This is a genomic window from Labrys sedimenti, assembly GCF_034424805.1.
GTDB classification, from domain to species: Bacteria; Pseudomonadota; Alphaproteobacteria; order Rhizobiales; family Labraceae; genus Labrys; species Labrys sedimenti.
Genome location: NZ_JAXOUF010000010.1, coordinates 114,589 through 169,152, shown reverse-complemented (window position 1 = coordinate 169,152; position 54,564 = coordinate 114,589). Strand labels below are relative to the sequence as shown.

Sequence of the window (54,564 nt, the reverse complement as noted above, 5' to 3'; positions counted from 1 at the left end):
TGTAGACCGGATATTGCGGTACGCAACGCCCCCAGATGTTGGGGCGCCAGCCAGGGCCGCAGCCCCAGGCCACCTGCTGCACCAGAGGTGCGGAGGCCGGGGCGGGAGAAGCCAGCGGCATGGCTGAGGCGCCTATCGTCGTGGCGGCCAGGCCAGGCAGGCCGAGCGAGGCGATGGCGGCGATTTGAATGATACGCTTCATGATGGAACTCCACCGGGTACTGCTTGCGGAAGGCCGGTGTGGCCTCCTGCAAGCTTGAACGCGGGCCGCAGGGAAATCCGTCGCTATTGGGCTGTTTTTTTCGGCGGCGGCGGCGGCGCGTGGATATAGCGGCTCAGCCCCTCGGCCAGGATGGCTCGATCGGCCGGCGAACTCGTGGCCGCGAATTCGACGATGCGCTGTTCGAGCGCGGCCCGCATGGCGGAGTCGGCGATGCGGGCGCGTTCCAGGGCCGCAAGCAGGGCCGGGGTATCCAGTGTCGGCTGCCGCAGCAGAGCGGCGGCATCGCGCCTGGCCTGCTGTCCGTCCAGGATGGTCTGGCGGGCCTGATGGCGCGCCTCGCGCAGGGTCTTGTAGAAGGCGTCGCGTTCCGGCGCTGGAAGCTGGTTGCCCAGGGCTTGGAGCGAGGCGCGCGGCATGGATCTGCGCGCTTCGAACCAGGCGATGCCGCCGGCGATCGCCCCGACCAGGAAGATGTTGAGGGTGATCGAGACGACGAGGGGAAGGCGCGAGCCGGCCATATTTACGATCCTTCCTCGCTGATCTCCGTATCGGGTCCGGCATCTCCGAAGGCCGTGACTGTCGTGCCCAGGCCGAGATGCTCCGTCCTCGCCGGTGTATCGAGCAGGGCGATCGCCAGGGTTCCGGCCAGGGCGCCGGCAAGGCCGGCGCCCGCCAGGCCGAGCCCTAGCCACCAGCGGCGGGCCCGCCGGCGGGGGGCGAGGCTGGCGGTTCCGGCTGTCACGATCCTTGCATGAAGATCGGCGGTCGGAGGCGGCACCGTTTGGCGATCCAGCATGGTGTCGAGCCGGGCGGCAGCCTCCAGGATGGCTTCGCCCTCGGCGGTGGACGCAAAAGCCTGGGCCGCCAGCCGTTCGGCTTTCGGCCAATGCTGCAGGCGGCTGCCATAGCTGTCGGCAAGGGCGGCAAAACGTTCGGCATCCATCGGTGGGGGCCTATCGGGCATGGGAGCCGCTCCCTGACAACAGGGCTTCGAGCTTGTCCGAACGGGACCGCCGGACAGGCGCTGCGAGGCGCTGGGGAAGGGGGGCGGCGGACTTGCCCTGGGCAGTGGAAGCAGCCGTAGTGCCGTGTCCTGCGGATTGGAGGCGGATGCAGCCGTGCCCCTCGATGCTGCGGAGTGCCAGGTCGAGGCGGCCGGCCCGTGCGAGAATATGCCGGCCCTGCGGTGTCAGCGCAAAGGCGCGTCCGGCGCTGCGCTCGGGCGCGGGCCAGGTCTCCATGACCGCGCCATAGGCAGCAGCGAGGGCGGCAAAACGCTCTGCACTCATCGCGAAGGGAGCTTCAGTCATGATCGGCCTTCCTGATCAGGAGCGACTGCAGAGAACGGCGTCCGCGGGCGAGCAGGCTCTCCAGCGCCTCGACGCTGACTTCCATGGCCGCGGCGGCCTCGATATTGGACATCGCCTGATAGTAGGTCAGGACGATAGCTTCCCGCTGCCGCGGTGCAATGGCTTGCAAGGCTCGCTCGACATCGTCGCTGGCCTCCTCGGCCCGGCTTGCGGCCGGATGGTCTGGTGGGGCGGCCAACTCGGGCAGGTCAAGCCCCGTCCATTCCCTGCGGCGGCGCAGGCGGTCGTAGCAGAGGTTGAGCGCGACGCGATGGATCCAGGTGTCGAACCGGGCCGTGCCGGACCGCCAGCGCCCGGCGTTGCGCCAGATTCGTAGGAAGGTCTCCTGCGCAACGTCCTCGGCCTCTGCAGCATCACCCAGCATGCGGCGTGCCAAGGCGAGCAATCGAGGCAGCTTGCGCGAGACCAAGGCCTGCATGGCGGCATCGTCGCCCGAACCGATCCGGCGCACCAATTCCTCGTCTGGATCGGACACCATGGCCAGGCGCACTCCCGGGACTCATCGAGGGCCATGGTCCTGCATCATTGCGCCGGTTTGGCAGCCGATTTGTGGCCCGGCAGTTCATCGCGGGCGAGGGCGCCGTCCTTGTTGGCATCGAGCCGGGCAAAGCGCTTGGCGAAGAAGGCGTCGAGCTCGGCCTTGTCCAGGAAGCCGTCCTTGTTGGCATCGAGGCGGGCGAAGGTTTTGGCCGGATCGGCCTTGGCGTTCCGCTTCGCCTGAAAGGCGCTCCATTCCGCCAGGCTGATCTTGGCGTCACCGTCGGTATCCGCCTTCATCAGGGCCTTCTCTCGGCGGGCCTGGAATTCGGCGAGGCTAAGCCCGGCCTTGGCCGGTGCCGCGGATGGTGCGGGAGCTTGGGCCGTGGGGGGCTGGGATGGCTGGGCCGGAGCCGGTTGCGCCGTCTGCGCCATCGCGGCTGCGGCCGGCAGGGCTAGCATCAAGGCAAGGATCGAACGGCCGATCATGGGCATCTCCTGGGACAGATTGCGCGGGCAGTATGCGCAAAGGACGCCGTTTGAACGGCAGTGCCAGGAAAATCCGTCGGTCAGGTGGCAAGAAAGTCTGCGGCTCCAGCCAATCGGTTGGATTGGCCTGGAAACAAGGAGCCAGGATACAGAGCCTTCAGTGTCGGCCGTCGAGATCGCGAATGGCTGCGGTCCGTGCCGCAGGATCTCCGGCCAGGAGATGCACGTGGACTTCGCAGGCACCGGCTCTCGCTGCTGCCGTGAGCGTGGCAGCAAGATCGTCGCCGCCTTGGCCGGCTTCGCCGATCCACACGCAGGCGCCACCTGCATCGACCGCGATCAGGACGGCATCGACATAATCGGGGCATTGGGCGATCGGATAGACCGAAACCAGATAGGAACGGCCTGAAATGCCGACCCAGCGGCGGAAGCGCGATGCCGCTGCCGGCGCATCGCGGCCCAAGGCAGCCAGCGTCGTGCACAGGCGGTGATCGGGCGACGATGAACGAGAACGAATCGCGATCTGTGTCATGGAACAAATCTAGAACATTGCTTGTCGCGACGTCAAGCGATTCGGGTTTGTTCCGGCGCCAGGGGATCGCGGGCCTCGGCAAGCAGCCGGTCCGACGCCGTTTCGATGTCGTTGACCAGGCGCTCGAAGAAGACCGTCTTGTCCTGGCCGGCGGGGATGGCCGGCAGGATTTCCATCACCAGCCTGCCGGGCTGGCGGATGAACTGGCGCCGCGGCCAGAAATGGCCGGAATTGAGCGCAATCGGGACGCAGGGTACATCGAACTCGCTATAGAGATAGACCACGCCATATTTGTAGGCTGGCTCGGCGGCGGGCGCCCGGCGGGTCCCCTCGGGGAAGATCACGATCTGCCGGCCCCGGGCGAGTTCGCGCTCGCCATCCGCCTTCATCTGCTTCATCGCCCTGGAGCGTGCACCGCGGTTGACGGCGATCATCTGTGCCTTGGCGGCGAGCCAGCCGAAGACGGGCAGCCACATCAATTCGCGCTTGAGCACATAGCAGGGGTCCTCGCAGATGAGGAACATGGCGAAGATGTCCCAGGTCGACTGGTGCTTGGCGGCGACCAGAACCGGCCCGGGCGGCAGGTTCTCCCGCCCGCGAATCTCGCAGGTGATGCCGGCGATATGGCGCATCAGGAAGATATTCACCCGCGCCCAGTTCTTCACGATCCAGAGCAGTGCGGGGCGCGGCATCAGCAATGTCGGCAACGCCAGGATCATCCACAGGACGATATTGACATAGAAGGCCAGGTTGAACAGGAGCGAGCGCAAAACAAGCATGGAGACGGTCATTCGAGGGATGCTGTTGCGGCTATAGCAGAATTGAGAGCGCATGCCTCCCTCTTCATCGCCGGTCGAGCGGATAGGGGGTGGACGAGCCGCGAATGGGGCATCGATGGTGCCAGGGCATTCTTGCGGGAGAGCCCGAAAGTCGGTGTTTTGCTTCAAGGGCGCCGGTGCGCCGCGGCAATCAAGTGCGCGATCAGATGCCGTGCGCCCTCTGACAGAACCGAGCGATTGTCGTAGGACACATAATACCCTCTGCCGGACAGGAGGACGTCATTGCCGATGCGCTGTAGAACACCGGCCTCGAGTTCGGTGCGCAGCAGGTCGATACTCCCCAAGGCGACACCACGACCATTGATCGCTTCGCCGATCGTTTGCGAATAGGTCGAGAGGCTCTCCACCGGCCAGCTGCCGAAGTCGCCGAAGGACAAGCGCTGGAACCAGACACGCCAATCCACCCAATCCGGTGAGGCCCGGCCATAATTGAGCAATGTCGGTCGCTGGGACGTGGGGATATCCTGAATCGACCGAAGGTCGGGGCCAAGCCGTTCTGCCAATTCCGGCGCCGCTACCTGTTCGAGTTCCTCCTCGAACAGCATCGTCGTGGTTCGCTCCGGTAGATCCCCGTCGCCAGGTCACGGTGAGGTCGGTGCCGTCGTTGAACAGGTCCCGCGGATTATCCGAGGTGATCAGCCGCGTCGGGCAGGCATTCGGGGAGAGTCCGAAGTCCGCAAGTGAGGCGTCAGCCAGAACATGCCCACCGGCGTATTGGCACCGATGGACAGTGGCCGCTGCGCTTCCTCGCGCAGAACGCCGAGGCCTTGATGAAGGAACTCCAGCGTCATGCTGGCAGTCTGGAACAGCTTGTCGCCGAGCGGTGTCGGGAAAAGGCGCTTGCCGGCCCGCATGAACAGGGCCTCGCCCATCCATGTTTCGAGCTGCCCGATGCGCTTGCTCACCGCGGCCTGGGAGACGTTGAGCTCCCCCGGCGCCGGCCGTGAAACTGCCGGTGCGATAAGCCGCCTCAAAGAAGATCAGCGTATCCAGAGGCGGCAGCGTGCTGCGATAGCGCTTCATAACCAGAAGTTATCCATTTAAGCGAGTTTTTACGCAGTTTACAGGCCCTTCCGTGCGCTTAGGATCACGTGAAATCAATTGTCAAATGGCTCGGACATGACCTCTCTTCCCCACATCGGTTTCATCGGTCTTGGTAATATGGGCGGGCCGATGTGCCTGAGGCTGCTGGCGGCAGGCTATGCAGTGACGGCCTTCGATCTCGACCGGGATGCCCTGGGCAAGGTGATCGCGGCCGGCGCGGCTGCAGCATCCTCGGCACAGGACTGCGCGGCCCGGGCCGATGTCTTCCTCACGTCCCGACCATGTCCAAAGCGTGATGGCGGGAGAGAAGGGCGCCCTTCGAAGCCTTCGCAAGGGCAGCATATGGGTCGACCTGACAACCAACCGCAACGAGTTGCTGCTGCGGCTTGCCGAGCAGGCGCCGGCCGGTGTCAGCGTCGTGGATTGCCCGGTAACCGGGGCGGTCGATGGCGCCCGGAATGGAAACTTGACCCTGTTCGCCGGCGGCAGCAAGGCGTCGTTCGAGCGCGTTGAACCGATCCTTGAAAATCTCGGCATGGTCATTCACTGTGGCGGGCTTGGGACGGGCAACGTGGTCAAGCTCGTGACCAACCAACTATGGTTCATCTCGGCGGCGGCAATCGGCGAAGGCTTCGCGACCGGCCTCGCCAATGGCGTCGAACTCGGCACGCTCTGGCGTGCAATCCGGAACAGCGTTGGCGACAGTTTCGTCGTCCGTCACGATGCGCCGTCGATCTTCGCCGGGCATTACGACCCCAGCTTCAGCCTCGACCTTTGCCTCAAGGACTTGCGCCTGATCCAGGAGCTTAATCGCAATGTCCAGGCGGCGCTGCCGATGACGACGGCGGCCGAAGGGGCCTTCGCTCTCGCTGCGAGCCGCTACGGCGCCGGTGCTGCGGAACTTCATGTCGTCAAGCGTATCGAGGACGATGCCGGCCTCTCGATGCGCCTGGCCGGCGACTGGGTGCCTCATTGGGAGAAGTAAGCGGAAAAACGCGGGCACGGTGCTCCGGATACGACGCCTACTCTGCCGGTCGTCGTCGAAGTTCTCGGCCAAGGGCGCGTTTGTGCGCCCGAGTTTTGCCGCGGCGGGACGTCACATGCAGTCCCCTGCGCTAAACCTCCCTCAATCAGCGCGTGCCTGGACCCTCTCCGCCGTGGCTCGTTCCATCCGGAGCTGGAAGGTGGCGCCTGCATATTTCACATATTCCGACAGCAGCAGGCGGATACTGGCCGGATCCGACCACCAGGAATCGAGCCTGAGATTCTGCGAGATCACGGGATAGGCGATCAGCGTGGTATCCGGCAGCACCCGGCGCAGTTCCAGCAGCGAGCGCGGCATATGGTAGTTCGAGGTCACCACGATGATCGACTTGAACTGCTTGTCCCGCACCCAGCGTGCCGTTTCCAGGGCGTTGCCGAGGGTATTGAGAGCATTGCGGTCGATATCCACGCAGCAGTCGAGCACCTCGACGCCGCCGGCGCTATGACCGGCCAGCGCCTGCTGGCTGGTCGCCTTGTTGACGCCGGTGATGAGAAGCCGCTTGGCGCGGCCCTGGTTAAGCAGGTCGAAGGCCTCGCTGATCCGGTCGGCGCCGCCGGTGAGGGCGATGATGCCGTCGGCCCTTACCGCCGGGCTGGGCGTCTGGTTCTGCAGGCTGGAGACGAAATAGGCGAAATCCGTGACCACGGCGGCGGTGAGGAACAGCAGGCAGGCGCCGGTGATCTCCATGACCCAGCGCAGCCAGCGCCGTGGCCGCTTCGGCGGGTGCTCCGCCTGGGAGGGGGAGGCGATGTCATCGATCGTCGAGACCTGCCGCATCGGACGCGCCCATGACAATCTGTCGAATCTGGCCAGCCTGCGAAAACTGGTCAATCTGCCGTACCCGAAATTCTTACGGATGGTTTGGGCAAAAATGGGGTCGGCGGGGCGGGTATGCAGCGGAATGGGCGCGGAGCCCTGCCAGACGCTCATGGGTGACCCCTATATGTGGCCTCGCAGCACGCGGTGAACCGTCATGCGCGATGTGACGCCGGTGATGATGGCAATGAGCACGACTGCCGCGGCAATGGCGGCATAGCCGCGCCAGTCCATGTTGAAGGAGCCGAACAGGGCTTCCATCTGGTCGCCGGCCGCGGTCGCGGTGAAACGGGAGGCAAGCATATGGGCGAGGAGGAAGGTCAGCGCCGCCGCGCCGCCGCCGATCAGGCCGCCCTTGAGGCCGAGCCAGAGGAAATGGCGTTGGAATTCGTTGGCGATGAAGCTGTCATGCGCGCCGACGAAATGCAGGACCTCCACCACGTCCTTGTTGCCGGCCATGGCGCCGCGGGTGGCGAACACCACCGATAGCGCCGTGGCCACGACCATCAATACCAGGATGGCCAGGCCCGCCAGCACCATGGCCCGAGCCATGGCCGCCAGGCGTGCGATCCAGAAGCGATGATCGTCGAGACTGGCGCCGGCCACGGTTTCGGCCAGCGTCTTCTTCAGGGTGGCGAAGTCGGGCAGGCTGCCCGGCGTGATCTTCACCACGATCAGGCGCGGGATCGGCAGGTCGCCCATGTCGAGGCCCTCGCCGAGCCAGGGCACCAGCATGCGCTCGGTCTCCTCGCGCGAATAGACCTGCACGTCGCTGATCCCTTCGGTGGCGCGGGCGGCGACGACGGCCTTGGCGATCTCAGCCTCGACGTCGCGCCCCTCCACGGGGCGGACCTGGATGGTGACCTCGCGGGCGATCTGCGAGCCCCAGTCGGCGGCCGCGCCGGCGATCAGCAGCACACCGCCAGCCGTGAGGGCGACGAGGAAGGTCATGATCGCCACCACCGCCATCAGCGAGCGCCCGGCGATCGAGCCCGACGGCACGATCGGCGCGGCCGGGCGGATCAGCGTCTCGGCGCGCCGGCCGGCGGGCTGGCCTCTGTCGTTCACGACCATGACGCGGGCTCCTGGACCGTGACGTGGCCGTCCTCGAGGCGCAGGCGCCGGGCGGGGAAGAGCTCCATCAGGCTTTCGTCATGGGTGGCGATCACCACCGAGGTGCCGGAGCGGTTGAGTTCGATGAACAGGCGCAGCAGACGCCGCGCCAAGGCCGGATCGACGTTGCCCGTCGGCTCGTCCGCCAGCAGCAATTCGGGGCGCACGATCAGGGCGCGCGCGATGGCGGCGCGCTGCTTCTCGCCGCCGGACAGTACGGGCGGCAGCACATGCATGCGCTCGCCCAGCCCGACCCAATGCAGCAATTCGACCACTTCGGCCCGATAGCGGGCCTCATCCTGGCCCTGTACGCGCAGGGGCAGGGCGATGTTCTCATAGGTGGTGAGGTGGTCGAGCAGGCGGAAATCCTGGAAGACGATGCCGATGCGCCGCCGCGTCTCGGCGAGAGCATGCTTGGAGAGGGTCGACACCTCCTGATCGAAGGTGTGGATGAGGCCACGGGTCGGCTTGAGGGTGAGAAAGAGCAGGCGCAGCAGCGTGGTCTTGCCTGCGCCGGAAGGACCGGTGAGGAACTGGAAGGAATTGGCGGGCAGGTCGAAACTGACGTCGCGCAGCACTTCCGGGCCCATCCCGTAGCGCAATCCCACATTCTCGAACCGAACCAAGACAGAATCTCCCCATGAGGCGGCCCCGACCACGGCCCCAACCGCCTCGGCTGCACTGTGCCGGGAGGGCGTTAACGAGGTGTTAACGTTAACGAAATGACAACGAATTTAACCTTCGGAAGATCGCCCTTTCCGCAAGCAGGAGGGAAGAGCTGCCCGACTGGCGATCCGGTGGCTGTGGGTGGGCGGCAGGCGGCACTGCAACGCCATTGTCGCCGATACCCTCCTGCGGCTATGGTGCCGGCAGAAATGAGGAGTTCGATGGCCACGTCGCGTAATATCAAAGTCCTGTTCGATGCCGAGACGATTGCCAAGCGCAACGCGTCCCTGGTGCAGGAGATCAAGGCCCGCAATCTCGAGAATCTGCTCGTGGTCGCGGTGCTGAAAGGATCCTTCGTGTTCACGGCCGATCTCCTGCGCGCCATGCACCATGCCGGCATGGCGCCTGAGGTGGAGTTCGTGCATCTGTCGAGCTATCGGGAGGCGACCGTATCGACCGGCACGGTGAACATTCTCCATGACGTCGAGAGCGACGTGCGCGGGCGCAACATCCTGCTGGTCGACGACATTCTCGAATCGGGACGTACCTTGGCCTTCGCCAAGGACCTGCTCGCGGCGCGTGGCGCCAAGCAGGTGCTGAGCTGCGTGCTGCTCGACAAGCCGGGCAAGAGCGCCGTCAACATCAAGGCCGATTTCATCGGCTTCGAATGCCCCGACGTCTTCGTGGTCGGCTATGGCATGGACGTCGCCCATTCCTATCGTCAGCTGCCCTTCGTCGGCGTGGTCGAGTAGAAGTGCCTTGATCCTGCCTTGCCGTGCAGGCAGGAGCGTTTTGTGTTGGCGGCATCGCCAGGAAGCGCAAAGACGCGTCGAACCAAAGAGGCAGCGCAAAGCAGCGTTGCCGACTAAACGCGCTTTGCTCTAGAAGCCGGCGGCATGGCAGGCCTCGGAGGAGATATGGCTGGTATCCTGGGCGCGCACAGCGCCCGTTTCCTGTTTCGTGACGACAAGGGCAGCATCGACCGGCAGACCTGGTGGCGCGCCATGGCGGTGCTGGCCGTGGTCCTGGGGGCGCTGGTGGCAGTGGCCTACGGGCTCAATCATGTCCTGCCGCGCAATCCCGCGGCGGCCGAGGCCCTGGTCGACGAAGTCGCCCGCGACCATACCCGGCTGATGACGGCACCCTATTATCTGTCGCTGTTTGCGATCGACGTCATCTATCTGGTGATGGTGCTGGTCTCGGTCTGCGTCTATTTCGTCGGCGCCAAGCGCTACAACGACCTGGGCCGGCCGGCGCAACTGGCGCTCATCCTGCCTGCTGCCATCTATTTCCAGATCTTCTCGCCGATCCTCAGCGACCAGGTGCTGCCGGTCTATGGACGCTGGATCGTGACCCTCACCATGCTCGCCGTGCTCGTCTGGCAAATCTATGAGCTTGGTTTCAGGAAGGGCCGCCTCTAAGCTGCCTCGCTAGGCAGGTCTTCCGACCGGCCGTCTCTTGTCGGCTTGGCGAGATTTGGGGATTTGTTGACGTTGCGTCAATCTGATTGCTTGCCCTGACTTGTTCACCTTGCATTCAGATCATACTGCTAGACATTGAGTATTGAAATTGAGGGAGGGAGCTATGAAACTATCCCTGAAGCTGTTTGTTGCAGCTGGTCTGACCGCTGGAAGCATGATGTTTGCTCCGCAGATTGCATCGGCAATGCCGATGGCACCATCCGCGCAATCACAGGCCGACAACGGGCTCGTCCAGCAAATTCGCCGTTTGTGTCCCTATGGGATGCACCGCTCCCCCTATGGCTGCGTTCCCGATCGCGGCTACCGGCGGGGGTACCGGCGTGATTGGCGTGATGACGGCGGCTGGCGTTATCGCGAACGTCCCCGCCGGTATTACCGTGAATATTGAGGCAGATATGACGCCGTGCAGAACGATCCTGGCACGGTCGGGGGCCTGAGCCTTCCCGTATCGTCTGTGTCTGCCACGACCAGGAATACCCACCCCACGGTTCACTGGACCGTGGGGTTTTGCATGGCCAATCGGGTACCGCGGCACGACCAGCCGTGGAAATGGCGCGCCCGGCCTTGCGGCGGGTTTCTTTTCTCCTCCCACTCGCCGGTCACCGCGCTCAGTGCGGTAGGAAGTCCCTGATCGCCGCCGCGATCTCCGCCGCATGTGTCTCCAACGCGAAATGCCCCGTGTCGAAGAAACGGACGACGGCATCCGGAATGTCGCGCTTGAAGGCTTCGGCGCCGGGAGGCAGGAAGAAGGGATCGTGCTGGCCCCATACCGCCAGCAGTGGCGGCCGGTGGGTGCGGAAATAGGCTTGGAAGGCCGGATAGAGGGCGACATTGCTCTTGTAGTCGCCGAACAGATCGAGCTGGATCGCCTCGGCTTCAGGGCGGGCCAGGTAGAAATTGTCCAGCGAGTAGCCATCGGGCGAGACCGTGTGCGTATCCGGCACGCCATGGGTATATTGCCAGATCGTCGCCTCCGGCTTGAGAAAAGCCTTCAGCGCTTGCCGGTTGGCCTCCGACGCATCCTCCCAATAGGCGCGGATCGGGTTCCAGCCCTCGCTCAGCCCTTCTTCATAGGCATTGCCGTTTTGCGTGATGATCGCCGTGATGCGTTCGGGATGCCTCAAGGCCAGGCGAAATCCCGTCGGAGCGCCATAGTCGAACACGTAGATCGCATAGCGCTCGAGGCCGACGATCTCGGTGAAGCGGTCGATCACGGCGGCGATCGCTTCGAAACTATGGCCGCTCGCGGGCAAGCCTGACTGGCCGAAGCCTGGCAGATCCGGTGCAACGATATGAAAACGGTCGGCCAGAAGTGGTATCAGGTCGCGAAACATATGGCTCGAACTCGGGAAGCCATGCAGCAGCAGGAGCTTGGGCGCCTGCGGCGATCCCGCTTCCCGATAGAAGATCTTGAACCCGTTCACGTCCGCGGTGCGGTAGCTGATGGTCGTCATGGTTTTCTCCTGCCTGATATAACCTAATTGATTGATAGTTTCGGGTTATGCCGTGGTCGTGGTGGCTGGGAATGCGCGGCCCTTTGGCCTTCACCTTCGGCTCGCGCAGGGCTTTGTTCGTCGGGGGAGTTCGGCGCTTGGCTTCACGCCGAGGCGGTGTCGCGGATCGCCTCTTGAATGATGACGAGGACCGCATCCGGTGCCGTCACCGTGGGTGTGTGATCGACCGGGCGGGCATGAATGCGTGCCTGCATGCGTCTCGCCATGAAGTGCTGATTGTCGGCGATGATCATGCGGTCCTGTTCGGCGACCAGGGACCAGGCCGGCACCTGCTTCCAGGCCGGGCGACCGAACGGAGCCGTAATGCAGGCCAGCGAGATCGGCCGTTGCCCGGCGGAGAGCAGCGCCAGTTCGCCGGCCGTTGCTCCTGGTGCAAACGCGGTGGAGACGGCTTCTGGCGGCAGATAGATCAAGCCGTGGCCGTCCGGGGCAAGTGTCGGCGCCTCGGGATGCGGCCGGCCGCGATAGAAGACATCTGCAACCGTCTCGCCCTCGTCCGGTGCCAGGGCGGCCACATAGGCCAGCGCTATGATCTTCGCGCTCTGTGCGGCAGCGATGACCGCGCCGGCATAGGCATGACCGGCCAGCACGATCGGGCCGGATACCCGCTCCAACGTGCGCTCGAGCGCCGCAACGTCGTCGGCGAAAGAGGTCAGTGGCAGTGGCGCCGCAACCGTGCCGTACCCTTCTTTTGCGAGAGGTTGGATGACTTTGGCCCAGTTCGTGCCATCGGCCCATGCGCTGTGGACGAGAACGATGCTGACAGGCTTGCCGGACATGGACGCTCTCCTGAAGGGGATGTGATATGTAACCTTATTAATGATATTTGAACGGTTACTATCAGTTGGCATAACTTGTCAATGACTATTAGACAGGTTATTAATTGGAGATGGGCCGAACGGCTGGTGCCGGCATGGATGCCGGCCGCAATGGGAGTATGTGATGGACGCTCGTTCCCCAGCCCTTTTCATCGCCGACGCAGTGGGGCTGGATTTCCTCAATTCCGTGGCGACGCCAGTCGACACGCCCGTTGACTGGATCGAGACCGGCGAAGGCCTGCTAAATTGGCTGGAGCAGGCGCGGTTGGTGCCTTCGGACATTGCCGGGTCCGTGCGGGCGCAAGCCCTGCCCGAGGAACTCGACAAGGTGGCCGGCCAGGCTAGGGCCTTGCGCGAATGGTTCAGGGGCTTTGTGCGAAAGCATCGCGGCAAGCCGCTTGCAGCCGATGCCGTGGGCGAACTGGAGCCGCTCAATCGCCTGCTTGAGCGCAATGAAGGCTTCCACCAGATCGCGTTCTGGCAAGGGGAGGGTCACGAGGGGCTGGAGTTCCAGGCCCTGCGCAAATGGCGCTCCCCGGAGGCCCTGCTCCAGCCTCTTGCCGAAGTCATGGGGCGCTTCGTCTGCACAGAAGACTTTTCAAACGTGAAGGCTTGCGAGGGGGCGTCCTGCACGCTTGTGTTCGCGGATCATACACGCGGGCATCGACGGCGATGGTGCAGCATGGCGCTCTGCGGAAACCGGGCCAAGCAGGCCGCCCATCGGCACCGCCTCAAGGCGGAGCAGCCTTGAACCATGGGTTACGACGACGATGTGTTCGTCGCCGAGCAGTCGAAAGGGCCGCAGCATGGCGGCCCTGTCCGGTAAAGCACGTTCAGCTGTGCGCGCTCGTTGGGTCCGGCTCTCGAGCCGGTGTCGCCATGCCGGTCGCAGCAGACCGGCATGGCAGACGCAGGATCAGAACAGACCTTCGATCTGGCCCTTGGCGTCGAGACGGATGAACTCCGCCGAGGGCACGCGGGGCAGGCCCGGCATGGTCATGATCTCGCCGCAGACTACCACCAGGAAGCCTGCGCCGGCCGACAGGCGCACTTCGCGAATCGGCACGACATGGTCGACCGGCGCGCCGCGATGGTTCGGATCGGTCGAGAAGGAATATTGGGTCTTGGCCACGCAGATCGGCAGATGGCCGAAGCCGGCAGCCTCGATGTCCCTGAACTGGTCGCGGACCTTCTGATCGGCGATGATATCGGCGGCGCGATAGATCTCCTTGGCGATCAGCTTCATCTTGTCCCAGAGCGGCATCTCGTCCGGGTAGAGGGTGCGGAAGCCGCGGCCGTCGAGCGGATGCGGGGCCTCGGCCAGTGCGACCACGCGGCGGGCGAGTTCCTCGGTGCCCTTCGAACCCTCGGCCCAATGGCTGCAGACCACCGCGTCGACGCCGAACTGCTCCTTGCAGACCTGGGCGATGAGTTCATGCTCGGCCGGGGTATCGGCAATGAAGTGGTTGATGCCGACGATGGCCGAGACGCCGAACTTGCGCACGTTCTCGACATGGCGGCCGAGATTGGCCAGGCCCTTGCGGAGCGCTTCCAGATTCTCCTTGCCGAGCTGGTCCTTCGGCACGCCGCCATGCATCTTGAGGGCGCGCACGGTGGCGACGATCACCACGGCAGCCGGGGTAAGGCCGGCCTTGCGGCACTTGATGTCGAAGAACTTCTCGGCACCGAGGTCGGCGCCGAAGCCGGCTTCCGTCACCACATAGTCGGCGAGCTTCAGGCCGGCCTTGGTGGCGGCGACCGAGTTGCAGCCATGGGCGATGTTGGCGAAGGGGCCGCCATGCACGAAGGCCGGGTTGCCTTCCAGCGTCTGTACCAGATTGGGCTTCAGGGCGTCCTTGAGCAGCACCGTCATGGCGCTGGAAGCCTTGATGTCGGCGGCGGTGATCGCCTTCTTGTCGCGGGTATAGCCGATGATCATCTTGCCGAGGCGTTCCTCGAGATCGGCAAGGTCCTTGGCGAGGCAGAACACGGCCATGACTTCGGAAGCCACGGTGATGTCGAAGCCATCTTCGCGCGGGAAGCCGTTGGAGACGCCGCCGAGCGAGGAGTTGATGGCGCGCAGCGAGCGGTCGTTCATGTCGAGCACGCGGCGCCAGGTGACGCGGCGGGTGTCGATGCCGAGCGCATTGCCCCAATAGATGTGGTTGTCGATCATCGCCGACAAAAGGTTGTGCGCGGAGGTGATGGCGTGGAAGTCGCCGGTGAAGTGCAGGTTGATCTGCTCCATCGGCACGATCTGGGCATAGCCGCCGCCGGCCGCACCGCCCTTGACGCCGAAGCAGGGGCCGAGCGAGGGTTCGCGCAGGCAGATCATGGTCTTCTTGCCGATGGCGGCGAGGCCGTCACCCAGGCCGACGGTGGTGGTGGTCTTGCCTTCGCCGGCCGGGGTCGGGTTGATGGCGGTGACCAGGATCAGCTTGCCGTCGGGGCGATCCTGCAGGCCGGGGATCTTGTCGAGATCGATCTTGGCGATATGTTTGCCATAGGGCTCGAACGCCGCGTCGGGAATGCCGGCTTTCTCGGCAATCGCCTCGATGCGCTGCATCTTGGCTTGACGCGCGATTTCGATGTCGCTCAGTGGCTTTTTCGGGTCTTGGGCCATGCTGGTTCCCTCTGGGGCGGTTGTTCTGCGCAGTTGAGACATATTTTCACGGAAATGAAAATAACTTTCTTAGCAGTAGGTGCGGGTATTGCGGCGATTACGGAAAAATTAAGAAAAGGATTGTTCCGAATACGACGCGGCGTCGCATGAAAGATAGGTAGCCGATCGCAATCGAATCGGCTTGTCCGAAACCGTCACAGGATGTGTCGCCTTCGCGATGATGCGCTCGGGTTGAATGTGGGCTATGCATGTTTCGAGCCCGATTGGCTGGGGAGTTGTTGGTCAAAAGGGTTGCGGGCCTCTATGCCCGTCCGGCAGAAGAGTGTAAGAGGCCCAACCCCGAGGGCAGGAAACCCTGGGTTCGACCGGCGTGCCGTCACTTGCCGTCCGGCCCTGATGCGACCGGCGGCGCCTTGAGCCGCATTTTGGAGAGCGAAGATCGCATCTTGCGATCGACCGATCGAAACAATCCCAACAGGTCAGAACGGAGTTGCCCGCATGGGGCTCGCGAACGCCGTCGAGAATGGCGAAGACACTACCGAACACAAGCATAGCGGCGGGTTCGCGGCGTTGACGCTCGGCTCGATCGGCGTCGTCTATGGCGATATCGGTACCAGCCCGCTCTATGCCTTTCGCGAAGCCGCCCATGCCGCCACCGAAGGCGGCAAGAACGTTACGCCCACCGCCGTGCTCGGCGTGATTTCCCTGATCCTGTGGGCGCTGATCATCATCGTCACGCTCAAATATGTGCTGCTGCTGCTGCGGGCCGACAACAAGGGCGAGGGCGGTACCCTGACCCTGATGGCGCTGGCCCAGCGGGCCCTCGGGCGCACCGGGGCGCCCATCGTGCTGCTCGGCATCGTCGGGGCCTCGATGTTCTATGGCGATGCCATGATCACTCCGGCCGTCTCCGTGCTGTCGGCCGTGGAAGGCCTCAAGCTGGTGGCGCCCGGCTTCGATGTCTTCGTGGTGCCGCTCACCTTGGTGATCATCGTCGCCCTTTTCCTGGTGCAAAGCCACGGAACGGCGCGGGTCGGTGCCTTTTTCGGCCCGGTCATGGCGATCTGGTTCACGCTGGTCGGCGTGATCGGCTTCGTCAACTTCCTGCAGCATCCCGGCATCATCGCGGCGATCAATCCCTGGTATGCCGCCGAATTCCTGCTCACCCACGGCCATATCGGCTTCGTCACGCTGGGCGCGGTGTTCCTGGCCGTCACCGGCGGCGAGGCGCTCTATGCCGATCTCGGCCATTTCGGCCGCAAGCCGATACAAACGGCCTGGCTCGGCCTGGTGCTGCCAGCCCTGACCCTCAATTATCTCGGCCAGGGCGCCCTGGTGCTCAACGATTTCAGTGCCCTGGAGAACCCGTTCTACCGCCTGGTGCCGGCCTCGCCCCTGTTCCTGGTGCCGATGGTGATCATGGCCACCAGCGCCACTATCATCGCCAGCCAGGCGGTGATCACCGGCACCTTCTCGCTGACGCGGCAGGCCGTGCAGCTCGGCCTGGTGCCGCGCATGCGCATCTCGCATACCTCGGAGCACCAGTCCGGCCAGATCTTCATCGCCCAGGTCAACGGCATGCTGCTGGCCGGCGTGGTGCTGCTGGTGCTCGTGTTCGAGAGTTCCTCGCGCCTGGCCTCGGCCTATGGCATCGCCGTGACCACCACCATGGTGGTGGATGCCATCCTCGCCTTCGTGGTGATCTGGCGGGTCTGGTTGTGGAAGCCCTGGGCCGCGGCGGCGATCATCGTGCCCTTCCTTCTCATCGATTCGATCTTCCTCGGCGCCAACCTGCTCAAGCTGTTCGACGGCGCCTGGCTGCCGATCCTGATCGCCCTCGGCCTGATCACGCTGATGGTCACCTGGCGGCGCGGCACGCGCCTGGTGCTGGAGAAGTCCCGGCGCACCGAGGTGCCGCTGATGACCATCGTCAAGAGCCTGGAAAAAGGGTCGGTCGCCCGGGTGCCGGGGACAGCGATTTTCCTGACCAGCGATCCCGATTACGCGCCAACGGCCATGCTGCACAGCCTCAAGCACTACAAGGCGCTGCATGAGAAGGTGGCGATCCTGACCATCGAGACCACGGATGACCCGATCGTGCCCGGCGGCGGCCGGGTCTCGATCGAGGAGATCTCGGCTTCCTTCACCAAGATGAAGGTGCAGTTCGGTTATATGGAAAGCCCGAACGTGCCCAAGGCCCTGGCGCTCTGCCGCAAGGCCGGCTGGTCCTTCGACATCATGTCGACCTCCTTCTTCCTGTCGCGCCGCCATCTGAGGGGCGGCAAGCAGCCCACCATGTGGCGCTGGCAGCGCCGGCTCTACATGATCCTGGCCCGCAATGCCGACGATGCCAGCGACTATTTCTCCATCCCCTCCAACCGAGTGGTGGAGATCGGCACGCAGGTGCTGATCTAGGAGGCTTCAGGATATCCAGGATAGAGGGGCGGGGATGCGCATCCGGCTGCGCGCCCCGCTTTTCCGTGCCTTTACGGCCGTGGCCGCTTGCCTGAAGCGGAAGGCAGATCAGCCATGCGCCGCCGCAGGGCCCCTATTCCACAAAGTCGGAAAAGTGTAAGAGAGCGCGTTTGCTGCGCTGCACAAATGGAAGATGAGCTTGCGTGACGAGGGCATCCGCGCTCTTGATCGCCACCGCGCCCAACTCCGACATCATTCAACGGAGGCCCGTATGGGGCTTACGCACACCGCCGACAGCGGCGAGGAAACCAGCGGCCATGGCGGTGGCTTCTGGGCACTGACGCTTGGCTCCATCGGCGTCGTCTATGGCGATATCGGCACCAGCCCGCTCTACGCCTTCCGCGAGGCGCTGCATGCGGCGACCGAGGGTGGCAGGCTGATGAGCCAGGAAGCGGTGCTCGGCGTGATCTCGCTGATCCTGTGGGCGCTCATCATCATCGTCACGCTCAAATATGTGCTGCTGCTGCTGCGGGCCGACAACAAGGGTGAGGGCGGTACCCTTACCTTGATGGCTCTGGCCCAGCGGGCGCTCGGGCGCTCGGGCACCGTGCTCCTGCTGCTCGGCACCATCGGGGCCGCCATGTTCTATGGCGACGCCATCATCACGCCCGCCGTGTCGGTGCTCTCGGCGGTGGAAGGCATGAAGCTGGTGACGCCGGCCTTCGATCCCTTTGTGGTGCCGATCACCGTTGCGATCATCGTGGCGCTGTTCGCGGTCCAGAGCCACGGAACGGCCCGGGTCGGTGCTTTCTTCGGGCCGGTCATGGCGCTGTGGTTCGTGGTGATGGGCCTGGCGGGCCTATGGCACATCAAGGATGCGCCGGTGGTGCTCGCGGCCTTCAATCCCTGGCACGCGGTCGAGTTCATGCTCAGCCATGGCCATATCGGCTTCGTGGCGCTGGGTGCGGTATTCCTGGCGGTCACCGGCGCCGAGGCGCTCTATGCCGACCTCGGCCATTTCGGCCGCAAGCCGATCCAGATGGCCTGGATGACGCTGGTGCTGCCCTCGCTGGCGCTGAACTATCTCGGCCAGGGCGCGCTGGTGCTGAACAATCCGGCACCCGAAATCCTCGACAACCCTTTCTACATGCTGGTGCCTCAGAACCCGCTCTTCCTGGTGCCCATGGTGGTGTTGGCGACGGTCGCCACCATCATCGCCAGCCAGGCGGTGATCACCGGCGCCTATTCCTTGACGCGGCAGGCCATCCAGCTCGGCCTCCTGCCGCGCATGAAGGTGGCGCATACCTCCGAGCATCAGTCGGGGCAGATCTATATCGCCCAGGTCAACGGCATCCTGCTGGTGGGCGTGCTGATCCTGGTGCTGGCCTTCGAGAGCTCCTCGCGGCTTGCCTCGGCCTATGGCATCGCCGTGACGACGACCATGGTGGTGACGGCGATGATGGCCTTCCTGGTGATCTGGAAGGTCTGGCGCTGGTCGGTGCTGACGGCGGCACTGATCATCGTGCCGTTCCTGCTGATCGATCTCGTCTTCCTCTCGGCCAACCTGCTCAAGGTGCATGACGGTGGCTGGGTGCCGCTGATGATCGCGGCGGCCCTGATGATCCTGATGATCACCTGGCGGCGTGGCACGCGGCTGGTGCTGGAGAAGACGCGGCGCACCGAGGTGCCGTTGATGACCATCGTCAAGAGCCTGGAGAAGGGCTCGGTCGCCCGCGTGCCGGGTACGGCGATCTTCCTGACCAGCGATCCCGACTACACGCCCACCGCGCTGCTGCACAGCCTCAAGCACTACAAGGCGCTGCATGAGAAGGTGGCGATCCTGACCATCGAGACCACGGACGATCCGATCGTGCCGGGCGGCGGGCGCATCGCGCTCGAAGAGGTCTCGGCCTCCTTTACCAAGATGCGGGTGCAGTTCGGCTATATGGAAAGCCCGAACGTGCCGAAGGCGCTGGCGCTCAGCCGCAGGGCCGGCTGGTCCTTTGACATCATGGACACCTCCTTCTTCCTGTCGCGCCGCCATCTGCGCGGCGGGGCGCAGCCCTTGATGTGGCGCTGGCAGCGCCGGCTCTACATGATCCTGGCCCGCAATGCCGACGATGCCAGCGACTATTTCTCCATCCCCTCAAACCGGGTGGTGGAGATCGGCACGCAGGTCCTGATCTGAGGTTTTTCCTGGAGCAAAGCACGTTCACACGTGAACGCGCTTTGCCCTAATTTTTGTTTCGATGCGCCTTTGCAATTCTCGGTGATTCCGAGAAATCACAAAACGCTCTTGGAAGCGCTGCGCTTGCAGACGAGGAAGAGCAGGCGGGGATGCCTGCGATCCCAGGATTGATCCTCAGGCTGGCGTCGACAGCTTCATCATGGTGAGGCCGGTGAGGATCAGGGCGGCGGCGATGATGCGCATGGCGTTGGCCTGTTCTCCAAGCACCAGCACGCCGACGATGAAGGCGCCCACCGCGCCGATGCCGGTCCAGATCGTATAGGCGGTGCCCAGCGGCAGGCTGCGCATCGAGATCGAGAGCAGGCCGAAGCTGATGGCCATGGTGACGAAGGTGACGATGGTCGGCACCAGCTTCGAAAAGCCTTCCGACTGTTTCATGTAGAAGGCCCACACCACCTCGAAGATGCCGGCGATAACAAGATAGACCCAGGCCATCAGGCCCTCCTCTAAAAAGGGCCCGGGCCGTCCCGGACATCAAACCCATCATGGGGGAGGGCGTGGCCTCCTCGTCCGCAGGGCGGTGCCTGCAAACGGGCGGCATTGTGCCGGACTGCTCCCCGAAATCAAGGGGCTGGCGGACATGTCAGGGCTGTGCCCCCGGCAGGCGCTGCGGCGATCAATCGATCCGGCTCACCCCAGCATGGCTTCGATGTCGAGCGTTGCCGTCCTGCCGATCGCGTCGAAATGCCGGGCGAGGAAGGTCTTCGCCGCCCGGCGGCCCTGGTCGCGCAGGAAGGTGAGGAAATCCCATTCGGTGTTGAGCTTGGAGGTGGCGTCCAGCCCGTCCTTCTGGCCCAGCGCGATGCGATGCAGGCGGATGTCGCCGAAACGGTCGGTGCCCCGGGCGCGGCGCTGCATCATGGCGAGGGCGCGCAATTCGCCGAGGAGGGAGGCGTTGAAGGTAATCTCGTTGAGGCGGTTGGCAATGCCGCCGGCCGTCTGCGGCACCTCCCGCACCAGCACCGGGTTGATCTGCACCAGGATGGTGTCATCGGGCGTGCGGTCGTCGAGCAGCGGAAACAGGGCCGGGTTGCCGAGATAGCCGCCGTCCCAATAGGCCTGCCCGCCGATCTCGACGGCCTGGAAGATCTGCGGCAGGCAGGCCGAAGCCATCACCACATCGGCGCTCAGCTCGGCATTCTCGAAGATGCGGATATGGCCGCTGCGCACATTGGTGGCGGAGACGAACAGCCTGATCGCATCGCTCGCCTTGAGCTTGTCGAAGCTGATCAACTCGGCGATGAAATCGCGCAGCGGGTTGAGATTGAGCGGATTGCTATCGTAGGGGCTGAACAGCCGGCTCCAATTCTCGAACAGGGCCATGCCGGGCGAATCTTCCAGCGACCAGCCGGCCATGAAGCGTTCCAGCACAGGGCGGCGCAGCGGCGACAGCCGGCCCTTGCGGCTGATCTCGCGCCAGAAGGTCTCGAGCTGCCGGCGGGCGCCTGGCGCCCCGCCTTCGAGATAGCCTTCGGCGAAGACCACGGCATTCATGGCCCCGGCGCTGGTGCCGGTGATCGCCTTGACGTCGAGGCGGCCATCCTCCAGCAGGCCGTCGAGCACGCCCCAGGTGAAGGCGCCATGGGCGCCGCCACCCTGCAACGCCAGATTTACGGGCTTGGACGCGGTGCTCATGCGGCGGTCCAGCCGCCATCCATCGACAGATTGGCGCCGGTGATGCTCGCCGCTGCATCCGAGCACAGATACACCGCGAGCGAGGCGACCTGGTCGATGGTGACGAACTCCTTGGTCGGCTGACCTCCCAGCATCACGTCATTCTTGACCTGCTCCGCCGTCATGTTGCGCGCCTTCATGGTGTCGGGGATCTGGGCCTCGACCAGCGGTGTCCAGACATAGCCGGGGGAAATGGCGTTGCAGGTGATCTTCTGCTGCGCCACTTCCAGCGCCACCGTCTTGGTCAGGCCGGCAATGCCGTGCTTGGCGGCGACATAGGCGGACTTGAAGGGCGAGGCGACCAGGGAATGGGCCGAGGCGGTGTTGATGATCCGTCCCCAGCCCTTCCTCTTCATGCCGGGCAGGGCCGCCTTGATGGCATAGAAGGAAGCGAGCAGGTTGAGCCTGATGATCGCTTCCCACTTGTCGTCGGGGAATTCGTCGATCGGCGAGACGAACTGGATGCCGGCATTGTTGACCAGGATGTCGACCGCGCCGAAGGCGGCCTCGGCCTCGCCGATCAGCCCCTTGACCGCGGCCGGCTCCATTAAATTGGCCGGCGAGAACAGGGCCTTGACGCCGAACTCGGCCTCGATCCCGGCCCGGGTCTTCTCGATCTCGGCGGCATCGCCCAGTCCGTTCAGCATGACATTGGCGCCTTCGCGGGCCAGGGCGCGCGCGATGCCGAGGCCGATGCCCGATGTCGAACCGGTGACGACGGCTGCCTTGGTCTTGAGCATGTTGGGTCCTTTGGAAGAGTTGGAGGCTGTTGTGGGCCGCCTCGGTTGCTGCAGGATCTCGAATGCCTGCAGAATTTCCGGATCCTGCCGATCCTTGGCAACATCCGGAAATTCCGCGCGGGGTAAATCACTCGAATTCTCGTCGCATCCCGGATTGGGAAAGTGGCGCGACTATGACACAGAGTGTCGCCTGGACGCATCCAAGATCGACCGGTTCCAGGTTTAATTGATTATATGTTCAATCAATAGAATGCCCATACGACAACGCCAAGAAATCGATGCAAACCGGTTCTGGCGCGGATGGGCGGCTTTGTGCCGTTGGCGTCATCCAGCGCCTGAAAATCGCGGGACAAGCACTGTCTTTCGTGCTGAATTGCCATAGGGGAAAGGGCTCCGTGGCAAGAGTTCGATCCCGTCTGGGGTCGAGAGGGGTTAACAAAGACAAGACGGACTGGGTCTATCCCAGATTCGGCCTTCGGTGTTTTCCGGGAGAAATGAAATGACGGGACTTGGTAGAATGATCGCGGGTGCCGCGCTGGCCATCGGCCTGAGCACCGGCGCTGCCCTGGCAGGCGATGCAGAGGCTTGCAAGACGGTGAAGTTCGCGGATGTGGGCTGGACCGATATCACCTCAACGACGGCTATCGCCTCTCGTATCCTCGAAGGCCTCGGATATACCCCAACGACCACGGTTCTCAGCGTCCCCGTCACCTATGCTTCGATGAAGAGCAAGGATATCGACGTTTTCCTCGGCAATTGGCAGCCGAGCATGGAGAATGATCGCAAGGCCTATATCGCCGACAAATCGGTGGTCGAAGTGGCTGCCAATCTCCCTGAAGGTGCGAAATACACGCTGGCCGTGCCGCAGGCGACCTATGACAAGGGCCTGAAGGATTTCGGGGACATCGCTAAGTTCAAGGATTCGCTCCAGGGCAAGATCTACGGCATCGAGCCGGGCAATGACGGCAACCGCCTGGTGCAGAGCCTGATCGATGGCAACAAGAACGGCCTGAAGGAATTCCAGCTCGTCGAATCCTCCGAGCAGGGCATGCTCGCCCAGGTCCAGGGCGCCATTGCGCGCGGCGAGGACATCGTCTTCCTCGGCTGGGCTCCGCATCCGATGAACGTCAACTTCAAGATCCAGTATCTGACGGGGGGCGACGATACGTTCGGCCCGAATTTCGGTGCCGCAAAGGTCTATACCAACGAGCGCGCCGGCTGGAGCGGGGAATGCCCCAACGCTGGCAAGTTCGTCTCCAACCTTAAATTCAACGTCGACCTCGAGAACCAGGTGATGCAGATGATCACCGGCGACGGCATGGAAGGTAAGGCTGCCGCCGAGAAGTACCTCAAGGCCAATCCGGGCGTACTCGATGCCTGGCTTGCCGGCGTGACCACCTTCGATGGTCAACCCGGCGTCGATGCCGTGAAGAAGAGCCTTGGTCTCTGAGGCAGACCTTCCCTTCCGATTGAAATCCAACCAGCAAGCCCGGCGGGGAAATGCCCCGCCGGATCGCCCAGCCAGGCCGACGCAAGATCGGTCTTCGACAAAACCATGCTTTCGTTGGGGCTATTGCGCTTTGTGATCTGGCGGCCTCGCCGGGAATCGCACAGACGCGTTCGAACACGGAGTTGGAGCAAAAGTGTGGTTCTGTTTGGACTCGCTTTGCCCTAGCAATCATGACGCAGGGGGGCGGCTGGAACCTGTCGTGGCCTGGCCACTGCAGGGGCCGATGTCCCACGGCATAGCGCGGGGGAAATAATGTTCGATTGGGTGACTGATACGAAGCTGCCATTCGGCAAGTTCATGCAGCTCGTCATCGAGTTTCTACAGAAATACTGCACGACCTGGCTGTTCGATCCGCTTCGTGTCGGGATTGAGAAGACGGTCAGCGGGACGTCCCTGCTCCTGACATATCCGCCACCCATCGTCATCATCATACTCGTCCTCGCCTTCGCGTGGTGGCGCCACCGTTCCTGGGGCCTGTGCCTGTTCGTCTTCCTGGGTTGCCTGTTCATCTGGAACCAGGGCTATTGGTCCAACACGATGAAGACAGTTTCGCTCGTGCTGTGGTCGGCGGCCATTGCCATGGCGATCGGCATTCCTCTCGGTGTGATGGCGGCTCATCGACCCAAGCTGTACGCCGTGCTGCATCCTATCCTCGACATGATGCAGACCTTGCCGACCCTGGTTTACCTCATCCCGATGGTTGCCCTGTTCCGTCTCGGCTTTGCCCCGGGCCTGATCGCCACGCTGATCTTCGCCCTGCCGGCGCCGGTGCGCCTGACCTATCTCGGCATCACTTCCACGCCGGTCGCGCTCAAGGAGGCCGGCGAAGCCTTCGGTTCCACCAAGCGCCAGCTGTTGTGGAAGGTTGAACTGCCGCACGCCATGCCCACCATCATGGCCGGCGTCACCCAATGCATCATGCTCAGCCTGTCGATGGTCGTCATTGCCGGCCTGGTCGGTGCTGAAGGCCTTGGCGTCGACGTCGTGCGCGCCATGGGGCAGTTCAACATTCCGCGCGGCTTCGAAGCGGGCGCCTGCATCGTGATTCTGGCGATCGTGCTCGATCGTCTGTGCCGTACGAAGGGAGCACACTGATGAGCATTGCCGTCGATTTCAAGAATGTCGATATCATCTTCGGTTCGCGCCAGGCCGAGGCCATCAAGTTGCTCGACGCCGGGTCGACACGCGCCGAGATCCTGGAGAAGACCGGTTCGGTGCTCGGCTGCGCCAACGGCAATCTCACCGTGCAGGAAGGCGAGATCAGCGTTTTGATGGGCTTGTCGGGTTCCGGCAAGTCAACCCTGATGCGCGCCGTCAACGGTCTCAACAAGGTGACGCGCGGTCAGGTCCTGGTGAAGTCCAGGGACAAGATGGTCGACGTGGTCAGCTGCAACGAGCAGACCCTGCGCGACGTACGCCAGCACGCCGTCGCCATGGTGTTCCAGCAATTCGGGCTCCTGCCCTGGCGCACCGTGGCGGAGAATGTCGGCTTCGGCCTGGAACTCGCCGGCGTGCCCGAAGCCGAGCGCAAGGCCAAGGTCGACAAGCAGCTGGAACTGGTCAACCTCAAGCAGTGGGAGAAGAAATTCGCCCATGAGCTGTCGGGCGGCATGCAGCAGCGCGTTGGCCTTGCCCGCGCCTTTGCCACCGATGCGCCGATCCTGTTGATGGACGAACCTTTCTCGGCGCTCGATCCGCTGATCCGCACCAAGCTCCAGGACGAGCTGCTGCAATTGCAGAAGGAACTGAAGAAGACCATCATCTTCGTCAGCCACGATCTGGAGGAGGCCCTCAAGATCGGCAACACCATCACCATCCTAGAGAGCGGTCGCATCGTGCAGTCGGGCCGGCCCGAGGATATCGTGCTGCGTCCGGCCAACGACTATGTCCAGGAATTCATTGCCAATGTGAACCCGCTCAGCGTGCTCACGGCCTGGCACGTCATGCAGGACGCCCGCGATCTCCATCGCGGCGAGGACGGCTGGATCTGGCTCGACACCCGCCAGACCACCCGGTTCCGGCTCGATGACGGCGGCCATGTCATCGAAGCCGAGCGCGATGGCGTGCATGGCGCCTGGGTGCATTGCTCTGAATGCGAAAAGCCGGTCGCTGACGGGGAACATCCTTGCTATTGGGCCAGCCCCGGCACCTCGCTCAAGACGGTGATGCTGGCCATGCACAAGGCCAATACGGCGCCCGTCGCCCTGTTCGATGGCGAGAACCGTTTTGTCGGCGCCATCGGCGTCAAGGATGTGCTGCAGGCCGTACTCCGGCAGCAGGACGCCTAGAGCAAGTCGCTTCGAGGTCGGCCGGCCTGTTCCAGGCCCTTTCCAGCGCGCCGGTAACCATACGCTGCCGGCGCGGCGATCGGCTGTGGATGCCCGGTTGATCCGCCGAGGCTTTGCCGCGATACTGCCCCCTCTGCCCATGCATGTGCGCCAATTCACCGGGGTGGTCATCAAAATGCCCCCCTTGCGGAGGATGTGTGGCCGCCGCTGAAGCCGAAAGAGGAACGGATGGGTATTACGAATCGCGCAATCACAACCACGCTCGTGGCCGGTTTGGCCCTCGGACTCGCCGCAAGCGTTGCGCGTTCCAATCCCATGGCGAACCCCACCATCGTCGTCGATGCGGCCAGCGGCAGGGTGCTGCAGCAGCAGGATGCGACCAGGCCCTGGTATCCGGCCTCGCTCACCAAGCTGATGACGGCCTACACGGTGTTCAAGGCGATTAAGGCCGGACGCGTCGATCTGGGCACGCCGATCGCGATTTCGCCGCTCGCCGCTAGGCAGGCGCCCTCCAAGATGGGCTATCCGGTCGGCACGATGGTCACCATCGACGACGCTCTCAAGATGCTGGTGGTGCATTCGGCCAATGACATCGCCGTAGCCCTGGCCGAAGGCGTGTCTGGTTCGGTGGATGCCTTCGCTGCCGAGATGAACGCCAATTCGCGGGCTCTGGGCATGGCCCAGAGCCAGTGGGTCAATCCCAACGGCCTGCCCGATCCGCGGCAGATCACCTCGGCGCGCGACATGGCGGTGATGGCCGATGCCATCATCACGCAATTCCCGCAATATGCCTCGCTGTTCCAGATCCAGACCATCCAGTCCGGCAGCCGGGTCATGCGCACCCACAATGCCCTGGTCTATCGCTATCCCGGCACCGACGGCATGAAGACGGGCTTCATTTGCGCCGCCGGCTTCAACGTGGTGGCGACAGCCACCCGCAATGGCCGCAAGCTGATCACGGTGATCATGGGCGCGCCGACGCCCAAGGTACGCACCAACCAGGCGGTGGCGCTGTTCGAAGCCAACTACACCAATTCGGGTGGCGGCTTCTTCACCAAGGCGCCGCTCGCCACCCAGCTGCCGGCCTCGGCCTATCCCGGCCCGACCGACATCCGCGACATCGCCTGCTCGCGCAAGAAGGGCGGGTCGGGTGCGGCGGAGAGTGCCGACACCGCCGAGGTACTGCCCGGCAGCCCGGCAGCGCCCGTACCGGAGGCCAGCCCGCTGCTGGCGAGCTGGGTGACGGCACCGCCGATTGCGGTCGGCCCCTATCTCGGCCCCCGGCGCCCGATCTACAGCCTGCCCAATACGCCCATTCTCGCCGATCTGCCGCCCAAACCTGCGAAAGGACTGCCTGCGAAGGAACTGCCGGCCAGCAAGCTCGCCGGCAAGAAGGGCGTGACGGCCGCGGGCTATGCCGATCCGGGCAAGTCCCTGGCGGTGCCCGATCAGCTCACCGACCCCAAGCTCAACAAGGGGCGCAAGAACCTGAAGAAGGCCGCCGACAGCAAGCCGAAGGCCTCTGCTAAGACACCGGCCAAGCCGCCCAAGCGTAAGGCGCATCCCGAGGGGTAGGGCCGGAGGCCCGGTACAGCTCAATCTGGCGCAGCTCAATGCGGCTTCGTCGAGTTCACACGGCCTTTGTCATTGTCGGGCTTGACCCGGCAATCCAGCCCTGGAGCAAGACGCGTTCCAGTGTGAACGCTCATTTGCTCCAGCTCTTTGTTTCGACGCGTCTTTGCGATTTGAAATCACTCATTCAAACGACAAAACGCTTTAGCCCGGTTGCGGCCTCTGGATAGCTGGATCGAGCCCGGCTATGACGAACTGGAGCGTTTCTCACCTGGATAAACCGAGTCGGGACGACAACGCTCTTGCCCAGAGCTTGACCGAAAGCCCGCACTGGCGGGTACGTGCCGGACCGCCTCGCAATGTCGAACAACACCATCCTCACCGGATTGGGCCTCGGGCTGCTCGCGGCGCTTTGCTACGGTGCCAATGTGCCCTACGCCAAGCTCGCCGCCGAGGCCGGGGCAAATGGACCGACGGTGGTGTTCTACCGGGCTTTTCTGCTGGTGGCGCTGCTTGGCGGCCTGGGCCTCGCCCGGGGCGGCACGCTGGCCGTCGCCCGGCCCTGGCGCCTGCCGGTCTTTGGCCTGGGCATCGCCACCAGCTTCGTCGGCCTGTGCTATATTTCCTCGGTCGCCTTCATCCCGGTGGGGATCGCCACCATCCTCTATTATACCTACCCGCTGCTCATCCTGGTCGCCAGCCCGCTGGTGGACGGCGAAAGGCTGACGCTGACGCGGCTCGCCATCTTCGCTCTCGCTTTCGTCGGCCTCGTCATCGCGCTCGGCGCCGATTTCGGCGCGCTGGACTGGCGGGGCCTGGTGCTGGCCCTGATGGGGGCGGCGGCCGCCGCCTTGCAGTTCTTCTGTGCCGCGCGGGCGACGCGTGGCGTCAATCCGGCGGTTGCCGGGTTCTGGACGCAGCTGATCCTGATTCCGATCGCGCTCGCCGCCTGCCTCGCCAGCGGCAGGCTCGCCTCGCCGGCCGTGCTGTTCGCGGCGGCCGTGCCGGTCGGCCTGCATATCGGCCTGTTCGTCCTGGCCTTTGCGGTGCATTTGACGGCAGCCCGGTTGACGCCGCCGGCAGCGCTGGGCTTGGTGTTCTGCGCCGAGCCCGTCGCCTCGATCCTGCTGGCGACACAGGTGCTCGACGAGCATCTAACGCCCGAGCAGGTCAGCGGCGGTACGCTGGTGCTCATCGCCGTGGTGGCGTCGGTGCTGATGGAAAGTCGCAGAAAGGTCGTATCGGCATGACGTCGACTCGTATTCCCGCCTTCGTGCTCACGGGCTTTCTCGGTGCCGGCAAGACGACGCTGCTCAATCGCCTCCTGAAGGATCCCGCCTTGGCCGACACGGCCGTGGTGATCAACGAATATGGCGAGGCCGGGCTCGACCACTTGCTGGTTGAAAAATCGGGTGATGGCGTCGTGCTGCTGTCCTCGGGCTGCCTGTGCTGCAGTCTGCGCGGTGATCTCCTCGATACGCTGGCCGATCTCGCGGCGCGGCGGGCATCGGGCGAGTTGCCGCCTTTTGCCCGTGTGGTGATCGAGACGACGGGGCTTGCCCATCCCACACCGGTGCTGCAGACCCTGATGGCGCCGCAACTAGCGGCGGCGGGCTATGTCCTCGCCGGCGTCATCGCGGTCGCCGATGCCGTGAGAGGGGAGGCGTTGCTCGACCAGCATGCCGAGGCCGTCGCCCAGCTTGCGGTGGCGGACCAGATCCTGGTCAGCAAGACCGATCTCGCCGGCGACACCACGGCTTTCATGGCAAGGCTGCAGGCGCTCAACCCGCGTGCCGCCATCAGCCTCATGCCGGATGCCGGTGCTGCGGAACTGCTCGAGGAGCCCGAATTTCCGAGCGCGGGGGCTGCCGTCGGTACGCGCCCCTTCTTTTCGGCCCATGATGCCTCGATCGCTTCCTTCACGCTGGAGACGGACAAGGTCCTGGCGCCGGGGCGTTTCATCGCCTTCATCGACGAGTTGCGCGAACGTTTTGGCGAAGGCCTGCTCCGCTTCAAGGCGCTGGTGAAGCTCGCCGACGAGCCCGGGCGCCCTGTGGTCCTGCACGGGGTCCAGCATTGGTTCGCGCCGCCGGAACGTCTCGACGCCTGGCCGAGCCCCGACCGGCGCACCCGCATCGTGGTGATCGGCCGCGACCTCGACCGGCGGAGTATCGAGGATCTGTTCGCGGCCTTCTGCGACGAGCCGCGCCTGGATGCTCCCGATCGCGCGGCCCTGACCAACAATCCCCTGGCGTTCTGAACGCCGGAGGACAGGCCAGGTGCCCTGGAGCCAAACGCGTTCAGGCATAAGCGCTGGTTTGCTCTGACGCTTTGCTTCGACGCGTCTTTGCGATTCTGGGCGATTCCGCCAAACCGCAAAACGCTTTAGCCGTCCTGTTGCGACAGATCGGGCGCGCGCACGGTGCCGCGCCAGATCAGGGGCACGTCGAGGCAGGTCCGCGTACCCTGGCCGACCGTGCCGCCGGAGCGGCCGGCAGTGTCGCCGCGCACCAGTTCGGCGACCTTGTCGGCGATGCGGTCGATGGGCTGGGCGAAGGTGGTGAGATCATAGGCGCGCCAGCCGGCCTGCTCGATATCGTCGAAGCCGATGACGCACAGATCCTCGGGCACGCGCAGGCCGAACTCCTTGCGGGCGGCGTCGACGAAGCCGCAAGCCATCAGGTCGTTGATGCAGAAGGCGGCGTCAGGCGTGACCTGCCGGGTGAACAGGGCGCGGGCCGCCTCGGCGCCGGTCTCGTAGCTGGTACGGCCCTGGCGCCAATGGATCGGTTCGAAGCCGGCCTGGCGGGCGGCGTCGAGGAAGGCCTGCTCGCGTTCGGTGAGGCTGGGCGTGCCGGCCTGCGAGGTGATGCAGGCCAGGCGCCGACAGCCGGCGCGCTGGAAGGCGAGCACGGCCTGCCGGGCGGCGTCCTTGTTGCCGACCGTGATGGTATGTGCCTCGTCGAAATCCTGGTCGCGGTTGATCAGGATCAGCTCCTGGCCATGGTCGAGGCAGGTGCGGGCGATGGCCCGGTCGGGCGTGCCGGAAAGCACCACCGTGGCGTCGGCCCGGTAGTTCAGGGTCTGGCGCACCGCGCCGGCCACGGCTTCGGGCGAGCCGGAGGAATTGATCACCATGGCGACCTTGCCCGCCTGCTGCAGCCGGCCGATCAGGTTCCGGGCCAGGCGTGACTGGAAGGGCGTGTCGACGTCGGAGACGATCAGGCAGACGATGCCGCTTTGCTGGCGCATCAGCCCGCGGGCGAGATGGTTGACGTGGTAGCCCAGGTTCTGGGCCGCCTCCATCACGCGCTTGCGCGTCTCCTCGGAAACGCTGGCTCCCGGCGTGAAAGCGCGGGACACGGCGGAACGGGAAACGCCGGCCAGTCTGGCGACTTCCTCGGCGCTGACGAAGGAGCGGGCTGGTTTCATGACAAGAGCCGGTCGAACATGGGCAAGGAGGTTGCACGCCCTTGCAGTCATGTGCAAGCGCCGCTGGCAGCTTTTCCCAGTTCGGATGCGTCCCGCGATAAATTTCGGCACGGAATTCAGGATTGACAGGGCGATCGTGCTGATGCAGCCTTTGCACGCGTGTGCAATAGAAGCAGAACAGCATGCCGCCTGGAGGAAACCCATGAAGAAGATACTCGCTGCCGCCGCGGTCATCGCCGCCATGCTTCCGGCCGCCGCCCAGGCGGAGGGCTCGCTCAACCTGATCTGCGCGGCGGATGTCGCCGTCTGCGAGTTGCTGAAGAACAGGTTCGAGAAGGACAGCGGCATCGGCGTCAACATGGTCCGCCTGTCCTCCGGCGAAACCTATGCCAAGATCCGGGCCGAGGCTGCCAATCCCAAGACCGACATCTGGTGGGCCGGCACCGGCGACCCGCATCTGCAGGCTGCCCAGGAAGGGCTCACCCTCGAATACAAGTCCCCACTGCTCGATCAACTCCAGGATTGGGCCAAGCGCCAGGCCGAGCAATCGGGCTATCGCACCGTGGGCGTCTATGCCGGCGCGCTCGGCTGGGGCTACAATGCCGACCTCCTCGCCCAGAAGAAGCTGAAGGCGCCGGGTTGCTGGGCCGATCTCGCCGATCCCTCCTTCAAGGGCGAAATCCAGATGGCCAACCCCAACTCCTCGGGCACGGCCTATACCGCGCTCGCCTCGCTGGTGCAGATCATGGGCGAAGACAAGGCCTTCGAGTACCTGACCAAGCTCAATGCCAATGTCTCGCAATACACCAAGTCGGGCTCGGCCCCGGTGAAGGCGGCGGCGCGCGGGGAGACCACCGTCGGCATCGTCTTCATGCATGACGCGGTGACGATGACAGCCGAGGGCTTCCCGGTGAAGACCGTGGCGCCCTGCGAAGGCACCGGCTACGAGATCGGCTCGATGAGCATCATCAAGGGCGCGCGCAACCTCGACAATGCCAAGAAATTCTACGACTGGGCCCTCAAGCCGGAGATCCAGTCGCTGATGAAGGATGCCAAGTCCTTCCAGATTCCTTCCAACAAGAACGCCGAGCTGCCGCCCCAGGCCCCGCGCTTCGAGGACATCAAGCTGATCGACTACGATTTCAAGAAATTCGGCGAACCCGCGACCCGCAAGGCCCTGCTGGAGCGCTGGGACCACGAGATCGGCGCCAACGCCAACTGAGGTTTTCCTGGGACCGCAGGCGTCTCGCCCATGGATGTTAGCTTAGCAAGGCAAGGCGCGCGAAACGGTGTGCCGATCTTCTCAGCTCCATCAAATGATGGAGCGGGATCGGCATCTTCCTGCCGGCAAGCGCGGCGTTTCCAAGATGGTCGATCTGAAGATCGACCCACCGCCGTGGAACTACGACTTCCGAAAGGCCAGCCATGAACAGGCGCAACCGCCGCCTCGACTGGGTGCTCGCCCTGGCCGTTCTCGGCCTGGCGATCCTGCCCTGGTACAGACTTGAGGCCGGACTCTTCTCGACCGGATGGCTGACGGACTATCCGGCCGGCGCGAAGGCGGGGCCGGGATTGGCTCAGCTCGTCTTGCACGGGCGCTGGTGGCTGGTTCTGCCTGTGCTGGCGCTGGTGCCGGCCGTGCTGGCCCGTTTCACGGCCCAGCCGGCTTTGCGCGCCCGGCTGCTCGTCGCCTCGGGCCTCGCCGGCGCGGCCATCATGGTCCTGCAGGGTTTCGCCATCGCCTATTCGGGCTGGCGCTGGCCGGTGTTCGAGGCCTGGTTCGGTACGCTCGGGACCGGGCAGGAGGCTTTCGGCGCCGGTGCCGCCGCGCTGCTGACGGCCTTCCTGCTGCTGTTCAGTTTCGGCCTCGCCGAGCGCGGCGTTCTCAGGGGCGATGCCTTCGTGGTGTCGGCGATCACCATCCTGATCGCCCTGGTCGCCACCTTCGTGTTCTATCCGGTCGGTACCGTGCTGGTCGGTGCCTTCCAGGGCATCGATGGCAGCTTCGATCCCGCCGGCTTCCTCAACACCCTGACCGACCCGTCGATCTGGACCCTGCGCTGCCTCACCGGCAGCGGGCGCTGTGGCGTCGCCTGGTCCACCCTGACGCTGGCGATCGCCACCGGCGTCGGCTCGACCCTGCTCGGCCTCGCCTTTGCCCTGGTGGCGACGCGCACCCGCTTTCCCTTCAAGCGGGCGCTGCGGCTGCTCACCATCCTGCCGATCATCACGCCGCCCTTCGTGGTGGGCCTGGCCCTGATCCTGCTGTTCGGGCGTTCCGGCGTAGTCACCCAGGGCCTTGCCTACCTGTTCGACATTCCACCCGGCCGCTGGCTCTACGGTCTCACCGGTATCTGGATTGCGCAGGTGCTCTCTTTCACTCCGATAGCCTTCCTGGTGCTGATCGGCGTGGTGCAGGGCGTCAGCCCCGCCATGGAAGAAGCGGCCCAGACGCTGAGGGCCGATCGCTGGCGCACCTTCGTCACGGTGTCGCTGCCGCTAATGCGGCCGGGCCTCGCCAATGCCTTCCTGGTCGGTTTCATCGAGAGCCTGGCCGATTTCGGCAACCCCATGGTGCTGGGTGGCAGCCATGGTGTGCTCTCCACCGAGATCTTCTTCGCCGTGGTGGGCGCGCAGACCGATCCGGCGCGGGCGGCGGTACTCGCTTTGATCCTGCTCTCCTTCACCCTGACCGCCTTCGTCGCCCAGCGCCTCTGGCTCGGCGGTAGGAATTTCACCACCGTCACCGGCAAGGGCGATTCCGGCCAGCATGCCGGGCTCAGCCGCGGCGTCGCCACGCTTTCCATCGGCGTGGTCTCTCTGTGGTCGGCCTTCACACTGGTGGTCTATGCCATGATCCTGTTCGGCGGCTTCGTGAAGACCTGGGGGCTCGATCACAGCCTCACGCTCGAGCACTACACCCGCGCCTTTGCGGTGACCTTCGACCAGGGCGCGATCCTGTGGAGCGGCGTCGCCTGGGGCTCGTTCTGGACGACCATGGAAATCGCCCTGATCTCGGCACCGCTGACGGCGGTGGTCGGCCTCATCACCGCCTATCTCATCGTGCGGCAGAATTTCGCCGGGCGCTCGGTGTTCGAATTCGCGCTGATGATGAGCTTCGCCATTCCCGGCACCATCATCGGCGTCTCCTACGTCTTCGCCTTCAATCTGCCGCCGGTGGAGATGACGGGCACGGCGCTGATCCTGATCGTCTGCTTCGTCTTCCGCAACATGCCGGTCGGCGTGCGCGGCGGCGTGGCGGCGATGAGCCAGATCGACCGCAGCCTCGATGAGGCCTCGCTGACGCTGGGCGCCAACTCCTTCACCACGGCGCGGCGGGTGATCCTGCCGCTGCTCCGCCCGGCCATCGTCGCCGCCCTGGTCTACAGCTTCGTGCGCTCGATCACCTCGATCAGCGCCGTGATCTTCCTGGTGAGCGCCCAGTACAACATGGCGACCGCCTATATCGTCGGCCTGGTCGAGAACGGCAGCTATGGCGTGGCGATCGCCTATTCCAGCGTGCTGATCGTGGTGATGATCGCCGTGATCGGCGGCTTCCAGGCCCTGGTCGGCGAACGCCGGCTGCGCCGCGAGGACCGCGTCGCCGGCCTGCCGGCCAGATCCGCAACCAGACCTCAGGAGAAGGCGGCATGAGTATCGATATCAGGCCGGGCTCGGTCACCTTCCAGAACGTGCGCAAGAACTTCGGTGCGGTGACGGCCATCGCCGATCTATCGCTCACGATCGAACCAGGCACGTTGGTGACCCTGCTCGGCCCTTCGGGCTGCGGCAAGACGACGACCTTGCGCATGATCGCCGGGCTGGAACATCCCAGTGCTGGCCGCATCAGCATCGGTGGCAAGGACGTCACGGCGCTGCCGGCCAATGAGCGCGACGTGTCGATGGTGTTCCAGTCCTATGCGCTGTTCCCGCATATGAGCGTCAACGATAATGTCGCGTACGGGCTGATATCATCGGGCCTGCGCAAGGCCGAGGCACGTGAGAAGGCGGCCGACGGCCTCGCTTTGGTGGGACTGGCCGGCTATGGCGAGCGCCTGCCGAGCGAGCTGTCGGGTGGCCAGCAGCAGCGCGTCGCCGTGGCGCGTGCCCTCGTGGTCGAGCCGCAGGTGCTGCTGCTCGACGAACCACTCTCCAATCTCGATGCCAGGCTGCGCCGGCGGGTGCGCACCGAGATCCGCGAACTCCAGCAGCGCCTGGGCTTCACCGCCGTCTATGTCACCCATGACCAGGAAGAGGCTCTTGCCGTCTCCGACACGGTGATCGTCATGCATCAGGGCCGGATCGCCCAGGCCGGCACGCCGCGTGAGCTCTACGAGGCGCCAGCCTCCGCCTTCATCGCCGATTTCATTGGCGAGGCCAATGTGGTGCCCTGCGAGGTGACGCACGTGGCTGATGGCCGGGCCGAGATCCGGGTCGGCGAGGGCGGCCATGCTCTCGCGGCCCGTGGCCTGGCCGTCGGCCCGGCCAAGCTCGCCATCCGCCCCAATGCCATGACCCTGCGCGAGGCTAACGGCGCCATGCTGTCCGGCAAGGTGCTGCACGCCGCCTATCTCGGCGACCATGTCGAATATGAGATCGAGACCAAGGCCGGCCCGATCTTTCTGGTGGACTCGGGCACCGACCGCATGCTCGCGCCGGGGACAGCCATCGGCGTCGACCTGCACGACCGGGGCCTTGCCCTGGTGCCGGAATGAGGATGGTCCGTGGAAGCTTGTCATTGCGAGCGCAGCGAAGCAATCCCGAAAGCCGGGGGCGCACCATCTGGATTGCTTCGCTGCGCTCGCAATGACGGCTGGCCCTAGCCTTCATGTATTTCAGGTACTTCAGGAATTGCCCATGACATCGCCTGCCGCCGCCGACATCGCCGCCCGCCTCGATCTTGCCCGGGATATCATCCGGGAGGCCGGCCTCCTGGCGCTGTCCTTCTTCAACGACCGCGATACGCTCGCGGTCGAGACCAAGGCCAATGCGCAGGATGTGGTCTCGGCCGCCGACAAGGCCAGCGAAAGGTTGCTGCGCGAGCGTATCCACGCGGTTTTTCCCGATGATGCCCTGTTGGGCGAGGAATATGGCTTGAGCGAGGGCACGTCCGGCTATTGCTGGGTGATGGACCCGGTCGACGGCACCAGCCCCTTCGTCTTCGGCCTGCCGTCCTGGTGCGTCTCGGTCGCCGTCACCTGGGGCATCGATACGGTCGTCGGGGTGATCTATGCGCCGGTGCGCGACGAACTCTATGCCGCGGCCCTCGGCCAGGGAGCAACGCTCAACGGCACCATTTTGCGGCTTTCGGATCAAAGAAGCCTGGTCGACGGCGTGCTCGGGGTGGGCGCCAATCACCGCGTGGCGCCGGAGATCATCACCGGATTTCTCAATGCCCTCCTGCATGAGGGCGGGATGTTCATCCGTAACGGCTCGGGCGCGCTGATGCTGGCTTATGTCGCGGCGGGCCGGCTGGTCGGCTATTACGAACCGCATATGAATGCCTGGGACTGCCTGGCTGGCCTGTGCCTGATCAGCGAGGCGGGCGGAAAGGTCGAGAACTTCCTCGCCCATGGCGATCTCGTCCGGGGCGGGCGGGTTATCGGTGCGGCGCCGGGGGCCTGGGATGGCTTGATGCGGCTGGTGGAGCAGGCTGAGACAGTCGCGGCGTGATGGAATATCAGAAGAAGGCAGAAGGCGGACGAGACGTCCGCGGTCCCGGCCTTGACGTTTCCTGCACGAACCTTGCCGGGGTCCCGCGGGAAGCGGCGCGGCTGGGACCGCGGACGTCTCGTCCGCTTCTTGGATCCATCATCTTTGCCAAAGAGGCCGAGCCGTCCGCCCTTCACTCCTGACAAAAACTGGCAGGGCTGGCCGTTAGTCTTTCCTCATCGCAACCGAGGAAACCAGACAATGACAGCTCCCGCCTTCAAATCCAGCTACGCTCTGCTGATGGTCGACAGCCCGCTGCGCAGCGCCGCCTTCTATCGCGAGCTGCTCGGCCTCGAGCCCATCGAGGCGCAGGCTACCTTCGCTTTGTTCGCCCTCGAGACCGGCCTGATGTTCGGCCTGTGGTCGAAGCACACGGCAGAGCCCGCGCCGGGTGCGCCGGCCGGCGGCGTCGAGATCGGCTTCAAGGTGGCGAATGCCGCTGCCGTCGACGCCGCCTATGGCAAATGGCTCGAAACGCGCGATGTGCGCGTTGCGCAAACGCCGGTCGATCTCGATTTTGGCCGCACCTTCGTGATGCTCGATCCCGACGGCCACAGGCTGCGGGTGTTCTCAACGCCGGAATAGGCATCGCGCTTGACCCTCCCCCGCGGGGGAGGGGATCGCCTCTATTGCGCCGCCACGATCTCCTCATGCGGGATCGGGCTTGGCTCCATGTCGCGACGCCAGGGCGTGCGGCCGGCGAGCACGCCGGATTCATGCACGATCTCGGCGACATATTCTTCCTGGCGGTAGGCCATTACATGCACGCCGGCGACGCCCTTGATCTCGCGGACCTGCTGGATGATGTCGATGCACAGCCGCTTGCCTTCCTCCTTCTGATCCTGCGCCCCTTCCAGGCGCTTGATCACGTCGTCGGGCACATGCACGCCGGGCACGTTGGAACGCATCCACTTGGCGGTACGGGCGGAGGCGAGCGGGCCGACGCCGACCATGATGAAGCATTTCTCATGCAGGCCCATGTCGCGGATGCGGGCCATGAAACGCTCCAGCAGCGGCACGTCGAAGCAATATTGGGTCTGGATGAATTGCGCTCCGGCCTGGACCTTCTTGGCCAGGTTGATCGGGCGGAAATCATAGGGGGGCACGAAGGGATTGGCGGCCGCGCCCAGGAACATCGCGGGCGGCGTGGTGATCTTGCGGCCCGACAGGAAGCGCTGCTCGTCGCGCATGGTGCGGATGGTCGAAAGCAGGGCGGTCGAATCGAGGTCGAAGACCGGCTTGGCCTCGGGATGGTCGCCGCTCTGCACGCCGTCGCCGGACAGGCAGAGCACGTTGCACACGCCGAGCGCCGCCGCTCCCAAGACATTGCCCTGGATGGCGATGCGGTTGTAGTCGCGGCAGGAAATCTGGAACACCGGCGAATAGCCGACGCGGGTCAAGAGGGCGCAGATCGCCACGGAGGACATGTGGCAATTGGCGCCGGAGCCGTCGGTGGCGTTGATGGCGTCGACCCAGCCTTCGAACGGTTTCACACGTTCGAGCACGTCGTCGGGATTGGCTGAATCAGGCGGGTTGAGCTCGGCCGTGACGGCGAATTCACCGCGTCGCAGCACGCGCTCGAGACGCCCGCGCGAACTATGGCCTGGCAGTTCGGGCAGGGGCGCGGCCGGATGCGGGCCGAAATCGTCGGGATGGGGCTGCCTGGTATCGTTGGTCATGGCTTGCCTCCGCTCGCGGTGACAGCATTGGATTTGGCTGCTGCAGCCTTGGCTTTGGCGGCGGCCGCCGCTGCCGCCTTCTCCGCCGCGATCCTGGCATTGTAGCCCGACTTCTCGCGGGCCACGGAAAGCCAGGAGGATTGCCCCTTCAGGCGGTGATCGACCGGTCCCTGCGGCACTTCGATCGCACTGCCGCCGGCCATGTTGCGCGAACCCTCATAGGCCTTGACCCAGACGCAGGGCATGTCGGCATAGACCTCGCAATTGCCATTGGCCCTGACGCCGCCGCAGGGGCCGTTGCGCAGGCCCTTCGGGCAGTTCATCGGACAGGACATGCCGGTGGAGGACAGGGCGCATTGGCCGCACATCTTGCAGTCGAACAGGTTCGACTTGACCAGCTTCTCCACCTTGGCCACCGGCTTTTCCAGCCTGTCCCAGCCGATCGCCGTGAACAGGGGCGAGAGCTTGACCAGCGTCCACTCGACGCCGTCATAGATCCGCTCCATCGCGGCGGAATGGCGGATGGCCCAGAAACGCAAGGCGAATTTCTTCGCATCGCGCGGTGGCTTTCCGGTGGCTTCGAAGGCAGCGGGCGTGCGCATGTCTCAAGGAACTCGCGTTGGAGCGATCAGCGGTTTTCTCTGCCGCCATTCTTGGCAAGAGCTGCCAATCGTTCCTTGTCGTATTCCGCCTCGATCTTGGCCGCCGCCGCCGAAACTTCCGCTTCCAGGTCGTCGCCGCACTCGATCGGCGGGCTGCGATGGAATTCGGCGAGATAATCGTCCGTGCCGGCAGCGCCGCCGCGCATCGCCGCCATGTCGACGGCCTCGCCGAAGCGGGAGCTCAATTCGCGCTTGGCGCTGGTGCGGCCCTGCTTGGCCACCACCATGGTGGGAATGTCGCGCCAATAGGTGACGATGAGCTGGGGCATAGGGGGTTCCTTTCGATTTTGCTCGTCAATGGCGTGAAGCGGTGCTTCTTGTTCGTCACTGCGAGCGTAGCGAAGCAATCCAGGGGCACGATGGCTCCGACCGCTGGATTGCTTCGCTACGCTCGCAATGACGGTTCGGACGTCCGAACACTCTCGTCAGAACGGTGTCCGGCTCCGGATCGCGGCAGCCAGGGTGCCCTCGTCGAGATAGTCAAGCTCGCCTCCGACCGGCACGCCATGCGCCAGTTTCGTCACCTTGACGCCTGTTGGGGCCAGAAGGTCGGTGACGTAGTGGGCTGTGGTCTGGCCGTCGACCGTGGCGTTGAGGGCGAGAATCACTTCGGTGACACCGCCTTCGGCGACGCGCGCGACCAGCCTGTCGATGGTGAGATCCTCCGGCCCGACGCCGTCGAGCGGCGAGAGCGTGCCGCCGAGCACGTGGTAGCGGGCATTGACCACGCCGGCCCGCTCCAGGGCCCAGAGGTCGGCGACATCCTCGACCACCACCAAGAGTGTGTTCTCGCGCCGGGGATCGCCGCATAGGGTGCAAGGATCCGAGGTGTCGATATTGCCGCAGTTCGAGCAGACCACCACGCGTTCGCAGGCTATCTGCAGGGCGGAGGATAGCGGCACCATCAATTGTTCGCGCTTCTTGATCAGCGTCAGTGCCGCCCGCCGGGCCGAACGCGGCCCGAGCCCCGGCAAACGGGCGAGCAGCTGGATCAGGCGTTCGATTTCGGGGCCGGTGACGGATGCCATGATGCTGAGATAGGTGATTTGCGGGGCTGGTGCGAGGGGAGAGTACAGATGCGATCCGGTTTTGCACCTCGATCCCCGGGTGCGCGGACGTCTCGTCCGCTCTTGGAAACGTAGCGTTTGCAGAAAGGAAGAGCGGATGTCGCGGCCTGCAGGCAAGCCGCTGTGACGTCCGCGCATCCGAGAACAGCCTCGCTGCGTCCTTTCGTACCTTGAATGGTGTCTGCCTAAGCTTTAAGCACCTATCGCTTCGCGATATATCGCGGCCGGGCCGACCGCCCGTACTGTCTGCCGGGTCAAGCTATGGCATTTCTTCCCTTTAAGCTGTTCGTGCCGATCCTGGCCGGAGCCACGCTGCGCGACCGTCTGTTCGCCAGCCTGGGCGCCATCGTGGGCATCACCTTGACCGGCCTCGTCTGCACACTCGTCTTCGGCCGCGATCCGCATCTGCCCTTCATCGTCGCGCCCGTCGGGGCCTCGGCCGTGCTGCTCTTCGCCGTGCCGGCCAGTCCACTGGCGCAGCCCTGGTCGATCATCGGCGGCAATACGCTCTCGGCCCTGTGCGGCATCACGGTCATGCAGTTCGTTCACGAGCCGATGCTGGCCATCGGGCTGGCGGTCGGTCTGGCCATCGCCGTGATGTCGCTGACGCGCTGCCTCCATCCGCCGGGCGGGGCCGCTGCCCTGACGGCAGTGATCGGCGGACCCGCGGTGGCCGCTGCCGGCTTCAGCTTTGCCTTGGTGCCGGTTTGCCTCAACTCGGCATTGCTGGTTGCGCTGGGCTGGCTGTTTCACCGTTTCTCCCGCCATCCCTATCCGCATGTGCCCGCTCCCGCCCCGGCCAGCACGCATGGCACCGCCGACCCGGCCCCTTCCCTGCGGGTTGGCTTCCGCGACGAGGATATCGAGGGAGCGCTGACCGACCTCGGCGAAACCTTCGACATCGACCGGCAGGACCTCGACCGTCTGCTGCGGCGGGTCGAGCAGCGGGCGCTGTCGCGCTCCCATGCCGAACTGACCTGTGCCGACATCATGTCGCGCGACATCGTCACCATCGAGCCCGAAGCCAGCGCCGAGACGGCGATCAAGCTGTTGCTCGAGCATAATGTCCGTACCTTGCCGGTCGTCGACTTCCACGAACGCGTGGTGGGCACGGTGGGCCTGCGCGATCTCGCCGGTCCGGTGAAGCAGGTCGGCGACGTCATGACGCTTCCGACCCTGTCCACGCCGGGAGCACCCGCGCTCGGCCTGATCCCGGCCCTGACCAACGGCACCACCCATGCCGTGGTCATCGTCGATGACGACAAGCATATTGCCGGTCTCGTCACCCAGACCGATCTGCTCGCCGCCCTGTCGAGCCTGTCGGCCCGCGAGGGTTGGGGGCAGTAACGCCCTTCGTAAAGAAAGGGGCGGCTTGTGGCCACCCCTGATGTTCCATCGTCTATCGCGACAATGCGGCACCGATCTCAGGACAGGTGATGCCGTTCCTGGACCTTATAGACTGGGGTCGGGATCGCTTCCTTGCGCGCCTTGAGCTGCAGGGAGAGGTAGAGTGAGTAATGGCGCGACTGGTGCAGATTGCCGCCATGGAACCATAGGGCTTCCTGCTGGGTGGGTTTCCACATGTTGCGCTGCTCGCCTTCCCAGGGCCCGGGGTCCTTGGTGGTATCAGAGCCCAGTCCCCAGCATTTGCCGACCTTGTCGGCCACTTCCTTGGAGATCAGGTCGGCGGCCCAGCCGTTCATCGAACCGTAGCCGGTGGCATAGACGATGAGATCGGCCGGCAGTTCGCGGCCATCCTCCAGCACGACGCCGGTTTCGTTCAATTCGCGGATGCCGACGCCGCTGACCAGCTTGATCCGGCCATCCGCCACCAGGTCGCAGGCGCCCACATCGATGTAGTAGCCTGAACCGCGGCGCAGATATTTCATGAACAGGCCGGAATCGTCGTCGCCGAAATCGAGCATGAAGCCGGCCTTCTCGAGCCTCTTGTAGAACTCGGCGTCCTTCTCGCGGATCTTGTTGTACACCGGCACCTGGAACTCATGCAGGATGCGATAGGGCAGCGAGGCGAAGATCAGGTCGGCCTTGCGGGTGGTCATGCCGGCGGCCACCGCGCGCTCCGAATAGAGGTCGCCGAGCCCGATCTCCATCAACGAGTCCGATTTCACGATATGGGTGGAGGAGCGCTGCAGCATGGTGACGTCGGCGCCGCCTTCCCACAGGGCCGCGCAGATGTCGTGGGCCGAATTGTTGGAGCCGACCACCACCACTTTCTTGCCGCGATAGGCGTCCGGGCCGGGATGGCGGGAGGAATGCTGCTGCTCGCCCTTGAAGACGTCCTGGCCCTTGATCTTGGGCACATTGGCCTTGCCGGACATGCCGGTGGCCAGCACGAGCTGTTTGGGCTTCAAGGTGATCTCGCGGCCGTCCCGCTCGACGATCACGGTCCATTCCTTGGTCGTCTCGTCGAAGCTCGCGGATTTGCAGGTGGTGGAGCTCCAATAGTTCAGCTCCATCACCTTGGTGTACATCTCCAGCCAGTCGCCGATCTTGTCCTTGGGCGCGAAAACCGGCCAATTGTCGGGGAAGGGGATGTAGGGCAGGTGGTCGTACCAGACCGGGTCGTGCAGGCAGAGCGACTTGTAGCGCTTGCGCCAGCTGTCGCCCGGTCGCTCGTTCTTCTCGATGATGATGGTGGGCACGCCGAGCTGTCGCAGCCGGGCGCCGAGGGCGATACCGCCCTGGCCGCCGCCGATGATGACGACATAGGGCTGCTCGCTGAAGCCGAGTTCCGAGGCCTCGGATTCGCGCTTTTCTTTCCAGGTCTTGCGCGTCGGATCGCTGCCATGCTCGGCGCCCATCGGACGGCGGAAGCCCTTGGGTTCCTCATGGCCCTTCAATTCGCTCATGGTGGTGAGCAGGGTCCAGATCAGGCCGTTCTTCAGGCGGATATGGCCATAGCCGCGCGCCGCCTGCGTCTCGAACTCGAACCAGCCCTCGGTTACGCCATTGCCATCGCTGGCCGCTTCGTTGGCGTCCTGGCGGAAATGGCTGGGCTTGATGGCGGCCAGCTGCGTCTTCAGCATCTCGCCGATGGCATCGCGTCCTTCCAGGGTGCGGATGTTCCAGGTGAAGGTAACCAGGTCGCGCCAATAGCAATCTTCCTGAAACAAATTGACCGCGGCGTCGATGTCGCCGCTTGCGAGCGCCTTTTCGAACTTGGCCAGAACCGCGTCCACCTTGGCCTGCGGGCTTTGATCGAGCATGGTATTTCCTCCGTTTTTTATGTTGGTCGAGATTGTTGCTGCGGACAGAGAACGAACGCTTGTTTGCTGAAGCTCCTTGTTTCCGAGCCGGCCGCCGCGATCCGGCGTTATCGAGCCAGGTCGATCAGGATCTTGAGCTGTTCGCCGGCCGGGTCGAGCAGGGCGTCGAAGCCGTCGGTGACGGCCGCGTCGAGCGTGATCTTGCGCGTCACGACCTTGTTCGCCGGCAGCAGGCCGGAGCTGATCAGGCGGATGACGCGCGGCCAGTAATGGGTGGGATAGGCCCAGGAACCGCGAATATCGACATCCTTGAAGGTGACCTGGAACCAGTCGAGCGGGTTCTCATGCGGGTGCAGGCCGGTCTGGACCACCACGCCCTGCTTGCGCACGGCGTCGAGGCAGGCCTTGAGCGCATGCTCGTTGCCCACGCATTCGATCGCCACGTCGCAGCCGACATTTCCTTCGCTGAGATCGCGCACGACCTCGCCGGGATTGTCACGCTTGGGGTTGATGGTAACGAGATCGGGCAGTGCCGCCTTGGCGAAGGCGAGGCGCTTATCGTTGATGTCGGAGACGAAGAGCTGGGCCGCGCCGGCGGCCCGGGCCGCCAGCAAAGTAAGCAGGCCGATCGGGCCGGCGCCCGTCACCAACACACTCGAGCCGGCGGTGACGCCGCCGCGGTCGCAGGCATAGACGGCTACCGCGCTTGGCTCGACCAAGGCCGCCTCCTCGTCGCTGAGGGTGTCGGGGATCTTCTGCACATTGTAGTCGTTGAGCAGGGCATAGTCGGCCATGCCGCCCGAAACCCAGCTCAATCCGGCAAGGGCGAGCTGGGGGCTGAGGTGGAAGAGGCCGCGGTCGGCGAAATAGTCGCCCGAACGCGGCATGATCAGCGGCTGCACCGAGACCCGGTCACCCGGTTTCACCGCGTCGACGCCTTCGCCGACCGCCTCGACCACCCCGCCGAATTCATGGCCGAGGATCTGCGGGCCGCTGGCGCCGCTGAAGGGATGCGGCTCGACCGGAATGAAGATGGGGCCATAGGCGTATTCGTGCAGGTCCGTGCCGCAGATGCCGACGAAACGATTGCGGATCAGAACCTGTCCGGGCGCCGGTTGACCCGGCTTGGGCAGTTCCTCGAGCCGCAAATCCTTGGCGGCATGAAATCGCAGGGCCTTCATCCTTGTCTTCCTCCCCTGTTGCATGGTGTTGGGCAGGAAGAGCAATCGCCGTGCCAACTGGCGGAAGCCGCGGCCTGGTGCGGTTTCAGGCCGCTTGGATGCGCATCACCGTTGCACGGCGCGCAACGGATGCCACAGCTGTGGCAGGGCCGTTGCAACAGGTCAGTTGCGGTGGTTCAAGCCATGGCGTTTGATCTGGCGATGCACTGTGGAGCGGTCGACGCCCAGGCTGCGAGCCGCCTGTGACACGTTCCAATTGCAACTGGCGAGCACGGCCTCGAGAGCGCCCCTTTGCGTATGCGGCTCCTCGCTCCTCTGCGGCAGCGCCCGCCGCATGAGGGCTTCCGGCAGGTCGCCCACCTCGATGACGCCATTGTGGCAGAGCACCGCGGCCACCGAGACCACATTGTCGAGTTCGCGGATATTGCCGGGCCAATGATGGGCCTTGAGTGCGAGCAGCGCTGCCGGTGTAACCGCCAGCGCCTCACCGTTCATGCGGTGCTTCACAAGAATCTTGTCGAGTAGCCAGACGAAATCGGAGCGCTCGCGCAAGGCGGGCAGCACGAGCGTCGCGGCATTGAGCCGGTAGAGTAGGTCCTCACGAAAGCCGCCATCCCTGGCGAGTGCTTCGAGCGGCCGGTTAGAGGCGGAGACCACCCTAATGTCCAGCGGCTTGGCGCGTGAAGCGCCCACCGGTGTCAGCTCCCGTTCCGACAACACCCGCAGGAACCGGCTCTGGAGCGCCAAAGGCATGTCGCCGATCTCATCGAGGAAGAGCGTGCCGCCATTGGCCTCCTCGATCAGCCCGATCCGTCCCCGTGGAGCGGCACCGGTGAAGGCGCCCGGCAGGTGGCCGAACAATTCGCTTTCGATCAGCGGCTCGGGGATCGCCGCACAGTTCACCGCGACGAACTTGCCGGTCCGACCGCTCGCCTCATGGATGGCGCGGGCCAGATATTCCTTGCCCGTGCCGGTTTCGCCCTGGATGAGGATCGAGACCGGCCTGGGTGCGAGCTTGGCGACCTTGGCCTGCAAGGCGGCGAGCTGGCCGTCGCCGCCGCTCAGATTGCGCAGCGAGGCGGGAATATCGTGGCGTGCCCCTGCCGGCGAGCGCACGGCGATATTGGGCTCGATGGCATGGGCGAACAGGGCATTGCCGTCGCGTGCGAAGACCAGGCGATCCTGCGGGCGATGCTGGCGTGTCAGATCGGGCAGGTCGTCGATGTCCATGTCGAAGAAGCGTGACAGGGGTTGCCCGATCAGGGCCTGCGGGTCGCGCCAGTCGAGATTGCCCGAGCGCGCCAGCACCTTGGCGCCGCCATTGGTCATGCCGATGATGCGGCCGGAACCGTCGATGGCGATGCCGGCTTCCGGGTCGACATCGAGAAATTCCGGGGAGCGCGAGAAGCGCAGCACCCATTCGCGGCTCGATTGCGCCATCAGATTGGCGAGCTCGATGCGCCGCACCGTGGCCGAGACGAGATGCAGTGCCAGGTTCTGGCTGGCCTTCTTGATCGGCGAGGAGAGCAGGGAGATGTCGAGCACCGCCGAAAGCCCGCCCTGGATGTCGTAGATCGGGGCGGCGGTGCAGGAGAGCGGCGTGTGGGTATTGTCGAAATGGTCGGTCTGATGGATGGTCAGGGCCTCGCCGGCCTCGATGCAAGCACCGACGGCGCAGGTGCCGGCCCGCGACTCAGACCATTCCGACCCCATATAAAGGCCGGCCTTGCGCAGATTGTTGTCGAACAGCGGGTCGCCGTAGAAATCCACGGTCACGCCGGCCCTGTCCGAGAGCAGCAGCACATAGTTCTGTCCCGCCACCTGGCGGAACAGGCTTTCGAGGCCCGAGCGGGCGATCGCGATCAGTTCTTCCGATTGCTGGCGATGCTCGCGCAACTGGGTATCCGGCACGATATAGGCCTCGCAGGCCTGGGCCGGGTCCAATCGGTGCTTGTTGATGCAGCGCAGCCAGCTTTGCACCACCGTGGCGTCGCGGATGGTTGCCGCGCCCAGGCCGACGCTTTCGATCTCGCGGATATGATCGACATGCGAAGCCATGAGAAGGTTCGGCCAGCCTCCCTTGGAATTGTGTTTCTTGACCCATCCGGATCAGAAGCCACGTCTTGCTTGGATCTCGCATGGAACGGGCCAGCTCGATCGAATTCTCCCTCGCTACCTCCGAGGTGCTGATCCGGCAGTGTGCACTAGTGCCGGCGAATGTAAACCGTCTTGGGACCTAGGGCCGTCAGCCATGGGCTGCGAGCAGCGCCAGCAAGCGGTCGCAATCGATGGTGATGCGCCTGGGGTCGACATTGGTGACGCCCAGCAACAGGCCGGCGCGCCGCGCTCCCTTGTACCAGGGTGAAAGCGGTACGGGAGCGATCCCAAAGGGCAGGGCCTGGTGGGAGACGGCAACATCGTCGATCGTATCGGGTAGGTCGAGCAGGACGGCGAGGCCTCCATTGGCATGCACCTTCATGCCGGGACCGATGCGCGTGGCGAGACAGGCGGCAAGGGCGTCGCGCCGGGCAGCGTAGAGGCGTTTCATCCGGCGCAGATGCCTGAGATAATGCCCTTCCGCCAGGAAGCTCGCCACGGCCCGCTGGATCGAGGCCGCCGGCGCTGGTGCGAGAGCGGCGGCGACGTCGCCGAAACGGGCGGCCAGTTGCGGCGGCACCATCAGGAAACCCAGGCGAAGCGCCGGGGTAATGGTCTTGCTGAAGGTGCCGGCATGCAGGACCCGCCCCTGGAGGTCGAGCGAGGCTAGGGCCGGGGCCGCCCGTCCCCTCAATTGCAATTCGCTGAGATAGTCGTCCTCGATGATCCAGGCCTGGCGGGCCTGCGCCCATTCGAGCAAGGCGCGGCGGCGTTCGAGCGACAAGGTAACGCCGAGAGGCGACTGCTGGCCGGGGGTGACCACTGCAAAGGCGGCGTCGGGCGCGAGGCGAATGCCGGCGGCGACGTCGATGCCGTCCCGATCGACCGGGACCGGCGTGACCGCGACCCGGGCCTGTTCCAGGGCGAGGCGGGTCAGGATGAAGGCCGGGTCCTCGAGCCAGGCCTGGCGACCGTCGAGCCCGAGGGCGCGCAGGATGAGGCCGAGGGCGCCGGCATAGCCCGATGTCACCAGGATCTGGCCCGGCTCGCACTGGATGCCGCGCGCCAGGGCGAGATAGGCGACGATCTCGCGCCGGAGTTCGATATGGCCGCGCGGGTCGGGATAGCTCACCGCCGCTGCGGCGGCGGTGCGGGCGCTGCGCGCCATGATGCGCGACCATAGCGAAAAGGGAAAGGCATCCTGCGCCGGCACGCCCATCTGGAAGGTGGCGGGCGGGCGCTCGAAATCGGGAAAGAGGGCCGGCAGGGGCGTGGCTTCCGGCAGCCTGTCCACCGCCTCAGGGCGGCCTGCCTTGTGGATCACGCGCGTGCCGGCTGCTCCCATGCCGGCGATCAATTGCTCGTCGGCGAGCTTTTCATAGGCCACGCGCACGGTGCCGCGGGCGACGCCGAGCTGGGCCGCGAGATCGCGCCAGGACGGCAGCCGCACGCCATTGGCCAGCCGGCCGTCGAGAATGGCGGTAGCGATGCTGCGATGGATCTGCACGGCCAGCGGAGCCTGGGCGGCGCGATCGATGCTGATCTTGAAAGGCTCGTTCATGCGTCCGGACGGTACAGTATTTCCTGTAGTTCTTGGTGCTTTTTTATGAGCCGAAAGAGAGCGATGTTCCGGTCACCGCAAGACAGGAACCAAGATGATGATTTCCAAAGCCTTTCTGCTCGGTATGGGCATTGCCCTCGCCGTCACCCCGGTGCTCGCCCATTCGCCGCAATCCAAGTCCGGTGGGGCCAGCGCGGGCCCCGTGTTCGAGCAGGCACTCCCCAACGTGCCTGGCAAGACCATGACCAGCGTCCTCGTGCGCTATGCTCCCGGAGGCAAGTCGTCCGCGCATACCCACTCCAGGACGGCCTTCGTCTTTGCCTATGTGCTGTCGGGCTCGATCCGCAGCCAGGTGAATGGCGGGCCGGTCAAGGTCTATCGCGCCGGCGAGAGCTGGTTCGAGGAGCCGGGAGCCCACCATCAGGTCAGCAAGAATGCCAGCAAGAGCAGGCCCGCCTCGCTGCTTGCCGTCTTCGTCGCCGATACCGGTGACCGCAACCTCACCGTCTATGATCAGGAGAAATGAAATGGCCCCGCGTCTCGACTACAACGCTGCCGCTCCCGCCGGCATGAAGGCCCTGGGCGGCGTCTATGGCTATGTCAGCCAGAGCCTGCCCCGCATGCTGGTCAATCTGGTCTATCTCAGGATCTCGCTGATCAATGGCTGCGCCTATTGCATCGACATGCATTCGCGTGACCTGACCAAGGATGGCCTGCCCCAGGAGAAGCTGGTGCTGGTGCCGGTCTGGCACGAGGCCGGTGCCCTGTTCAACGAGCAGGAGAAGGCGGCATTGCGCTGGGCGGAGACGGTGACCAGGGTGGCCGAGACCGCCGTGCCCGACGCGGAATTCGAGGCCGTACGGACGGTGTTTTCCGAAAAGGAAGTGGCCGACCTCACCATCGCGATCGGCCTGATGAACGCCTATAACCGCCTGGCCATCAGCTTCCGCAACACGCCGGCTGCGGTAAGGGCGATAGCATAAATTGCGCCAAATATGTTATCGTGGCGGGAAAGGAGAACCGCCATGAACGTATCGCTCGGCTCGCGGTGGGAAGAATTCGTCAATACGATCGTTCGAGAAGGCCGCTATGGCTCGGCCAGTGAGGTAGTCCGGGAAGGACTCCGTCTCGTTGAGGAGCGTGAAGCCAAGCTGCAGGCGCTCCGCGACATGGTGAATGCCTCCATCGACGAGGGAGGCGATCTTTCCGATGATGAAATCGGCAAGGCTCTCGATACCGCCGCTGCTCGACTGTCAGCCGAAGAGGCTTGAGTGAGGCGGCTGGTCTACACGCAGGCTGCCGCTAGGGACTTGATCGCTATTCAGGCCTATATCAGCCATGAGAGCGGGAGTGTGGCACTGGGGCGCCGGTTCACGGAGCATTTGCGCCAGCAGTGCCACAAACTCGCGACCTTGCCCGGCACCTTCGGCCGGGCTCGGCCCGAATTGCGTCCCGACCTTCGAAGTTTCGCTTTCCGAAATTACGTGATCTTTCTACGCTACCGAAGTGATCGCCTCGAGATCATCAACATCATCGAAGACCATCGCGATATCGAGGCGCTCTTCGATAAGGGAGGCGGCGTACCGTGAAGTGATGGCACGATAGCGGTCGCCGCATTTCTCTCAGAACGGCAGCTTCATCCCCGGAGGCAAAGGCAGGCCGGCCGTGATCGAGCCCATCTTTTCCTGAGTCAGGCGGTCAGCCCGGCCACGCGCATCGTTGTGGGCGGCGAGGACGAGATCCTCGACGATTTCCTTCTCCTCGGCCTTGAGCAACGATGCGTCGATGTCGACGCCCTTCATCTCGCCCTTGGCGGTGAGGCGCACCTTGACCAGACCGCCGCCGGCCACGCCCTCGACTTCGGTCTGTTCCAGTTCGGCCTGCAGGGTCTGCATCTTGGCCTGCATGGCCTGCACCTGCTTCATCATACCCATCACGTCTTTCATGGGAGCTCCTGTTCCTGTGGTCAGATATCGTCGGCCGAGTAGGGCGCAGCCTCGTCTGCATCATCGGGATCGCCGCCATCATCGGGTGCCGGCGGCAGGGACTGCGTCTCGACCGGGGCGTTGTCCCGGATGTCGACGATCTCGGCGCCGGGAAAGCGTTCCATCACGGCCCGCACGAAAGGATCGGCGCGGATGCCCGAGAGCACGGCCGCCTGCCGGGCTTCGGCGAGCTCGCGCAGGGTCGCCTCGCCCTTTTCCGACGACAGTACCACCAGCCAGCGCTTGCTGGTCCAGTCCGACAATTTGCGCGAGAGATCGTTGACTAGGCCCTGGGGCGAACCAGGCTCGAGGGCGATGTCGAGGCGGCCGTCGGCGAAGGCAACCAGTCGCACGAAACGCTCCAGAGCCAGTTTCAGCGGCAGGTCGCGCTTTTCCATCGCAAGGGCGACGATCTCGGCGAAGCTGGCGAGCGCGCGGCCCGGCTGCGCTGCCGAGGCCGGCTCCGGCATCGGGGTACGCTGGGGTTGCGGCTGGAACTGGGCCTGGGTGGCGGCCGTGATCAGCTGCGCCCGCGGCGCTGTCGGAGGGGACGCCGGCGGCGGCGAGGCAGGCCCGCGCGAGGGCAGGACGCCGCCGCTCTCGCCGAGTTGGCGGATGAGATCGTCCGGCGAGGGCAGATCGGCAGCATAGCACAGGCGCGCCAGCACCATGTCGGCGGCGGCTAGCGGCTTGGCGGCGGTCTGGATCTCGGGAATGCCCTTGAGCAGCATCTGCCACTGGCGCGTCAGCACCTTGATCGAGAGCTTGCCGGCGAGCTCGGAGCCGCGCACCTTCTCGATTTCGGTGGCCGAAGGATCGTTGGCGGCAGCCGGCGAAATCTTCACACGCGTGACGAAATGGGTGAATTCCGCCAGTTCCGACAGCACCACCGCCGGATCGGCGCCCTGGTCGTACTGGGCGCGCAACTCGTCGAGGGCCGAAGCGGCGTCGCCGCGCATGATCGCCTCGAACAGATCGATCACGCGCGAGCGATCGGCAAGGCCGAGCATGGCACGCACGCTCTCGCCGTCGATCGTGCCGCCACCATGGGCAATGGCCTGGTCGAGCAAGGACAGCGAGTCGCGCACCGAGCCCTCGGCGGCCCGCGCGATCATCGCCAGGGCGGCCGCGTCGATCGAAACGCTTTCCTTTTCGCAGATCGCGCCGAGATGGCGGGCGAGCAGACCGCTGTCGACGCGCCTGAGGTCGAAGCGCTGGCAGCGCGACAGGATGGTGATCGGGACCTTGCGGATCTCGGTGGTGGCGAAGATGAACTTTACATGCGGCGGCGGCTCTTCCAGCGTCTTTAAAAGGGCGTTGAAGGCCTGCGTGGTCACCATATGGACTTCGTCCATGATGAGGACCTTGAAGCGCGCCGAGACCGGAGCGTAGCGCACGCCGTCGGTGATCTCGCGAATGTTCTCGATGCCGTTATGGGAGGCGGCATCGAGCTCCATCACGTCGATGTGGCGGCTGTCGATGATGGCCTGGCAGTGTCGGCCGAGGCCCGGCATGTTGATGGTCGGCTTGCCGCCGCCCTCCGGCGGCTCGTAATTGAGCCCGCGCGCCAGGATGCGCGCCGTGGTGGTCTTGCCGACACCGCGCACGCCCGTGAGCATGTAGGCTTGGTGGATGCGGCCCGTCTCGAAGGCGTTGGACAGGGTTCGCACCATCGCGTCCTGGCCGATCAGGTCATCGAAGGTCTGGGGACGGTATTTGCGGGCGAGAACGCGATAGGGCTGGGTATCGGAGGGCGTCGTGTTCGCGTCTTCCATCAATTCCCCCGAATCCCTCGAAGGGGCCACCTGTACGATCCGCCGTTCCATGAGGTAGGAGGTTGGACGAAGACCCGCAGCGGTCTCGTTGGGGCTGCTTCCTTCCGGACCTGACCCGGTTGGCGAGTGTTGCGTCCACCGCCAACCTCCCGCCGCGTATATGGGCCATCGGCGCGCGAATGACAAGCGGAGGCGCCAAAAAACCTCACAGGCCGCAAAATCTCGGTTGGGCGGCATATTTCCTGTAAAAAGCGCCAAGATTTTTTTGAAAAAAGATTTGGGCTTTTTAAAAAGGGCTTGGACTTTGCCGCGCGAGCGACTATCTAGAGATACACAAATCGTTCGGGGCTGGCGTCGATAGTACGAGCCGGCTCTAGTGCAGATGCACTTTCAGTCGAACATCGAGCGAAGCGCTCGTTCGCCCTAACGATGGAAATGCCTATTCCGGTACCAAGAGCCAAGGTGGCGATCTGCCGGAGTGTGCTGCTGCGCCCGACGCAGGCGGAACCATGGTTTTCCTGACCCGTGCATTGACTGATGTGATGCAATGGCCATGACGAAGGTTCGCTGTCGCTTCGCGAGATTGCGCATGTTTATAGCGGAGAATGAGATCAATCTATGAGGCAGGGACAGCAAAAGCGTATGCGTGGCCGTTCACGCGGCGGCAAGGGTCCGAACCCGCTGAGCCGGAGCTATGAGTCGAACGGCCCCGACGTGAAGGTTCGTGGAACCGCCGCCCATATCGCTGAAAAATACGTTCAGCTGGCGCGCGATGCCCAATCCTCCGGCGACCCGATCCTGGCCGAGTCCTATCTGCAGCACGCCGAGCACTATTTCCGCATTATCGCGGCGGCCCAGCCGCAGTTCACCAGCGACCAGACCTTCGGCCATGGTGCCGAAGACGAGGAAGAGGGTGACGATGCCGATTTCGATGGCCCGATCCCCTCGATGCCGCAGGGCTTCGGTACGCCGGCGAATCAGTTCGGCGGCTCCCAGGGTTTCGACGAGCAGCCGCGCCTGGTGCAGCCGGGACGTGACCGCAATTTCGGCGAGCGCAGTGAAGGCGGCCAGCCTTATCGCGAGCGTGAGCACCGCTTCCGTGACCGCAATGACCGTTTCAACGGCGAGCGCGGCCCGCGTGAGGAACGCCAGCCGCGCGAAGACAGGCAGTCCCGCGAGGACCGGCCCTACCGCGAGGATCGCCAGCGCGATCGTCAGTTTGACGGACAGGCCAATGGCCAGGCGGCCGAGGGCGAGGGAGCCGGCGAGCCGCGCTTCAATCAGCGTCATGGCCGTCGTGACCGCCGTTTCGGCGATCGTGGCGATCGTCCCTTCCGTGACCGCGCCAATGCCGGCGACGGGCCGCTCTTCAGCGAGCGCGGGCAGGGCGAACGTGGCGCGTTCCAGCCGGCGCCGGTGGTTCCGGTCGACCAGCCCCAGCCGGATCTGCATGACGATCATGCCCTTTCCACCTTGCCTTCCTTCATCACCGGCACGCCGGCGCTAGCTCCGGCACCTGCCCCGGTGCCAGTTCAGGCTGTTGCCGCACCGGTAGAGGCGGCCCCCACTGCCGCTCCCGTAGTGGTGGAAGCGGAGGCCGAAGTTGCGGCTGCTCCGCGTCCGCGCAAGCGCCGTGTCTCGAAGAAGGCTGCCGCTGCAAGTGAAACGGCTGAGGCGAGCGCGGAAACCGCGAGCGAATAGGCGCTAAATCGATCGGTTTTACCTGATCAGCCGGCGGCCCTGCGGGGCCGCCGGCTTTTTTATTGTCGACGGGTTGAACTCATGCACGGCCCCCGCATATTGAACTCAGGTTCTATTTATCGCCTCCTGGGTAATGCCGGGCGGGCATGGGCGGAACCAGCGCAGGAAACGGTCTTTGCCGTTTGACGGAATCGCCGGGAAGCGCAAAGACGCGTCGAGATGAAGAGTTGGGGCAAGGCGCGTTCAGCCCCGAACGCGCGGTCTGCACGGTTGTGGTTCTGAGGCGGGATGTTGCAATGTTGGCTCGCTTGCAAAAGTTGATACGCAGTTTTGCGCCGGGCGGCCCGGCCAGGCCACGCTACGTCTTCGACGAGACCGACCACCGTGTCGCCGCCGCCGGGCTGCTCGTCTATGCCATGAATGTGGACGGGGTCGAGAGTCCGGCCGAGAAGACGCGTGTGGCCGCACTGCTTCAGGAGCGCTTTTCGCTCGACGAGGACGAGACCCGTGCCCTGCTGGCGGCGGCGGGAGAGCGCAATCGCGATGCCCTCGATTTCAACGATTTCACCGGCGTGGTGAAGCGGGCCTACAATGTCGATGGGCGCCAGCGCATTGTCGAAATGATGTGGGAGATCGTATTCGCCGATGGCGTCCTGCACGAATTCGAGGACAATCTCGTCTGGCGCGTCGCCGAGGCCCTTGACGTGCCGGCAGTCGCGCGCACCACGATCCGCAGCAAGGCCGCCGCCCAGAACAACGTGCTCCTGCCGGAAGCCGGCGAGTGAGCCGCCCGGTCGCCTTGGTCACGGGCGCATCGAGCGGCATCGGCGAAGCACTGGCCCACGCCCTGGCCGAACAGGGTGAGGACCTCATGCTGATCGCCCGGACGCAGAGCGAATTGCTGCGCGTCCAAAGTGAGATCGCGACAGCCACGGGGCGCTTCGTGGCGGTTGCTGCCCTGGATCTCGAGCGCGCCGATGCAGCCGAG

The 54,564-nt window shown here is 64.7% G+C and carries 56 protein-coding genes, 1 other RNA gene and 1 pseudogene (2 of these 58 cut by a window edge); 27 read left to right on the top strand and 31 right to left on the bottom strand.

The genetic code is table 11. The features are described from left to right. From U1R88_RS24460 to U1R88_RS24415, 10 genes are all read right to left on the bottom strand, one after another. Positions 1 to 202, bottom strand: the 5' portion of a protein-coding gene (locus U1R88_RS24460) for a GCG_CRPN prefix-to-repeats domain-containing protein (protein WP_322433596.1). The gene continues 107 nt to the left of window position 1, outside the view; the window shows 202 of its 309 coding nt (coding positions 1–202); its start codon is at positions 200 to 202; its stop codon lies beyond the left edge, outside the window. Between the two features lie 83 nt (positions 203 to 285). After that, positions 286 to 741, bottom strand: coding sequence for a periplasmic heavy metal sensor (locus tag U1R88_RS24455; protein WP_322433595.1), 456 nt, complete (start codon positions 739 to 741; stop codon positions 286 to 288). A gap of 2 nt (positions 742 to 743) precedes the next feature. Next, positions 744 to 1,187: a hypothetical protein gene (locus U1R88_RS24450; protein ID WP_322433594.1), complete on the bottom strand. Its 444-nt coding sequence runs from the start codon at positions 1,185 to 1,187 to the stop codon at positions 744 to 746. Continuing rightward, the gene (locus tag U1R88_RS24445) at positions 1,177 to 1,533 is read right to left on the bottom strand and encodes a hypothetical protein (protein WP_322433593.1); all 357 of its coding nucleotides are present in this window, start codon (positions 1,531 to 1,533) and stop codon (positions 1,177 to 1,179) included. The genes U1R88_RS24450 and U1R88_RS24445 overlap by 11 nt, the downstream gene beginning before the upstream one ends. Next, positions 1,526 to 2,071 (bottom strand): RNA polymerase sigma factor, encoded by a 546-nt coding sequence (locus tag U1R88_RS24440; RefSeq protein WP_322433592.1) that lies wholly within the window; start codon positions 2,069 to 2,071, stop codon positions 1,526 to 1,528. Before U1R88_RS24440 ends, U1R88_RS24445 begins: the two co-directional genes overlap by 8 nt. 44 nt (positions 2,072 to 2,115) lie before the next feature. Then, entirely contained in the window at positions 2,116 to 2,559 is a 444-nt protein-coding gene (locus U1R88_RS24435; protein ID WP_322433591.1) for an EF-hand domain-containing protein, read from the bottom strand. Positions 2,560 to 2,716: 157 nt separating this feature from the next. Further along, a complete protein-coding gene (locus U1R88_RS24430; protein WP_322433590.1) occupies positions 2,717 to 3,091 on the bottom strand; it encodes a hypothetical protein in 375 nt (124 codons plus the stop codon). 32 nt (positions 3,092 to 3,123) lie between these two features. Continuing rightward, positions 3,124 to 3,870 (bottom strand): lysophospholipid acyltransferase family protein, encoded by a 747-nt coding sequence (locus U1R88_RS24425; protein ID WP_322433589.1) that lies wholly within the window; start codon positions 3,868 to 3,870, stop codon positions 3,124 to 3,126. Positions 3,871 to 4,034: 164 nt separating this feature from the next. Then, on the bottom strand, positions 4,035 to 4,475 hold the full coding sequence (locus U1R88_RS24420) for a type 2 periplasmic-binding domain-containing protein (protein ID WP_322433588.1): 441 nt from the start codon (positions 4,473 to 4,475) through the stop codon (positions 4,035 to 4,037). 90 nt (positions 4,476 to 4,565) lie between these two features. After that, on the bottom strand, positions 4,566 to 4,904 hold the full coding sequence (locus U1R88_RS24415; RefSeq protein ID WP_322433587.1) for a LysR family transcriptional regulator: 339 nt from the start codon (positions 4,902 to 4,904) through the stop codon (positions 4,566 to 4,568). Positions 4,905 to 5,049: 145 nt separating this feature from the next. Here U1R88_RS24415 and U1R88_RS35710 point away from each other — a divergent pair. Beyond that, a pseudogene (locus U1R88_RS35710) lies at positions 5,050 to 5,190 on the top strand (NAD(P)-binding domain-containing protein); the annotation flags it as partial. A 43-nt stretch (positions 5,191 to 5,233) separates the two neighbouring features. Beyond that, positions 5,234 to 5,959, top strand: a complete 726-nt coding sequence (locus U1R88_RS24410; protein ID WP_322433586.1) for an NAD(P)-dependent oxidoreductase — start codon at positions 5,234 to 5,236, stop codon at positions 5,957 to 5,959. Positions 5,960 to 6,100: 141 nt separating this feature from the next. On the opposite strand, the gene U1R88_RS24405 is transcribed toward U1R88_RS24410, so the two are convergent. From U1R88_RS24405 to ftsE, 3 genes are all read right to left on the bottom strand, one after another. Further along, positions 6,101 to 6,796 carry a YdcF family protein gene (locus tag U1R88_RS24405; RefSeq protein WP_322433585.1) on the bottom strand — a complete coding sequence of 232 codons (696 nt, stop codon included), beginning with the start codon at positions 6,794 to 6,796 and terminating at the stop codon, positions 6,101 to 6,103. 162 nt (positions 6,797 to 6,958) lie between these two features. After that, on the bottom strand, positions 6,959 to 7,909 hold the full coding sequence (locus U1R88_RS24400; protein WP_068299048.1) for a cell division protein FtsX: 951 nt from the start codon (positions 7,907 to 7,909) through the stop codon (positions 6,959 to 6,961). Continuing rightward, positions 7,900 to 8,574 carry a cell division ATP-binding protein FtsE gene (ftsE, locus tag U1R88_RS24395; RefSeq protein WP_068299045.1) on the bottom strand — a complete coding sequence of 225 codons (675 nt, stop codon included), beginning with the start codon at positions 8,572 to 8,574 and terminating at the stop codon, positions 7,900 to 7,902. Before ftsE ends, U1R88_RS24400 begins: the two co-directional genes overlap by 10 nt. A gap of 261 nt (positions 8,575 to 8,835) precedes the next feature. On the opposite strand from ftsE, the gene hpt reads away from it, so the two are divergent. The 3 genes from hpt (at position 8,836) to U1R88_RS24380 (ending at position 10,483) form a co-directional block, all read left to right on the top strand. After that, the gene (hpt, locus tag U1R88_RS24390) at positions 8,836 to 9,366 is read left to right on the top strand and encodes a hypoxanthine phosphoribosyltransferase (protein ID WP_068299041.1); all 531 of its coding nucleotides are present in this window, start codon (positions 8,836 to 8,838) and stop codon (positions 9,364 to 9,366) included. Between the two features lie 165 nt (positions 9,367 to 9,531). Beyond that, positions 9,532 to 10,035: a hypothetical protein gene (locus tag U1R88_RS24385; protein WP_322433584.1), complete on the top strand. Its 504-nt coding sequence runs from the start codon at positions 9,532 to 9,534 to the stop codon at positions 10,033 to 10,035. 163 nt (positions 10,036 to 10,198) lie between these two features. Next, positions 10,199 to 10,483 carry a hypothetical protein gene (locus tag U1R88_RS24380; protein WP_322433583.1) on the top strand — a complete coding sequence of 95 codons (285 nt, stop codon included), beginning with the start codon at positions 10,199 to 10,201 and terminating at the stop codon, positions 10,481 to 10,483. Positions 10,484 to 10,703: 220 nt separating this feature from the next. Here U1R88_RS24380 and U1R88_RS24375 read toward each other — a convergent pair whose 3' ends face one another. Together U1R88_RS24375 and U1R88_RS24370 are read right to left on the bottom strand one after the other, a co-directional pair. Next, positions 10,704 to 11,549: an alpha/beta fold hydrolase gene (locus U1R88_RS24375; protein ID WP_322433582.1), complete on the bottom strand. Its 846-nt coding sequence runs from the start codon at positions 11,547 to 11,549 to the stop codon at positions 10,704 to 10,706. Between the two features lie 143 nt (positions 11,550 to 11,692). Beyond that, on the bottom strand, positions 11,693 to 12,388 hold the full coding sequence (locus U1R88_RS24370; RefSeq protein WP_322433581.1) for an alpha/beta fold hydrolase: 696 nt from the start codon (positions 12,386 to 12,388) through the stop codon (positions 11,693 to 11,695). Between the two features lie 163 nt (positions 12,389 to 12,551). On the opposite strand from U1R88_RS24370, the gene U1R88_RS24365 reads away from it, so the two are divergent. Beyond that, positions 12,552 to 13,178: a CGNR zinc finger domain-containing protein gene (locus U1R88_RS24365; protein ID WP_322433580.1), complete on the top strand. Its 627-nt coding sequence runs from the start codon at positions 12,552 to 12,554 to the stop codon at positions 13,176 to 13,178. 165 nt (positions 13,179 to 13,343) lie between these two features. Here U1R88_RS24365 and U1R88_RS24360 read toward each other — a convergent pair whose 3' ends face one another. Continuing rightward, positions 13,344 to 15,050 (bottom strand): formate--tetrahydrofolate ligase, encoded by a 1,707-nt coding sequence (locus U1R88_RS24360; protein ID WP_068283191.1) that lies wholly within the window; start codon positions 15,048 to 15,050, stop codon positions 13,344 to 13,346. Positions 15,051 to 15,548: 498 nt separating this feature from the next. On the opposite strand from U1R88_RS24360, the gene U1R88_RS24355 reads away from it, so the two are divergent. Continuing rightward, positions 15,549 to 17,465, top strand: coding sequence for a potassium transporter Kup (locus U1R88_RS24355; protein ID WP_322433579.1), 1,917 nt, complete (start codon positions 15,549 to 15,551; stop codon positions 17,463 to 17,465). Positions 17,466 to 17,736: 271 nt separating this feature from the next. Further along, positions 17,737 to 19,653: a potassium transporter Kup gene (locus U1R88_RS24350; RefSeq protein ID WP_322433578.1), complete on the top strand. Its 1,917-nt coding sequence runs from the start codon at positions 17,737 to 17,739 to the stop codon at positions 19,651 to 19,653. Between the two features lie 174 nt (positions 19,654 to 19,827). Here U1R88_RS24350 and U1R88_RS24345 read toward each other — a convergent pair whose 3' ends face one another. The 3 genes from U1R88_RS24345 to U1R88_RS24335 all read right to left on the bottom strand — a co-directional run bounded on the left by U1R88_RS24345 (position 19,828) and on the right by U1R88_RS24335 (position 22,127). After that, complete coding sequence (locus tag U1R88_RS24345; protein ID WP_068283183.1) at positions 19,828 to 20,148, bottom strand: DMT family transporter; 321 nt, start codon at positions 20,146 to 20,148, stop codon at positions 19,828 to 19,830. Positions 20,149 to 20,343: 195 nt separating this feature from the next. Next, positions 20,344 to 21,348, bottom strand: a complete 1,005-nt coding sequence (locus tag U1R88_RS24340) for a patatin-like phospholipase family protein (protein ID WP_322433577.1) — start codon at positions 21,346 to 21,348, stop codon at positions 20,344 to 20,346. Next, positions 21,345 to 22,127, bottom strand: coding sequence for a 3-hydroxybutyrate dehydrogenase (locus U1R88_RS24335; RefSeq protein WP_068283178.1), 783 nt, complete (start codon positions 22,125 to 22,127; stop codon positions 21,345 to 21,347). The genes U1R88_RS24340 and U1R88_RS24335 overlap by 4 nt, the downstream gene beginning before the upstream one ends. Positions 22,128 to 22,626: 499 nt before the next feature. Here U1R88_RS24335 and U1R88_RS24330 point away from each other — a divergent pair, with 499 nt between their 5' ends. The 6 genes from U1R88_RS24330 (at position 22,627) to U1R88_RS24305 (ending at position 29,757) form a co-directional block, all read left to right on the top strand. Further along, positions 22,627 to 23,577 (top strand): choline ABC transporter substrate-binding protein, encoded by a 951-nt coding sequence (locus U1R88_RS24330; protein WP_068283176.1) that lies wholly within the window; start codon positions 22,627 to 22,629, stop codon positions 23,575 to 23,577. Positions 23,578 to 23,901: 324 nt separating this feature from the next. Then, complete coding sequence (choW, locus tag U1R88_RS24325) at positions 23,902 to 24,732, top strand: choline ABC transporter permease subunit (protein ID WP_322433576.1); 831 nt, start codon at positions 23,902 to 23,904, stop codon at positions 24,730 to 24,732. Then, positions 24,732 to 25,925: a choline ABC transporter ATP-binding protein gene (choV, locus tag U1R88_RS24320; protein ID WP_322433575.1), complete on the top strand. Its 1,194-nt coding sequence runs from the start codon at positions 24,732 to 24,734 to the stop codon at positions 25,923 to 25,925. The genes choW and choV overlap by 1 nt, the downstream gene beginning before the upstream one ends. Positions 25,926 to 26,153: 228 nt before the next feature. Continuing rightward, entirely contained in the window at positions 26,154 to 27,500 is a 1,347-nt protein-coding gene (locus U1R88_RS24315; protein WP_322433574.1) for a D-alanyl-D-alanine carboxypeptidase family protein, read from the top strand. A gap of 356 nt (positions 27,501 to 27,856) precedes the next feature. Beyond that, a complete protein-coding gene (locus U1R88_RS24310; RefSeq protein ID WP_322433573.1) occupies positions 27,857 to 28,747 on the top strand; it encodes a DMT family transporter in 891 nt (296 codons plus the stop codon). Further along, positions 28,744 to 29,757 (top strand): CobW family GTP-binding protein, encoded by a 1,014-nt coding sequence (locus tag U1R88_RS24305; protein ID WP_322433572.1) that lies wholly within the window; start codon positions 28,744 to 28,746, stop codon positions 29,755 to 29,757. The genes U1R88_RS24310 and U1R88_RS24305 overlap by 4 nt, the downstream gene beginning before the upstream one ends. A 125-nt stretch (positions 29,758 to 29,882) precedes the next feature. Here U1R88_RS24305 and U1R88_RS24300 read toward each other — a convergent pair whose 3' ends face one another. Next, positions 29,883 to 30,929 carry a LacI family DNA-binding transcriptional regulator gene (locus U1R88_RS24300; protein ID WP_322433571.1) on the bottom strand — a complete coding sequence of 349 codons (1,047 nt, stop codon included), beginning with the start codon at positions 30,927 to 30,929 and terminating at the stop codon, positions 29,883 to 29,885. Between the two features lie 202 nt (positions 30,930 to 31,131). Between U1R88_RS24300 and U1R88_RS24295 the strand changes: the two genes are divergently transcribed. The 5 genes from U1R88_RS24295 to U1R88_RS24275 all read left to right on the top strand — a co-directional run bounded on the left by U1R88_RS24295 (position 31,132) and on the right by U1R88_RS24275 (position 37,226). Next, positions 31,132 to 32,151, top strand: a complete 1,020-nt coding sequence (locus U1R88_RS24295; RefSeq protein ID WP_068283135.1) for an ABC transporter substrate-binding protein — start codon at positions 31,132 to 31,134, stop codon at positions 32,149 to 32,151. Between the two features lie 203 nt (positions 32,152 to 32,354). Then, entirely contained in the window at positions 32,355 to 34,583 is a 2,229-nt protein-coding gene (locus tag U1R88_RS24290; protein ID WP_322433570.1) for an ABC transporter permease, read from the top strand. Continuing rightward, positions 34,580 to 35,644, top strand: a complete 1,065-nt coding sequence (locus U1R88_RS24285; protein WP_322433569.1) for an ABC transporter ATP-binding protein — start codon at positions 34,580 to 34,582, stop codon at positions 35,642 to 35,644. The genes U1R88_RS24290 and U1R88_RS24285 overlap by 4 nt, the downstream gene beginning before the upstream one ends. Positions 35,645 to 35,786: 142 nt before the next feature. Beyond that, positions 35,787 to 36,602, top strand: coding sequence for an inositol monophosphatase family protein (locus U1R88_RS24280; protein WP_322433568.1), 816 nt, complete (start codon positions 35,787 to 35,789; stop codon positions 36,600 to 36,602). Positions 36,603 to 36,842: 240 nt separating this feature from the next. Continuing rightward, positions 36,843 to 37,226 carry a VOC family protein gene (locus U1R88_RS24275; protein WP_322433567.1) on the top strand — a complete coding sequence of 128 codons (384 nt, stop codon included), beginning with the start codon at positions 36,843 to 36,845 and terminating at the stop codon, positions 37,224 to 37,226. A 41-nt stretch (positions 37,227 to 37,267) separates the two neighbouring features. On the opposite strand, the gene U1R88_RS24270 is transcribed toward U1R88_RS24275, so the two are convergent. The 4 genes from U1R88_RS24270 to recR form a co-directional block, all read right to left on the bottom strand. Continuing rightward, the gene (locus U1R88_RS24270; protein WP_322433566.1) at positions 37,268 to 38,320 is read right to left on the bottom strand and encodes a methylenetetrahydrofolate reductase; all 1,053 of its coding nucleotides are present in this window, start codon (positions 38,318 to 38,320) and stop codon (positions 37,268 to 37,270) included. After that, positions 38,317 to 38,922: a methylenetetrahydrofolate reductase C-terminal domain-containing protein gene (locus tag U1R88_RS24265; RefSeq protein ID WP_322433565.1), complete on the bottom strand. Its 606-nt coding sequence runs from the start codon at positions 38,920 to 38,922 to the stop codon at positions 38,317 to 38,319. The genes U1R88_RS24270 and U1R88_RS24265 overlap by 4 nt, the downstream gene beginning before the upstream one ends. 26 nt (positions 38,923 to 38,948) lie before the next feature. Continuing rightward, positions 38,949 to 39,251: a virulence factor gene (locus U1R88_RS24260; RefSeq protein WP_068283113.1), complete on the bottom strand. Its 303-nt coding sequence runs from the start codon at positions 39,249 to 39,251 to the stop codon at positions 38,949 to 38,951. A 156-nt stretch (positions 39,252 to 39,407) separates the two neighbouring features. Then, positions 39,408 to 40,010: a recombination mediator RecR gene (gene recR, locus U1R88_RS24255; RefSeq protein ID WP_322433564.1), complete on the bottom strand. Its 603-nt coding sequence runs from the start codon at positions 40,008 to 40,010 to the stop codon at positions 39,408 to 39,410. Positions 40,011 to 40,310: 300 nt separating this feature from the next. Here recR and U1R88_RS24250 point away from each other — a divergent pair, with 300 nt between their 5' ends. Further along, positions 40,311 to 41,396, top strand: a complete 1,086-nt coding sequence (locus tag U1R88_RS24250) for an HPP family protein (protein WP_322433563.1) — start codon at positions 40,311 to 40,313, stop codon at positions 41,394 to 41,396. Between the two features lie 77 nt (positions 41,397 to 41,473). Here U1R88_RS24250 and U1R88_RS24245 read toward each other — a convergent pair whose 3' ends face one another. The 4 genes from U1R88_RS24245 to pdxR all read right to left on the bottom strand — a co-directional run bounded on the left by U1R88_RS24245 (position 41,474) and on the right by pdxR (position 48,115). Next, positions 41,474 to 43,276, bottom strand: coding sequence for an NAD(P)/FAD-dependent oxidoreductase (locus tag U1R88_RS24245; RefSeq protein WP_322433562.1), 1,803 nt, complete (start codon positions 43,274 to 43,276; stop codon positions 41,474 to 41,476). Between the two features lie 107 nt (positions 43,277 to 43,383). Beyond that, positions 43,384 to 44,457: a 2,3-butanediol dehydrogenase gene (locus U1R88_RS24240; protein WP_322433561.1), complete on the bottom strand. Its 1,074-nt coding sequence runs from the start codon at positions 44,455 to 44,457 to the stop codon at positions 43,384 to 43,386. 162 nt (positions 44,458 to 44,619) lie between these two features. Continuing rightward, a complete protein-coding gene (locus U1R88_RS24235) occupies positions 44,620 to 46,515 on the bottom strand; it encodes a sigma-54-dependent Fis family transcriptional regulator (RefSeq protein WP_322433560.1) in 1,896 nt (631 codons plus the stop codon). Positions 46,516 to 46,702: 187 nt separating this feature from the next. Further along, positions 46,703 to 48,115, bottom strand: a complete 1,413-nt coding sequence (pdxR, locus tag U1R88_RS24230; RefSeq protein WP_322433559.1) for a MocR-like pyridoxine biosynthesis transcription factor PdxR — start codon at positions 48,113 to 48,115, stop codon at positions 46,703 to 46,705. 97 nt (positions 48,116 to 48,212) lie between these two features. On the opposite strand from pdxR, the gene U1R88_RS24225 reads away from it, so the two are divergent. The 4 genes from U1R88_RS24225 to U1R88_RS24210 are packed head-to-tail and all read left to right on the top strand — an operon-like array spanning position 48,213 to position 49,704. Next, positions 48,213 to 48,641 (top strand): cupin domain-containing protein, encoded by a 429-nt coding sequence (locus U1R88_RS24225; RefSeq protein ID WP_322433645.1) that lies wholly within the window; start codon positions 48,213 to 48,215, stop codon positions 48,639 to 48,641. Between the two features lies 1 nt (position 48,642). Continuing rightward, positions 48,643 to 49,098, top strand: coding sequence for a carboxymuconolactone decarboxylase family protein (locus U1R88_RS24220; RefSeq protein WP_322433558.1), 456 nt, complete (start codon positions 48,643 to 48,645; stop codon positions 49,096 to 49,098). Positions 49,099 to 49,140: 42 nt separating this feature from the next. Continuing rightward, entirely contained in the window at positions 49,141 to 49,386 is a 246-nt protein-coding gene (locus U1R88_RS24215; RefSeq protein ID WP_322433557.1) for a type II toxin-antitoxin system ParD family antitoxin, read from the top strand. Further along, positions 49,387 to 49,704, top strand: a complete 318-nt coding sequence (locus tag U1R88_RS24210) for a type II toxin-antitoxin system RelE/ParE family toxin (RefSeq protein ID WP_322433556.1) — start codon at positions 49,387 to 49,389, stop codon at positions 49,702 to 49,704. Positions 49,705 to 49,737: 33 nt separating this feature from the next. Here the strand turns inward: U1R88_RS24210 and U1R88_RS24205 are convergent, their stop codons facing one another. From U1R88_RS24205 to ffs, 3 genes are all read right to left on the bottom strand, one after another. Then, positions 49,738 to 50,061, bottom strand: coding sequence for a YbaB/EbfC family nucleoid-associated protein (locus tag U1R88_RS24205; RefSeq protein WP_322433555.1), 324 nt, complete (start codon positions 50,059 to 50,061; stop codon positions 49,738 to 49,740). Positions 50,062 to 50,081: 20 nt separating this feature from the next. Next, the gene (locus U1R88_RS24200; protein ID WP_322433554.1) at positions 50,082 to 51,875 is read right to left on the bottom strand and encodes a DNA polymerase III subunit gamma/tau; all 1,794 of its coding nucleotides are present in this window, start codon (positions 51,873 to 51,875) and stop codon (positions 50,082 to 50,084) included. Positions 51,876 to 51,928: 53 nt separating this feature from the next. Then, an RNA gene (gene ffs / locus U1R88_RS24195) (signal recognition particle sRNA small type) lies at positions 51,929 to 52,026 on the bottom strand. Between the two features lie 491 nt (positions 52,027 to 52,517). Between ffs and U1R88_RS24190 the strand changes: the two genes are divergently transcribed. From U1R88_RS24190 to U1R88_RS24180, 3 genes are all read left to right on the top strand, one after another. Beyond that, the gene (locus U1R88_RS24190) at positions 52,518 to 53,576 is read left to right on the top strand and encodes a DUF4167 domain-containing protein (protein ID WP_322433553.1); all 1,059 of its coding nucleotides are present in this window, start codon (positions 52,518 to 52,520) and stop codon (positions 53,574 to 53,576) included. A 296-nt stretch (positions 53,577 to 53,872) separates the two neighbouring features. Then, positions 53,873 to 54,361, top strand: coding sequence for a tellurite resistance TerB family protein (locus tag U1R88_RS24185; RefSeq protein ID WP_322433552.1), 489 nt, complete (start codon positions 53,873 to 53,875; stop codon positions 54,359 to 54,361). Then, a protein-coding gene (locus U1R88_RS24180; protein WP_322433551.1) for an SDR family NAD(P)-dependent oxidoreductase crosses the window boundary here: on the top strand, positions 54,358 to 54,564 show its 5' end (the start). Its footprint extends 582 nt past the window's final position; only the first 207 of its 789 coding nucleotides appear in the window; its start codon is at positions 54,358 to 54,360; its stop codon lies beyond the right edge, outside the window. The genes U1R88_RS24185 and U1R88_RS24180 overlap by 4 nt, the downstream gene beginning before the upstream one ends.

Bases quoted from the DNA above. Each gene is read 5' to 3' on its own strand.
- U1R88_RS24455 (WP_322433595.1), bottom strand. From the start codon at position 741: ATGGCCGGCTCGCGCCTTCCCCTCGTCGTCTCGATCACCCTCAACATC.
- U1R88_RS24450 (WP_322433594.1), bottom strand. From the start codon at position 1,187: ATGCCCGATAGGCCCCCACCGATGGATGCCGAACGTTTTGCCGCCCTT.
- U1R88_RS24445 (WP_322433593.1), bottom strand. From the start codon at position 1,533: ATGACTGAAGCTCCCTTCGCGATGAGTGCAGAGCGTTTTGCCGCCCTC.
- U1R88_RS24440 (WP_322433592.1), bottom strand. From the start codon at position 2,071: ATGGTGTCCGATCCAGACGAGGAATTGGTGCGCCGGATCGGTTCGGGC.
- U1R88_RS24435 (WP_322433591.1), bottom strand. From the start codon at position 2,559: ATGATCGGCCGTTCGATCCTTGCCTTGATGCTAGCCCTGCCGGCCGCA.
- U1R88_RS24430 (WP_322433590.1), bottom strand. From the start codon at position 3,091: ATGACACAGATCGCGATTCGTTCTCGTTCATCGTCGCCCGATCACCGC.
- U1R88_RS24425 (WP_322433589.1), bottom strand. From the start codon at position 3,870: ATGCTTGTTTTGCGCTCGCTCCTGTTCAACCTGGCCTTCTATGTCAAT.
- U1R88_RS24420 (WP_322433588.1), bottom strand. From the start codon at position 4,475: ATGCTGTTCGAGGAGGAACTCGAACAGGTAGCGGCGCCGGAATTGGCA.
- U1R88_RS24410 (WP_322433586.1), top strand. From the start codon at position 5,234: ATGTCTTCCTCACGTCCCGACCATGTCCAAAGCGTGATGGCGGGAGAG.
- U1R88_RS24405 (WP_322433585.1), bottom strand. From the start codon at position 6,796: ATGCGGCAGGTCTCGACGATCGATGACATCGCCTCCCCCTCCCAGGCG.
- U1R88_RS24400 (WP_068299048.1), bottom strand. From the start codon at position 7,909: ATGGTCGTGAACGACAGAGGCCAGCCCGCCGGCCGGCGCGCCGAGACG.
- hpt (WP_068299041.1), top strand. From the start codon at position 8,836: ATGGCCACGTCGCGTAATATCAAAGTCCTGTTCGATGCCGAGACGATT.
- U1R88_RS24385 (WP_322433584.1), top strand. From the start codon at position 9,532: ATGGCTGGTATCCTGGGCGCGCACAGCGCCCGTTTCCTGTTTCGTGAC.
- U1R88_RS24380 (WP_322433583.1), top strand. From the start codon at position 10,199: ATGAAACTATCCCTGAAGCTGTTTGTTGCAGCTGGTCTGACCGCTGGA.
- U1R88_RS24375 (WP_322433582.1), bottom strand. From the start codon at position 11,549: ATGACGACCATCAGCTACCGCACCGCGGACGTGAACGGGTTCAAGATC.
- U1R88_RS24370 (WP_322433581.1), bottom strand. From the start codon at position 12,388: ATGTCCGGCAAGCCTGTCAGCATCGTTCTCGTCCACAGCGCATGGGCC.
- U1R88_RS24365 (WP_322433580.1), top strand. From the start codon at position 12,552: ATGGACGCTCGTTCCCCAGCCCTTTTCATCGCCGACGCAGTGGGGCTG.
- U1R88_RS24360 (WP_068283191.1), bottom strand. From the start codon at position 15,050: ATGGCCCAAGACCCGAAAAAGCCACTGAGCGACATCGAAATCGCGCGT.
- U1R88_RS24355 (WP_322433579.1), top strand. From the start codon at position 15,549: ATGGGGCTCGCGAACGCCGTCGAGAATGGCGAAGACACTACCGAACAC.
- U1R88_RS24350 (WP_322433578.1), top strand. From the start codon at position 17,737: ATGGGGCTTACGCACACCGCCGACAGCGGCGAGGAAACCAGCGGCCAT.
- U1R88_RS24345 (WP_068283183.1), bottom strand. From the start codon at position 20,148: ATGGCCTGGGTCTATCTTGTTATCGCCGGCATCTTCGAGGTGGTGTGG.
- U1R88_RS24340 (WP_322433577.1), bottom strand. From the start codon at position 21,348: ATGAGCACCGCGTCCAAGCCCGTAAATCTGGCGTTGCAGGGTGGCGGC.
- U1R88_RS24335 (WP_068283178.1), bottom strand. From the start codon at position 22,127: ATGCTCAAGACCAAGGCAGCCGTCGTCACCGGTTCGACATCGGGCATC.
- U1R88_RS24330 (WP_068283176.1), top strand. From the start codon at position 22,627: ATGACGGGACTTGGTAGAATGATCGCGGGTGCCGCGCTGGCCATCGGC.
- choV (WP_322433575.1), top strand. From the start codon at position 24,732: ATGAGCATTGCCGTCGATTTCAAGAATGTCGATATCATCTTCGGTTCG.
- U1R88_RS24315 (WP_322433574.1), top strand. From the start codon at position 26,154: ATGGGTATTACGAATCGCGCAATCACAACCACGCTCGTGGCCGGTTTG.
- U1R88_RS24310 (WP_322433573.1), top strand. From the start codon at position 27,857: ATGTCGAACAACACCATCCTCACCGGATTGGGCCTCGGGCTGCTCGCG.
- U1R88_RS24305 (WP_322433572.1), top strand. From the start codon at position 28,744: ATGACGTCGACTCGTATTCCCGCCTTCGTGCTCACGGGCTTTCTCGGT.
- U1R88_RS24300 (WP_322433571.1), bottom strand. From the start codon at position 30,929: ATGAAACCAGCCCGCTCCTTCGTCAGCGCCGAGGAAGTCGCCAGACTG.
- U1R88_RS24295 (WP_068283135.1), top strand. From the start codon at position 31,132: ATGAAGAAGATACTCGCTGCCGCCGCGGTCATCGCCGCCATGCTTCCG.
- U1R88_RS24290 (WP_322433570.1), top strand. From the start codon at position 32,355: ATGAACAGGCGCAACCGCCGCCTCGACTGGGTGCTCGCCCTGGCCGTT.
- U1R88_RS24285 (WP_322433569.1), top strand. From the start codon at position 34,580: ATGAGTATCGATATCAGGCCGGGCTCGGTCACCTTCCAGAACGTGCGC.
- U1R88_RS24280 (WP_322433568.1), top strand. From the start codon at position 35,787: ATGACATCGCCTGCCGCCGCCGACATCGCCGCCCGCCTCGATCTTGCC.
- U1R88_RS24275 (WP_322433567.1), top strand. From the start codon at position 36,843: ATGACAGCTCCCGCCTTCAAATCCAGCTACGCTCTGCTGATGGTCGAC.
- U1R88_RS24270 (WP_322433566.1), bottom strand. From the start codon at position 38,320: ATGACCAACGATACCAGGCAGCCCCATCCCGACGATTTCGGCCCGCAT.
- U1R88_RS24265 (WP_322433565.1), bottom strand. From the start codon at position 38,922: ATGCGCACGCCCGCTGCCTTCGAAGCCACCGGAAAGCCACCGCGCGAT.
- U1R88_RS24260 (WP_068283113.1), bottom strand. From the start codon at position 39,251: ATGCCCCAGCTCATCGTCACCTATTGGCGCGACATTCCCACCATGGTG.
- recR (WP_322433564.1), bottom strand. From the start codon at position 40,010: ATGGCATCCGTCACCGGCCCCGAAATCGAACGCCTGATCCAGCTGCTC.
- U1R88_RS24250 (WP_322433563.1), top strand. From the start codon at position 40,311: ATGGCATTTCTTCCCTTTAAGCTGTTCGTGCCGATCCTGGCCGGAGCC.
- U1R88_RS24245 (WP_322433562.1), bottom strand. From the start codon at position 43,276: ATGCTCGATCAAAGCCCGCAGGCCAAGGTGGACGCGGTTCTGGCCAAG.
- U1R88_RS24240 (WP_322433561.1), bottom strand. From the start codon at position 44,457: ATGAAGGCCCTGCGATTTCATGCCGCCAAGGATTTGCGGCTCGAGGAA.
- U1R88_RS24235 (WP_322433560.1), bottom strand. From the start codon at position 46,515: ATGGCTTCGCATGTCGATCATATCCGCGAGATCGAAAGCGTCGGCCTG.
- pdxR (WP_322433559.1), bottom strand. From the start codon at position 48,115: ATGAACGAGCCTTTCAAGATCAGCATCGATCGCGCCGCCCAGGCTCCG.
- U1R88_RS24225 (WP_322433645.1), top strand. From the start codon at position 48,213: ATGATTTCCAAAGCCTTTCTGCTCGGTATGGGCATTGCCCTCGCCGTC.
- U1R88_RS24220 (WP_322433558.1), top strand. From the start codon at position 48,643: ATGGCCCCGCGTCTCGACTACAACGCTGCCGCTCCCGCCGGCATGAAG.
- U1R88_RS24215 (WP_322433557.1), top strand. From the start codon at position 49,141: ATGAACGTATCGCTCGGCTCGCGGTGGGAAGAATTCGTCAATACGATC.
- U1R88_RS24205 (WP_322433555.1), bottom strand. From the start codon at position 50,061: ATGAAAGACGTGATGGGTATGATGAAGCAGGTGCAGGCCATGCAGGCC.
- U1R88_RS24200 (WP_322433554.1), bottom strand. From the start codon at position 51,875: ATGGAAGACGCGAACACGACGCCCTCCGATACCCAGCCCTATCGCGTT.
- U1R88_RS24190 (WP_322433553.1), top strand. From the start codon at position 52,518: ATGCGTGGCCGTTCACGCGGCGGCAAGGGTCCGAACCCGCTGAGCCGG.
- U1R88_RS24185 (WP_322433552.1), top strand. From the start codon at position 53,873: ATGTTGGCTCGCTTGCAAAAGTTGATACGCAGTTTTGCGCCGGGCGGC.